This window comes from Bacillus sp. GbtcB14, from assembly GCF_019091205.1.
Taxonomy (GTDB): domain Bacteria; phylum Bacillota; class Bacilli; order Bacillales; family Bacillaceae_G; genus Bacillus_A; species Bacillus_A cereus_AG.
The window spans coordinates 57672-115342 of record NZ_JAGXJT010000008.1 but is presented as its reverse complement, the minus strand read 5'-3'; the positions used below and the strand labels follow the sequence as shown (position 1 = coordinate 115342).

Here is a 57671-nt window from a genome sequence, read left to right as displayed (position 1 = left end):
ACTGTTACAATATCACTAATTTCTTTTGATCTTGTTTCCAAAGAATAAATAATAGAAGATAAATCTTGTACTGCATTTTGTATGATGTTCATTTGATTAATCGTCTGTTCAATAATACCATTTCCTTTTCCTGAATGGTGCTCTATACCTTCAGACTCTTTCGCCATTTGTTTTGCAGCATTCGTTATCTCTTCCATCCTATCTTCCATTTCATATATAATATCTAAATACTTTGGTACTGCAGTTTCTTGTAATTGAACGCCAGCCCTTAACTCCACTATAGAACTTACGATTCCTTGGACTGCCATGCTATTCTCTTTCGTACTCACTGACAATTCTTGTGAAGATGAGGAAACCTGTTCTGCTGTCTGCTTCACTTTGTCTATAATCCCTTTAAACTTCTCAATAGTATTATTAAAATACGCATTAATAATACCAATATCATCTGGTCTTTCCTCTAATTTAATACTTAAGTCACCTTCACCGACTTTGCGCAATCCTTCACGTAAATCCCGCAATGGAGCAAGTGCGTTACGTACGATTAGGAATTGAATAACCGTTGCAATTAAAACAGAAATACAAATAAACATTAAACCTTGTACAATGAATTTTTCCTTTGTAATAGGAACAATAGAGGCATCTACATCGGCTGCAACAATTGCCACAATATTACCTTCCTCATCTTTAATTGGCTCTAATATCGTTACCCATGATCCCAATGCGTCTTCATATACTACTGTCATGTTTGCTTTTTTTGTGCTCATTACTTTATCATATGTTTCCATCCAAAGATCTGGTTGTTTATAATAGTCTCCCGGTTCTACTTCAACAACATTTGCTAACCCTGTAGCCAAAGCGACAACTTGTAACTCACCTTTTTCATTTTCTTTTGCTCCAACAATATACGTTTGTCCAACACTGTTCAATTCTTCCGTTGATTCATCTAACTTCTCTACTAACTTCTCTCTCTTTTCTCTTTCTGCCGTCGGGTCTTTTGCAACATCTCTCAATATTTTCGCGTCTAATTTATGTAATACCGTATCTCCTGTTTCAAAAGAATGCCTTTCAAATATAGACATCATACTATTTTGAAACATGTTAAAACTTAACGCTCCCATAGTACCAACAAGCGTCAAAATAACTAACACAGTTAACAATACATTTTTTTGAAGAAACGATAGCTTGTGCCAATATTTTTTCATTAACATCACCTTTCTTAATTTACTTACTATAAAGTAAAGCTATTAAAATATAAACCTTATTAATAATCGATAACGATTCTCATTTGTTTGCAAATAAAAAAAAGACCAATGAAAAGAGCATTGGTCAAGACCAACCCTATCCGTCCGGTAACTGGCTAGCATAGCCTTGCGGCCTTAGCTCCTGTAGTTTTGCGTCCTAATGTTTCCATCAGTTTGCCTTTCTCGCTGAACGAGTTGAACGATATGGGAGTTCTATGAGAATTAAGTTATTCTCTATCAAAGATTACAACATAAAAATTAAAATGTCTACCTATTTAGAGATGCAAATGTAAAGTTTCAATGTATTATTTTTTCGAAATAATTTAACAAAGTTCGTGAATGTTACATTTCTTGTGTTATATAATAAAAAATGTATATAACACAAGGATTATTTTGAGTATTTATTTTAATTTTCATTCAAATTAAATTATTCGAATATACCTTAACTAATGAATTTCGGAGGTAGTTTATCATGTTTTGGCTACAATTTCTTACGTTACTACTCTGCATTTTTATTGGCGCACGCCTAGGCGGAGTTGGTCTAGGAGTAATGGGTGGCGTTGGTATGGCAATACTTGTTTTCGTCTTCCACTTACAACCTACAGCTCCTCCTATTGATGTAATGCTTATGATTTTAGCAGTAATTACAGCTGCTGGTGCACTGCAAGCCGCTGGAGGAATGGACTATCTTGTTCATCTTGCTGAGAAAGCATTACGAAAAAATCCAAAGCGCATTACATTCTTTGCTCCAATTGTTACTTATTTATTTACACTGTGCGCAGGAACTGGTCACGTTGCTTATTCTGTACTTCCTGTTATCGCAGAAGTCTCTCGCGAATCTGGGATTAGACCAGAACGACCAATGTCAATTGCCGTAATCGCTTCCCAACAAGCAATTACAGCTAGCCCTATATCAGCTGCAACAGTTGCCCTTTTAGCAATGTTAGCTGACTATAAAATCACTTTATTAGATATTTTAAAAGTAAGTATCCCTTCTACCTTCATCGCTTGTATGGTAGCTGCATTTGTTGCTAGCAAAATGGGGAAAGAATTAAATGAAGACCCTGAATACTTGAAACGTTTAAAAGAAGGAATGATTCCTAAAATTGAAGAGAAGAAAGAATTTGTTGGTTTAAAAGGCGCTAAACTATCCGTTATCCTTTTCTTAGTAGGAACTTTCCTTGTCGTACTTCTCGGTTCATTTGAAGCACTTCGTCCAGGATGGATGGTCGACGGGAAGTTAGTTCGTCTTTCCATGCCGAACACAATTGAAATGGTTATGTTAACTATCGCAGCTCTTATTATTATTTTCTGCAAACCAAATGTAGAAAGCATCGTGTCTGGTAACGTCTTTAAAGCGGGGGCAACAGCAGTTGTTGCTATTTTCGGTATCGCTTGGATGGGAGATACTTTCTTTAATGGAAACTTAAATATGATTCAAGGATCAATTCAGCACCTAGTAACAAGTGCACCATGGCTATTTGCCATCGCATTATTCATTCTATCTATTTTACTATATAGCCAAGCCGCAACAGTACGTGCTTTAATGCCTCTTGGATTATCACTCGGTATTCCACCGGCACTACTAATCGCGATGTTCCCTGCAGTAAATGGATATTTCTTCATTCCAAACTATGGAACAATCGTTGCTGCCATTAACTTTGATCGCACTGGTACAACTGGCATTGGTAAATATGTTTTAAATCATAGCTTTATGATTCCAGGCCTAATCGCAACATTCACTTCTATCGGAATTGGAATGCTCTTAATTTCAATTATGTTTTAAAGAAAAAGCACAAACCTACATGGATCAAGGGTTTGTGCTTTTTTAATCAAACGTTTGTTTAAATAAACGAAACAACTCATTTTGCAACGCTACAAACCTATTCCGTTTCAAATAATCCCCCCTATTTCTAATTATTAATACAAAAAAAGCTATGTAGCATTTTAATACTACATAGCTTTTTTCTACAAACTCTTACTGACTTCCTCTACTAACTTCTTCGTACTTTCGCACACAGATTCCGCTAAACTAATCGCAGAAATAACTGAAACACCGTCCGCACCTGCTTCTATAACTGAAGCGGTATTTTCAATTGTAATGCCACCAATCCCAACGATTGGTATTGTAATTCCTTGTTCTCTAAAATGAGCTAAACCTTTCGTTCCTTGAACTGCTTTCGTATCTTTTTTCGTACTCGTTGGAAAAACAGGGCCAACACCTAAATAATCAGCTCCGTTTTCAATTGCCCAGCGTGCTTCTTCAATTGTATGTGTAGATACACCAACAATTTTATCTCCCATTTTTTCACGAACAGAAGTAATTCCTTCATCATCTTGTCCAACATGCACGCCATCTGCATCTAACTCGATAGCTAGTTCCACATCATCATTTACAATGAATGGGACACCGTACTCCTTACAAATTGCTTGTAGTTCTTTTGCGAAACAAATACGTTTCTCTCCCGTTAAAGCCCCTTCCCCCTTTTCACGGAATTGAAAAATTGTTATACCGCCTACAAGTGCATCTCTCAACACTTGTAGTGGTTCCTTCGTACAATTGTTACTTCCCATAATAAAGTATACTGATAACAATCTAGACATTTCAGCCTTTGTAATACGCGACATCTAATTCCCCTCCTTACTATATAAGCTCAATCTTCCCATACTTCTCAATATCATCTGAAGTTGTATTCGCTAACTGATTTAAAAATTCAATTTGGAAACTACCAGGTCCCTGCTCCACTGTCTTAGCAGCTGCCAGTTCCGCAGCTACACCATAAAACGTTAATGCAGCTACTGCTGCCTTTACATAATCTTTTTCTACTGCTACAAATGCTCCTATTACAGAAGTTAGTAAACAACCAGTTCCCGTAACTTTCGTTAAAATAGAGTGACCATTTCGAATAAGAATCGTTCGCTCTCCATCTGTAACAACATCTTCTTTTCCAGTAATCACCGCAACTGTATTTAATTCAGCAGCTGCCTGCCTTGCAATGCTTACGACATTTCCATTTCCAGTACCGGCGTCTACCCCTTTAATTTCCCATCTCTCATTAATAACGTTCGCTATTTCAGCCGCATTTCCACGGATAATCGCTAAATCAATTTCAGCCGGAATATGTCTCGCAACTTCTGTTCGATACGATGTTGCTCCTGCACCAACTGGATCAAACAATACTGGTACATTATTCACATTTGCCGATTTACCCGCAAGTAACATCGCTTCTACTTCTTCAGGACGAAGTGTCCCCATATTTAATACTAGCGCTCCAGCAATGCTAGCCATTTCTGCTACTTCTTCTTTTGCATACGCCATTACAGGCGATGCTCCTAACGCTAACAAGCCGTTAGCTGTAAAATTTGTGACAACAACATTTGTAATATTATGAACGAGCGGATTAGATTCTCTCACCAAATCCACTACTTTACTAATTTCTTTCATATTCATCCTTCTCATCCCCTAACTATAGTGATGGGAGATACACAAAAAGACACTTTGCGCGTACGCAAAGTGTCTGAACATGTGCTTTTACACTCTCCCTACGCTGGCATTATCCAACAGGTTCAAATGGTCAATGACGGATTAGTCATACTCTCAGTTTGCATCCACAAACTCCCATGTGTTTAGTATTCATCTACTTCAAAGTCTACTCTTATTCTACTAAAATAACAAGTTCTTTACTTTTCTATTTCATATAGAAGCAATAATAAAACAACACGCATAATAAATATCTATTTCTCATAGTCTCATCATGGTGCATATTATGTTTTATCGCCATCATTCACCTTCAAACGGATGTTATCCCACTAAAAAACGTTCAAATCTGGAGCGAAACTGAATCTCAAGAAGATGTATGCTATAGTTAACGTATGGAAATTTGAAAGGATGTTTTAAATATGTCAAAAAGCGTTATAATCGCTGAAAAGCCTTCCGTTGCACGTGATATTGCGCGTGTACTTAAGTGTGATAAAAAAGGAAATGGCTACCTTGAAGGTAGTAAATATATTGTAACTTGGGCTTTAGGTCATCTTGTTACATTAGCAGATCCAGAAAGCTACGATGTGAAATATAAAAAGTGGAATTTAGAAGATTTACCGATGCTACCTGAGCGTTTGAAATTAACGGTTATTAAACAAACAGGGAAGCAATTTAATGCTGTGAAGAGTCAACTTCTTAGAAAAGATGTAAATGACATTATTGTAGCGACAGATGCTGGACGTGAGGGAGAATTAGTCGCTCGTTGGATTATTGATAAGGTTCGAGTTAACAAACCAATCAAACGTCTATGGATTTCATCTGTTACTGATAAAGCGATTAAAGATGGATTCGCTAATTTAAAACCAGGTAAAGCATATGACAATTTATACGCTTCAGCAGTTGCACGTTCAGAAGCTGACTGGTATATCGGTCTTAACGCGACTCGCGCTTTAACGACTCGCTTTAATGCCCAGCTGAATTGCGGCCGTGTGCAAACACCTACTGTCGCTATGATCGCTAATCGTGAAGATGAAATAAAGAACTTCAAAGCTCAAACTTACTACGGCATCGAAGCACAAACGGCGAATCAGCTAAAGCTAACTTGGCAAGATGCTAACGGTAATAGCCGCAGTTTTAATAAAGAAAAAATTGATGGCTTTGTAAAAGGTTTAGATAAGCATAATGCTACTGTTGTGGAAATTGATAAAAAACAGAAGAAGTCATTCTCTCCTGGTCTTTACGATTTAACTGAATTACAACGTGATGCAAATAAAAAGTTCGGTTACTCTGCAAAAGAAACATTAAACATTATGCAGAAGTTGTATGAGCAACATAAAGTGCTAACGTATCCTCGTACAGATTCACGCTATATTTCATCTGATATCGTTGGAACACTTCCAGAACGTCTAAAGGCTTGCGGAGTTGGAGAATACCGTCCTTTAGCACATAAAGTATTACAAAAACCTATCAAATCTAATAAGTCATTTGTTGACGATAGTAAAGTAAGTGATCATCACGCAATTATTCCGACAGAAGGATACGTTAACTTCTCGGCCTTCACAGATAAAGAACGTAAAATTTATGATTTAGTTGTAAAACGTTTCTTAGCTGTTTTATTCCCAGCATTCGAATACGAGCAACTAACGTTACGCACAAAAATTGGTAATGAAACGTTCATTGCACGCGGAAAAACTATTCTGCATGCGGGTTGGAAAGAAGTATATGAAAATCGCTTTGAAGATGATGATGTAACGGATGATGTAAAAGAACAGCTTCTACCTCACATTGAAAAAGGCGATACATTAACTGTAAAGTTAATTATGCAAACATCAGGTCAAACAAAAGCACCTGCACGATTTAACGAAGCAACTTTACTTTCAGCAATGGAAAATCCTACAAAATATATGGATACGCAAAATAAACAACTTGCTGATACACTAAAATCAACTGGTGGATTAGGTACTGTAGCAACGCGTGCTGATATTATCGACAAGCTATTCAATTCATTCTTAATTGAAAAACGTGGTAAAGATATTCACATTACTTCAAAAGGCCGTCAGTTACTCGATTTAGTGCCAGAAGAGTTAAAATCACCTACACTAACTGGTGAGTGGGAACAAAAGCTAGAGGCAATTGCAAAGGGTAAACTGAAAAAAGAAGTATTCATTTCAGAAATGAAGAACTATACGAAAGAAATTGTTTCTGAAATTAAATCGAGTGATAAAAAATATAAACATGACAACATTTCAACGAAGTCTTGTCCAGACTGCGGTAAACCAATGTTAGAGGTAAACGGCAAAAAAGGAAAGATGCTCGTTTGCCAAGACCGTGAATGTGGTCATCGTAAAAATGTATCTCGTACAACAAACGCTCGTTGTCCGCAATGTAAGAAGAAGTTAGAATTACGTGGTGAAGGTGCAGGACAAATCTTTGCATGTAAATGTGGCTATCGCGAGAAATTATCCACATTCCAAGAAAGACGTAAAAAAGAATCTGGAAGCAAGGCTGATAAGCGCGATGTTCAAAAATATATGAAACAACAGAACAAAGAAGAAGAACCATTAAATAATCCGTTCGCAGAAGCTTTAAAGAAATTAAAATTCGATTAAATAAAAAGGTTCCTACCACTCTCGGTAGGAACCTTTTATTATTAATGAATAATTTTACTTCCTTTTGCGTTCTCAACAAACTTTTCACTCGATTTATTAATTGGTGTTTTCAATAATAACGCAGCAATAACGATGACTACTACGAAAACACTTAGTACAAGTAAATCTCTAATAACTATATCCCAAAGCATTCCACCTACCGTTTCACGAATTGCACTAATTGCATATGTGAATGGTAAGAACGGATAAATCGCTTGGAAGAATGGTGGTGTCATTTGAATTGGGAATGTTCCGCCCGATCCTGCTACTTGAAGAACAAGTAAAATAATTGCCATCGATTTCCCAACGTTTCCGAAAATAGAAACAAGTGAGTAAACGATACAAACAAATACTCCACCAATAAATAAACTAAATAACACAAACCAGAATTTATCGACTACATACGTACCGAGTAAGAATATATCCCCCATTGATACGATAAACGCCTGTGAAAGACCTATCGTTAAGAATGTTAATAAACGTCCAAAGTATATTTCATGGCTCTTATAATTCGCGCCCTCTTCATGTACTTCTACCGTTAATAATGAAACCATTAATAATGCGCCTACCCATAATGCAAGCACTGTGTAGAATGGTGACATTGCTGAACCGTAGTTCGGCATTGCAAATAATTTATTCTCTTTTAAATTTACTGGATTCGCAAAGTAATCACTTTGCTTTTCAACATCATTTTTCAATAAGCGTATGATGTCTTTTATATCCTCTTCTGATTCAAAATCACGAATTTTATTTGCTAAGTCTTTAATCTTTTTCTCAGTCTCCGGCATGTCAGCCTTAATGTCTGCTAATTTCTTTCTACCGTCTACTAAGCCTTTTGATGAATCTTCTAGTAACTTTTTAACATCCGGAAGCTTTTTGTCTGCTTCTTTTAAAATTTTAGATGTGTTTTTAGACATCTCTTTTGTACGAGCAATAGCTGCATTGAAATTTGGAGTGATTTCAGAATCATATTTAGCCAAAATATCACCTAATTGAGCTGAAACACTTTTAGACACTTCATTAATACTCTCAATAACATCTGCTGCTGGTTTTTGACCTTTATTAATAGCGTCAATTCCTTTATCAGTTAAATCCATTCCTTTTTGCAAACCATCTTTTGCTTTATTTAACTTAGCAATTGTACCATTAAGGTTTTTATCACTATTCACATCAGCTAAAACTTTATTTGTACTTTCCAGAACTGGAATCATATCATTAACTAAATTCCATCCTGCTTGGAACTGTCCATTTAATTCATTTAAGGCTACTTTTGTAGAGTCTAAACCGTTAACACCTTTATTGCTTAAATCTGCTCTCGCTGTTTCAAGACTAGTTTTTAGTTTTGCGTAATCCGCTACAGCCTGATCATAGTTCTCTCTACCATTGTTTAATATCTCATTAGCTTTGTTGATATCTTGATTTAAATTTCCTCTGAGCTGCTGAGCATCTTCTTTTACATTGTCAGCCTTATTTTTCAATTGTTCAGCTGTGCTTACTGCTTTTTCAAAATCCGCTACAAACGTCGCATTATAATCTGCTTCCGCTTGATTTACTAAGTTATTTATTGCCTCTAACTTCTTATTAGCAGCATCTCTTGCGTCTTGTTTCACTTCTTGCCCTGTACCAATAATATTAGCGATATCTTTAACACCGCCATTTGCATTTTCTATAGCTGATTTAAGATTCGTTAATTTATCTATTCGTTTTTGGAAGAAGTCTTTTCCAGAATCAGTTGGTGCAAATTCCTTAAATTTAGTAAAGACATCAATTAAATATGAAACACTATCTGCACGACCTTTAAGATTTTCAGAAACCTTATTAAGGTCTTGTTTTGCTTTTTCTGGATCGAAATTACCATTTCCCAATCCGTTTATAACGCCTTGTGCATAAGTTGTTCCAACACGTATTGAACTAAAAACATTATTTACAGTTTGATCAATATTTTTAGCAATATTTTTATATCCCTCACCATTCACTTGCGGTAACTCTGGAAGCGTTGGTATTTGAGGAATAGTTACATTCGGTAATTCCGGGAACTTGGATGGATCTGGAAGTGTCAGATTGAAATCCAATGATGGATTCTTTAAGAAATCCGTAATTGCTGCCGCACCATCTAACCCTTTTTGCATTACAATTAAATTATTCTTAATAGTTCCTGGAGCACGTTGCAATGTTTCATCATTTCTCGCAAAGAACTTATCTAAGTTCCCTAACGCTTCTTGCCCGTCATTAATTACACTTTCTACAACTGGCAACTCTTTTTGTGCTACTTTCACAATATCCTCTGCTCGAGTCGCATCATCTAACGCCTTATCCATCAATGTATTCATTTCTGGGAACTGCGCTTCTAACTTAAATACAAGGTCTTTTACTTTCTCGATACTCGGCAAGTTCGTTTCTAAATCGATTCCAAGATCGTTGAAGATTTCAAAAATCTCGCCGTTTGCCGTTTTAACAAAGTTTTTACTAATCTCTTCTGTAAGACCCGATGCACCTTTAGCTGTAATCTTCGGCGCAATGGCATTTACCTTTTCATTTACGTAATACTCAATTTCTGGTTTCTGTGGATTTTCATCCAAGACTGTTGCAATCTTTTCAGAGAAATCTTTTGGAATAGTAATACTTGCAGAATAATCTCCACGTTCTACCCCATAAATCGCTTGCTTTTCATCAACAAACTTCCACCCAAAATTTTTGTCCTTCTTAAGTGAATCTACAATTTCTTTCCCGATGTTAATATCTTTCCCTCTTAAATTTGATCCAGCATCTTGGTTAGAAACTGCAATCTGGATTCCTTTCGTATTTCCATAAGGATCCCAGGAAGCTTTAATGTTAAACCATGCATATAACGATGGTAAAATCATTAATCCTAAAACAATAACAATCGCAGCCCAATGTTTAGCTACATTCCGTAAATCTGTCTTATAAATACGCCAAATTTGTTTCATAGAAGTTATCACCTAATTATATATTTTTCCTTCTTTAGAAAATGATACATACATTTTGCAATTATATCACTTTCTACATCGTGGATTAAACGAAAACACACTATTTTTCCCATTAAATATTTCACTTACTTCATTATATAACGAAGTAAAAAAAGTATGCATACAAAATGACCAAATTAGTTTTACATTCAATAATAACAAATATATAGGAAATGTCATAAAAAATACAAGTATTTTCTCTTGGAAATACTTGTATTCCTCAAAAAAATCCTCACAGCTTTTCATCATCTGTGAGGATTTCTTCTATTATATACCTACTTGTACTTCTACACCGAAATGATCTGAAATTACATTTCGGTTCGTACCATTAAAAATGACTTTTGAAGAACGAATTTTTTCACTTTGGTTACACAATATTAAATCGATTCGTAAATTATATTTATTTTCATCCCAACCAGCAATCTCACCTTGGACAGTTGTTCCTTCATCCTTCTCTATTGCTAGTTCATATGTGTCATACAAACCTTTTTGTATCATATATTCATAACCTTCGCCTTCCAAACGAGCATTGTTATTAAAATCACCCATTAAGAAGGAAAATTCATTGCGATTTACATGCTCCATTAAACGATCAACTTGACCTTTGAATGACTCTTCTTCATCATTCCACCAACCGAGGTGACAAGAGTAAAACGTGATGTTCTTACCATTATAAGCAATTGTTGCACTTACAATTTTGCGTGTTTTCCAATACGTTGTATCCTTATTTTCTGATACAAAAAACGTATCTTCATTTATAACATTATGTTTCGTTAGAATCGCTAATCCTTCTTCATACACATCATAACCAATATGAGAGAAATCCCAAGTAATATTGTAATCTTTTACATGTAAAGCTTTTAACTCTTCTAATAGTAAAAGTCCAAAATTATCTTCTTTCTTGTTACCGCATACATTTTTAGCCCCTATCGACTGACTTACTTCTTGCAATGCGATGACATCGTACTCTTCTTCTTGAATGACTTTAGCAAGATATTTTATCTTTTCCATTTGATTCTCTTCTTGCCAAGAGTGACAGTTTAAAGTTAGCAATTTCATATTATTACGCACCTAACATATCTTGAATGTCTGACTTTAATACGTCAGCTTTCGGACCATATACTGCTTGTACACCTTTATCTTTTACGATAAGTCCTAAAGCACCATTTTGTTTCCACTGTGCTTCTGGTGCAACAACATCTAAATCTTTTACTGTTACACGTAAACGCGTCATACAAGCATCTACGTCAGCAATGTTTTCTTTACCACCTAATAAATCAATAACTTTTGTTGCTAATGAACCCTCTTGTACATTTCCTGTTCCTTCTGATGACTCATCTTCATTATCAATATAGTTACCTGCACGTCCTGGTGTTGGTAAATTGAATTTTTTAATTAAGAAATTGAATAATGTAAAGTTCAGACCGAAGAATACTAATGAAACGATAACGAAATTGATTAAATCTCTAGTTAATCCTGCATTAACCATCATCGGTGTACGAGTAATTAACTCAATAAATCCAAATGCGTGAACACGTAAGTTGATTAAATCTGCTAATGCGAATGCAAGTCCTGTTGTAATTGCATATACAACATATAATACTGGAGCAATAAACATGAACATGAATTCAATTGGTTCTGTTACACCTGTTAAGAATACTGCTAATGCTGCTGATAAGAACATTGGTTTATATTTTGCACGTTTTTCTTTATCAACATTACGGAACATCGCGAAAGCAATACCCATTAACGCTGCTGTTGAACCGATTACTTGTCCAGCTTTGAAACGAGCTGGTACAACATTATTTAATAGATCGTTATATGCTTTCGTATCTCCACTTGCTAATAAGTTATTTAAATCTGTAATCCATGCAAGCCATAATGGATCTTGTCCTGCTACAATTTGTCCCACTTTTGAGCCAGTTAACATTGTATATGTTCCGCCTAGCTCTGTGTAGTTCATCGGAATCGTTAACATATGGTGTAAACCGAATGGTAATAGTAAACGCTCTAACGTTCCATATACAAACGGTGCAACAACCGGTGCACTATCCTTTGAAGCTGCAATCCAGCGACCAAATTCATTTAATCCACTTTGGATGAATGGCCATAAAAGTGATAATACAATTGCAGTGACTGTAGACCAAACAATTACAACAAATGGTACGAATCGTTTTCCGTTAAAGAATGCTAATGCCTGTGGCAGTTTGTTATAGTTATAATATTTGTTATATAGAGTAGCTCCTAAGAAACCTGTGATAATCCCTACGAAAACTCCCATGTTTAATGCTGGTGCACCAAGTACAGAAGTAAAGTAATCTTTTACAACTAAATCTCCTGCTAATACTGAAGAAACTGTCGCTTTTGAATCCGCTAACATTTCAGCGTTTACTCCAAATATTGCTCCTGTAATTCTATTCGTTAAGACGAATGCTAATAGTGCTGCAAATGCACCACCTGCGCGATCTTTCGCCCAAGATCCCCCAATTGCTACTGCGAATAAGATGTGCAGATTTGTAATAATTGCCCAACCGATATCTTCCATTACGCGAGCGATTGTATGAACTGCATTAATATCCCCAGCAGACATCCCAATTAACTTACCAATAGAAATCATTAAACCAGCTGCTGGCATTACAGCTACAACAACTAATAATGCTTTCCCGAACTTTTGCCAAAAATCAAAAGACGTAATTTTCATCTGTTCTTCCTCCCCTTTATTTATAACAACATAATGATTTAAATTATAATTTCTGTTTCTCTCATGAAAACGATTCCTTATGTAACTTTATTTTTATCTTTACGCAACCGTTTTCATAAATCTATTTTAATAAAAGCGTTTTCACTTTGCAATAGAAATTTATTTTTTTTCATAAAAAAAGATGCTCTAAGAGCATCCTTTTTTATTATGAAATGCGATAAACCCTTGTTTCATAAGGTTTTAACGTAATTGTAGTCACTTGTTCATGTTCCGCAACTTCATAGTTATTTAAAAGCAAACGTTTGCGTTCTAGTGCAAATGAACCCTCATTATATACCGCTTCCTCTTTTGTGATATTACTAATTACAACGATTTTTTCATCGTTTAATGTACGAGTATATGCATAAATTTGCGGATCGTCTTCTAAAAGTAAATCGTACGTACCGTAATTCAGTACATCATGCTCTTTTTTCAGGGCAATCATTTTCTTATAGAAGCTGAAAATAGAGTTCTCTTCATTCTTTTGCTTTTCAACATTAATTTCTTTGTAGTTTGGATTCATACCAAACCAAGGTGTACTTGTTGTAAAGCCAGCATTCATCTCATCGTTCCACTGCATAGGTGTACGTGAATTATCGCGGCAAGAAGCCCATATAATCTCCATCATATCTTGATGTGATACACCCTCTGCAATCTTCTCGCGATATAAATTTTTAATTGCTACATCGTCGTAATCTTCAATATTTGGGAATTGAACATTTGTCATCCCAATTTCTTGTCCTTGATAAATAAACGGTGTACCGTGCATAAAGAAATACATTGCTCCAAGAGCCGTTGCACTTTCACGCCAATATTGTTTATCATCTCCCCAAGTTGAAACGATACGTGGCTTATCGTGATTCTCAATATATAAAGCATTCCATCCTTTATTTTCTAACCCTTTTTGCCATTTCGTTAACACCTTTTTCAACCCTACAACATCAAGATCTTTCTTCTTCTCTGCATCCCATAGGCTTAAATGCTCGAATTGGAATACCATATTGAACTTGCCTTGCTCTTCTCCAACCCAAAGCTCAGCATCTTCAATCTTAACGCCATTCGCTTCACCAACAGTCATAATATCGTACTTAGAAAACGTATTTTCTTTTAACTCTTCTAATAAAGGTTGAATACCATCCACATTCATATGTTTATCAAAAGATGGTACATACTTTAGTTCTTTTGGATTCGGCATATCTTTGAAGCCATCTTCTTTTTTAATATGGCTAATTGCATCCACTCGGAAACCATCAATTCCTTTATCAAGCCACCAATTAACTGTATCGTATAGCACTTCGCGAACTTCTTTATTCTCCCAGTTTAAATCTGGTTGTTTACGCGAGAATAAATGTAAATAATATTGCTCTGTTTCTTCATCATATTCCCATGCCGAACCATTAAAAATACTTTCCCAGTTGTTTGGTTCCGCACCATCTTTACCATCGTGCCAAATATACCAATCACGCTTCGGATTGTCTTTAGATGAACGAGACTCAATAAACCATGGATGTTCATCACTTGTATGATTAATAACCAAATCAATAATAAGCTTCATATCACGCTTATGAACTTCATCTAGTAAAGCATCAAAGTCTTCCATCGTACCAAACTCATCCATGATATCTTGATAATCACTAATGTCATAACCATTATCATCATTAGGTGACTTATACATTGGACAAATCCAAATTACATCTATACCTAAATCTTTTAAATAATCCAATTTCGCAATAATACCTTGTAAATCTCCAATACCATCACCATTTGAATCCATAAAGCTACGTGGGTAAATTTGATAAGCAACCGCTTCTTTCCACCATGTCTTATTCATAGTCATTCTCTCCTTTTGCATCCCATCGGAAAATTTATGCAAACGTTTTCGTAACACTATCATAACAAAATATGAATAGTTTGCAACTGTTTTCATTGAACTCTATGTAGATTCCTTATTCTTATGCTTTATTTATTTCTCACAAAAGCAAATCTCATTCCTCACCTGCTCTTGTCCACACACGTTACATGCGCTTTTCATATATTAATAAAAAGCACTGTTTATTTTTAGAAAGGAGTGATAAATTGAAACAAACAAAATTAACAGGTCGTATTGTTGTTCCCTCAGATCCTGACTATGACGTAGCCCGAATGAATTTAAATTTAAGTATTCCAAAACTCCCTTGTATTATTGTTTTTTGTCAAAATAAAAATGATGTGTGTAACGCCTTAAAATGGGCACGCGAACGTCATGTACCATTTCGCTTAAGAAGCGGCCGTCATAGCTATGAAAATTTCTCTCTTTTAAATCGTGGGCTTATTATTGACGTGAGTGAAATGCATCGCATTACTGTTAATTCAGATACATTAACAGCAACAATTGAAGCTGGTGCAAATCTTGGCACTGTCTATAAAGAGCTTTGGAATTATGGTGTGACAATACCGGCTGGTACAAGCGCAAGCGTTGGAATTGTTGGATTAGCACTTGGCGGTGGCATCGGTATGCTTTCACGCTTATTTGGATTAACATGTGATCAATTAGTAGAAATTGAAATGGTACAAGCGTGCGGTAAATTTGGAGCAAAAATCATTCGTGCAAACGAACATGAAAACCATAACTTATTTTGGGCATGCCGCGGTGGTGGTGGTGGAAACTTCGGAATTGTTACTTCTTTAACTTTTCGAGTGCATCCTATAAAGAATGTATCAATCTTCTCAATTACATGGGAATGGGAAGATTTTATCGCTGCATTTCAAGCGTGGCAAAACTGGGCGCCTTATATAGACGAACGTCTCACTTCATCAATTGAATTATTCGCAAAGCAACGAAATAAAATTGAAGTAAAAGGTGAATTTGTTGGCCCTCCCTCTGAACTCCATTCTTTATTATCTCCTCTTCTTGAAACTGGTACCCCTTCACTTTTTATAGATGAAGTTCCGTATATAAAAGCTGTTCAATTCTTTAATAGTGGTAATATTCCTGAAAACTTTAAGCGTTCTGGTTCCTACGTGTATAAACCTATCCCTCTTAAAGGAATTCAAATTATGCAACATTTTCTTTCTCATGCTCCTAATAAAGATGCGAGTATTTGGCACCAATCGCTCATAGGTGCTGTCGAAAATATTTCACCTACTGAAACAGCTTATTTTCATCGTAAGGCAATTATTGCGCAAGAGTACATTACCGCTTGGAAATGCGATGCTGAAGAAAATCGTAACATACGCTGGGTTAAAGATTTACGAGAAAGCTTAGATCCATATACACTAGGTGACTATGTCAATTGGCCCGATATCGACATTAAAAATTGGCAAACGAGTTATTATGGTTCTAACTTTCATAGACTACGTAAGGTGAAAACAGCTTATGACCCATGCAATGTTTTTCGTTTTCAACAAAGTATTCCACCATTTCATACGTAAAAAGGAAGAACAGCATGCTGTTCTTCCTTTTTACATTGAAAATCGTTCAATTGTTTGTTTCAAGTCCGCTGCTTGCTTCTCTAAATCCTTTAACAATTGATCGATTACTACCATATTTTTAGATTGTTGCAACGTCACACGTGCCACTTCTTGTGAACCAGCTGATGTTTCCTCAGCAATTGCTGCTACAGCCTTCGTCTGTGCCCCTGTTTGATGAATGTGACTCACTTGTTCGTTCATATAGCTACTAATTTGCTTCGTTGCATCGGCTACTTCCATAACACTTGATGACATTTCTTTTAAAATTAATTCCGTAGCTGCCCCACGTTCTGCCTCTTCTTTAGCTATTTTCACTTGCTCTGTCATTTTCAATGCGACTTGTTGCACTTCATCTTGCATATTTCGTAATAACTGCGATATGTTTCTTGCAGAATGATCACTTTCATCGGCAAGTTTCCGTACTTCTTCCGCAACAACCGCAAAGCCCCTTCCATGCTCTCCAGCACGAGCTGCCTCAATAGAAGCATTCAGTGCTAATAAATTCGTTTGACTAGCAATCTCACTCACAACAGAAACAATATGTTCTACTTGTTTCATTCGTTCTTCTAACTTCTGTACATTTTGCATCGAATCTTCATTTTCTTTTGCCAATGTTTGAATACCTTGAATTAAAGAAGTAAAGACACGTGTACTTTGCCCTAAAGCTTGAACCATTTCTAAAGACAACTCGTCAGACTGCTTTGCTTTTTCTTCTACTTCACTCGCAATAGAAGTTGTTGTATCAACGGTAGAAACAATTGCCTGAATGGAAGCAGCTGATTGCTCAGCGCCAGAAGAAATCTCTGCAAGAGTTTCAGAAACACCTCGCGCTTGTTTTGTCGCTTCCCCTGTTTGCTTTCTAATTTGCTGAACTTGATTATTTGTATACGAAAATGTAGTATCAATATTTTTTACCATACCTCTTAAGTTCCCTAGCATCATATTAAATGCAACACTTAAAGATTTAATCTCATCATCTGTTTTTGGTAATGGGACATCTTCACGAATATCACCATCGGCAGCCTTCCTTGCAGCCTCCTCCAATTTCCGAAGTGGTTTAATTAAAAAGTTTGCTGCTCCATATGCTAAAATCCCAGACCATACTACACCTAATAACATAACGATAATATTATAGACAGTTTGACTTACATAACTTTGAAAATAATCGTATATCACGTAAATAAAAAATATGCTTGTTGAATATGTAATAAAAGCTAAAACTGTAGTAAATAGCATAAGTTGTGTACGTAAACCAAAGGAAAAAGTTTTCTTCTCCTTTTCCATTTCTCATTCCTCCTCATAAGTAATATACATACTATCTATATATTATTATCCATATTTTCCTTATAGAAAGATATATCGATTTTTATTTTTTTATTTACATATTCATTACATTACTTTTTCAGTATATAAATGAAAATAATGTATACTTTTATTTGGATGCCAATTATATATTCAACTAAATAATTTAAGGTTAGGTGATTCTATGTTAAAAATTTTAAATCGTTTAAACGTTATAAACAGATTGATATTATTAGTGGCAGTACCGATTCTTTCCATATTAGTTATTAGTGTTGTAAATTATATAAATTTACAACACATGCACAAACAAATTCAAACAGTATATGTGGATCGTCTACTACCCATTAAATGGCTAGGCTCTATTGAGAGCAGCATGTACCAAGAGTTTAGTTATGTAAAGGAACTCATTATTACTGAAGATGAAAATCGACGCACTACAATTTTAAATAAATTAAATGATACAAATAAAGAAACCGAAAAATTACAAGCCCAATACGAAAATACATACATAACAGGCAAAGAAAAAAAGCTCTTCAGCCAATTTAAAGAAAAACTAGAAAACTATAAAAAGCATCGGGTTCAAATGCTTGATCTCATTAAAGAGAATAAATTTAATCAAGCATATTCATTTTACCTAACTACAGTTGAACCTAATTTATCGGCTACAGTAGGTGCTTTAAAAAATCTTAGTGATTATAACGAAAAGTTAGCTGAAAGTGTGTACAACGACAGCGAGCACTCTTATAAAAAAGTGATCAGCGTAACAATTATTTTATTCATTGCATGTTTAGTTCTTTGCATTCTTATCTCCTTATTTACTGCTAAATCTATTATTAATCCAATCAATTCATTACGGAGCATAATGAATACAGCTGGAAAAGGAGATTTAACCGTTGCTGTACCAAAACAATATCATCATGAATTTGGTCATATGTTTAATAGTTTTGATCAAATGATATTAAATTTACAGCAAATTATTAATAATGTGATTCAAACAAGTGCAAAAGTAAAAGGCTCTACAAATCACATTGTTGAAACAGCAACTGTCTCCTCTTCTACTATGGATAACATTGCAAATACAATGAAACAGTTGTCTCACCATATTAATGATCAATCTGCAAATATTAAAGATAGTTCTACAGCAATGGATGAAATAGCAAATGGCGTGCAAAGCATAGCTGAATCTTCTACAACGATCTCAAACTTAGCTATCTCTACTTCTGATAAGGCGAATGTAGGAAGCGAAATCATTGAGAAATCTATTTCTCAAATGACAACTATCCATACTGTCATGGATGAAATATATAAAGTGGTAGATCAATTAGTTGTTCGTACACAAGATATCGATAAAGCATTACAAACTATTACTTACATTTCTGAACAAACAAATCTATTATCTTTAAACGCTGCAATTGAATCTGCTCGCGCCGGTGAACACGGGAAAGGATTTGCAGTCGTGTCCGAAGAGGTTCGTAAGCTTGCTGAACAATCCAAACAAGCCGCTACAGATATAACAAAACTAAACTTACTCGTACAAGATGATACAAAAGATGTAGTCAACGTTATGGGGAAAGGCCAACAAGAAATTCAAGAAGGCATTCATGCCGTTCAAAATGCAAAATTAGCATTCCATAATATTGTGAATCATATTAATGAAGTTACAGATCAAATACAAGATATTACAGCAAGTGCAGAAGAAATGTCAGCAAGCTCAGAAGAGATAAATAGCGCACTTATTAATATCTCTTCAATTTCACAAAATATAGTTTCTGAGACTAATTATACTTCCCAATCTTCACAAGCCCAATCGGTATCAGTACAGGATATTACAAATATGTCTCTTCAAATGCAAAAATTTGTTGAAGAATTAGAAGCGTTCGCAACTCAATTTAAAATTAAAAACTTGTAAGTATATAAAAAAATCACCTAATTTAGGTGGTTTTTCTATTTGAATTATACATTCAGATTTACTTATATATGAACTGTCCTTCGAAAAAAATAAAGGATTCTGACAATTTATGACTAATAACAGAAATAAGGGGCAACATTTGTAAAATATATTTTTGACTGGGGGTTTTGTATGATTCAGGTTCGAAATCTAGTAAAATCATTCGGCTCACTTGATGTTTTAAAAGGAATTGATTTAGAAGTAAAAGAAAAAGAAGTTGTTGTTTTAATTGGTGCCAGTGGTTCCGGTAAAAGTACATTACTTCGCTGTCTTAACTTTTTAGAAATGTACGATGAAGGTGAAATTCACTTACAAGGTGAACGAATTGATCCAAAGCATTCAAATTTAAACAAAGTCCGTGAAAATGTCGGTATGGTTTTTCAGCACTTTAACCTCTTTCCCCATATGACCTCACTAGAAAACATCATAGAAGCACCTATTCATGTAAAAAAATTAGAAACGGCAAATGCAAAGGAGATTGGAAATCAGCTTTTGCAAAAAGTCGGCCTACAAGATAAAGCAGATGTAACTCCACACCTCCTTTCAGGTGGTCAAAAACAGCGCATTGCCATAGCAAGAGCTCTTGCTATGAATCCTAAAATTATGCTATTTGATGAACCTACCTCAGCCTTAGACCCTGAACTTGTTGGAGAAGTATTGCAAGTTATGAAAGAACTTGCTGAAGATGGAATGACCATGGTTATTGTTACTCATGAAATGAATTTCGCGAGAGATGTAGCTGATCGCGTCATTTTTATGGATGATGGAAAGATTGTAGAGGACGCTCCGCCAGCGCAATTCTTTTCAGCCCCATCACATGAACGAGCAAAACAATTTTTACGCAACGTTTTATAAATGTAACTTCTGTTTCAAACGAAAAGAAATACATTCATACGGTGCACAACTAATCATCTAAATAAAATATCTCAATAACATACTTAAAACCATCCGTATGATCAATATATAGGAGGGGTTTTATGAAAAGAAAATTATTAACCATTGTTGCTAGTATTACATTATGTACATCCTTCATACTAGGAGCCTGTAGCAAGGAAAGTGCTACTACTTCTTCTAATGGTGAAAAAGAATTTCGTTATGCAATGAGTGGCTTATATAAACCTTTTAACTACAAAGAAAATGACGGAAAGCTTGCCGGTTTTGATGTAGAAATAGGTGAGGCACTTGCGAAAAAAATGAATATGAAACCCACTCCTATTACAAATCCGTGGGAAACGCTAATCCAAGGTCTCAAAGCGAAAAAATATGATGCAATATTGGGTAGTATGGCAATTACAGAAGAACGCTTAAAAGCTGTTAATTTCTCAAATCCTTATTACCGTTCTGGTGCCCAAATTTTTGTGGCTAAAAAGAATACATCAATCTCTTCTCCAGAAGATTTGAAAGGTAAGAAAATTGGTGTTGTAAAAGCTAGTACTTTTAAAGACCTTGTTGCAAAACACACAGATCAAATTACAGAATACGATAGCGATATTACTGCCCTTATGGACTTAGAGCCTGGACGTATTGACGCAGTAATCACAGATCAAATGGTTGGGTTACGCATGATCAAAGAAGGTAAATCGAATATAAAAGAAGCTGGAAAACCATTAAACCTTGATGAAATGGGAATTGCTATTCGTAAAGATGATAAGGAAATGGTTGAGAAAGTAAATAAAGCTTTAGATGAAATCATTAAAGATGGTACGTATGAAAAGATCAGTAAAAAATGGTTTGGGCGTAATATTCTTGGTGAAGAAGAAAAAACGAAGTAAATTAGCTAGTCAAATGTTTCATGAATTATGCCCCACTTTTTATCCCGCTATTTATGGGCAGTAAAACTCCCAATTAGTGTGGGTTAATAATTAGTGGGGTATTTCATTCCCTACCAAAATCCATACAATATGAGGTGACACATATGTTTGAAATTTTTATGTCTACTTATCCCACACTCTTAAAGGCTACTATTATAACATTACAATTAACACTAACATCCCTATTACTCGGTTCACTAATTGGATTACTATTCGCTTTTTTTCGAATCTCTAACAATAAAATTCTAAATAGTATTGCTCATGTATACATCGCTATTATTCGTGGTACACCTTTAATTGTTCAAATCGCCATTCTTTATTTCGGTATTACATCTATTATTGTTTTCACTCCTTTTTGGGCAGGAGCAATTGCTTTAGCAATCCATAACGGTGCATATATTACTGAAATTTTCCGTGGATCCATCCAATCTGTCGACCGTGGACAATTGGAAGCTGCTCGCTCTCTAGGTATGCCGTATCCTTTAGCGATGCGCCGTATCGTATTACCGCAAGCATTTCGTCAATCTCTTCCTCCTTTAGGAAATCAGTTTATTATTGGATTAAAGGACTCCTCCCTCGTTGCATATGTAGGATTGTCCGAATTATGGGGATCAGGTTTATCAATTGCTGCAAGTAACTTCCAACAATTAGAAACATACATAATCGTTGGTCTATATTACCTCGTACTTGTTCTTCTATTTACTTATTTTGTTAATCTTTTAGAGAAACGATTACAAAGAAAAGAAACAAATTCAGTTCAAGTTAGGGCAAAGAATAAAAAAGAAGTCTCTTTATAAGAAAAAGCAAGCCTAAGATGGCTTGCTTTTTTACTGCAACATATATCTATGTTTACTGATTTATTTTTTTAATACTCTCTTCTTCCTCTATATGATCCTCACGATATGAAATATTATGAGGATCTAGTCCATTCCCTAAAGATCCATAGAAATGCTCTCTATGCGGATCTACTAATTCACTTCCTTGATAATACACACGTGGTGTATTCCATAGCGCTGCCAAAGCTTTTGTCATTGGCATCTCATGATAGCGTTCCGGCCACATTTCTTTAATTTTCTCTTTTACTAACGGATAGTATTTAGAGCTCATAGCAGGGAACAAATGGTGTTCTGTATGATATGAGAAATTGAAATGTAAAACGTCTACCCAGCGCGGCACTGTTACTGATAAACAGTTTGCTAACGGATCATTTACTGGAACAATTGGATTTAAGCGGTGATTTGTTGCGATATATGCCATTACAATAAAGTTAGCAATTAACAACGGAATTACATATGCAAATAACCATTTTCCAGGTCCCATAATAAACAATAGACTAATCCAAACAGTCCAAGGCAAAAGAAGTTGAAGCCATACAGATTTTTGATTGGATGACTTAAATTCCTTTATAAAATGAAAGAACATTCGAGTCGAATGTAACGTAAATTGAATGGTTAGTGACAGAAAACTAAAGAATGAACGAACATGAAGAGGCATGCGATATACCCAGCTTAAAAACTTACTCTTTTTCAGTTTCTCAAGTGTCGGCCATGCATCTGGATCATTCTCTTCATGTTGTGTATGAACATGATGCGTTGCATTATGCCACTTTCTCCAAAGTTTAGGGCCTGTTGATAATGGCATAAATGCAATCGCGCCTAAAAAATCACGTAGCCATGCCTTTCTTACAACAGTTCCATGTAAAATTTCATGTCCTAAAAACCCAAGTGAAGCAAAACATAATCCAAGAACAATCGCAATTCCTAGATTCGCCCACACATTCAATTCAAATACACCAATCGATATTAACCCCGCCAATGCCACAAGCAAATAAGCCAGTCCACCAAATAAACGAGTAGGAACTGGTTTAAACGCTTTTTTCGGCAAATGTGGTGATACACGTGCTGCATACCACCCAAACGTATGAAGCTCCTTCATCCTTTTGCCCCTTTCTTATGCCGCGCCTTGCGCAACTTACATATATCAATTCTTGCTTCCAGATTGATTTTACTAGGTGATTCAAAAAGCATCTATTATAAGGAAAATATACTCACTCTATCGTCACTTATTTTTTCGCTTTTATTATCAATGAAAAACATTTCTCTTTTTACTCTCTATCAACCTTTCCACATGATGAATCATATCAATAGAATTTCTATATTGTCAACAACTTTTATGACCTAGTAATAAAAGTTGGTTATACTTTTATAATCATACTCTATTTCACTAAAGAAAAAACATAGATTTTATAAGGTTTCACCCATTATGCATATACGTACCTTGACATGCTATAGACTCTATCTTATTCAAGAATTCTCGGTGTAAATGACAAATACACTCACCTAAATCTAGCTTTACACAATCTCTACCTCTTCATACCGACAATATTTAATAATTATATTAAAATAACTTTATCTTTCTTTTAACAAAATAGACTCCTTCTAAAAAAGCACACATGAATTTCATATAATATGGAAATATTAAAAGGAAAATTGTTCTAAAATCAGGAGGTTTCCACAATGACAAGTGATACATTTCCACAACTACCACTATCTTATTGGATTGAATCTACTCAGTTTCCTACTTTCCCTCGTTTATCCGAAAATATAAAGACCAAAGTTGCTGTTATCGGTGCTGGTATTACAGGTATTACTACTGCCTATTTACTTGCAAAAGAAGGCATCGATGTTGTGTTAATTGATTCTGGTCTTATTTTAAATGGAACGACTGGGCATACAACAGCAAAGGTAACAGCGCAACATGATCTTATTTATGACGAATTAATAAATCATTTCGGTGTGGAAAAGGCCGGGCTTTACTATGAATCAAATAATCATGCTCTAAAATTTATTAATGAAACTGTGCAAACATATAAAATCGACTGTAATTTCTCAAATGAAGATTCATATTTATATACAACTACTGATAATGGATTAAGAAATTTATCGAAAGAATATGAAGCCTATCAAAAATTAAATATACCTTGTGACTATGTTCACTCTCTATCGATTCCGATTCCAGTGCAATCTGCACTTATCATGAAAAATCAAGCACAATTCCATCCCATCCTTTATTTGAAAACACTTCTAGAAAAGTTTGTGGAGATGGGCGGAAAAGTTTACGAACAAACAACAGCTATGGATGTGGAAAAAGGGGATTCTCCACAAGTCATTACAAAGGAGGGCCATCGCATCACTTGTAAATATGTTGTCTCTTGCTCGCATTTTCCTTTTTATGATGCAAATAGCTTTTTCTTTACGCGAATGTATGCTGAACGCTCTTATGCTCTTGCAATTAAAGCAAAAACAGATTATCCAGGTGGCATGTATTTAAGTATTGATGACCCAAAACGCTCCTTACGCTATACAACAAACAATGGGGAAAAATTAATTTTAATTGGCGGAGAAAGTCATAAAACAGGACAAGGAATAAATACAATGCTTCATTATGAAGCTCTGTATTCTTTTGCGGAAGCAACATTTGGAATAGATGAAGTTCCCTATAGATGGTCAGCACAAGATTTAATTACGCTAGATAAGCTTCCTTATATTGGACATATTAACGAAAGAAATCCAAATATATTTGTTGCAACTGGATATCGTAAATGGGGAATGACAACTGGAACTGCTGCCGCTCATTTACTGAAGGACTCCATTCTAAAAGTCCACAGTCCATATAAAGAACTGTATGCACCATCACGCTTCCATGCAAATCCAGATATAAAAACGTTCCTCTCTCAGAACATTGATGTTGCGAAACATTTAATTGAAGGAAAGATGGAAACCGCATTACGCCAACCAGAAGACCTCGAAGTTGGTGAAGGATCTGTCGTGCATGTTAACGGGAAACGAGCAGGTGCTTATAAGGACAAAGATGGAAAATTACATATTGTCGATACAACTTGTACACATCTCGGCTGCGAAGTTGAATGGAATAATGGCGATTGTACTTGGGACTGCCCTTGCCACGGTTCCCGCTTTTCAATTGAGGGAGATGTTCTGGAAGGTCCAGCAGATCAACCGTTAAAACGAGTTCATAATGAGTAAACAAATAAAGAAGTTCAACAGGAATCCTGTTGAACTTCTTTATTTGTTATAAAACCTTTTCAGATAAACTTCGACATAAGAAGGGAAATATTAACATCAAATGAAATAATATATTTATCTATAAATAAAAGGAGGGAATACTATGCAACCTTCAGCTCCACCTCATCTAGAATCTACAGAAACTATCTTTTCAAGCTCTATTACAAAACTTGTTGTTTTTATTTGTTGGCTAGCCATTCTAGCTGATGGATATGATTTAGGTATTTACGGTGCCGTTCTGCCAAAGCTCCTAGAAGACAAAAGTTGGGCACTTTCACCAGCACACGCTGGTACAATTGCTAGCTATGCTTTATTCGGGATGTTTATTGGCGCTATTCTAGTTGGAACCATTACAGATCTAATTGGACGAAAATGGACGCTTATATGCTGTTTAGCACTTTTTTCTATCACAATGGGTCTTGCTGCACTTGCTCCTTCCCCTGAATTATTTGGTTTATCTCGATTTATCGGAGGAATCGGATTAGGCGGTGTTATTCCAACAGCTTCAGCACTTACTGTTGAATATTCACCCAAAAAGCGACAATCTTTTATTTATGCTCTTATGTTTACTGGCTATCCTTTAGGTATCGTGTTAGGTGCTATTTTGTCTATGTTTATGTTAGAAGATTTCGGATGGAGAATTATGTTTGGCATCGGAATGGTTCCGCTACTCCTCATTCCTTTCATCATTCGTTATTTACCTGAATCCATTCAATTTTTATTATCACGTAATCGCCAAGACGAAGTGGACCAAATTCTTAATCGTTTTCAAATTGAATTTAATGCAAAAGAGGAAACTCATCAAGCCCCCTCTAATATACGAAAGAAAAATGGGTTTCTTACGTTATTCTCAAAAGAATACATAAAAGCAACACTGCTTTTTTGGATCACTTATATAATGGGAATGTTTTTAATATACGGTTTAAATACTTGGTTACCTCAAATGATGCGCCAAGCAGGATACCCTCTTGGATCTAGTTTATCATTTTTACTTATGCTAAATATTACTGCCGCTGTCGGGGCATTATTTGCTGGAGCAATCGCAGATCGTATAGGAGCTAAAATTGTTATTAGCATCTCCTATCTTATGGCAGCTATATGTATTGGACTATTAACAATTAAACCATCTGTTACAATCATTTATCTTTTAATCGGTCTTGCTGGAATTGGATCTGTCGGTATTACTCAAATATTAAATGCATATGTAACACAATATTTCCCATCCCATATCCGAGCTACTTCCTTAGGCTGGGGACTTGGACTCGGCCGAGTTGGTGCAATTGCTGGCCCTATTCTTGTCGGTATCATTATGACAATGCAATATGACTTAGCATGGAATTTTTACTTATTCTCATTCGCAGGTCTTCTCGCAGCTATATCTGTTTTCTTTATTCCTACAAAATGAAAAAGAGCACAAACTCACTTGTGCTCTTTTTCATTTACTGCAAACAACATATCTCGAAACAATGTATTTAAACTCTCAATATCGATTCCTGATCCCTTTTCAATTCCTTTTACATATTGCTGATAGTAATGAATTTGATCTTCTAAAAATTGATTCAACACCTCAATTTTCAATCCAATATCTAATTCAGTACCTGCCTTTTTCTTTATTAACAACTGTTCAATTTCAGCTAATACACTACGTTCTAATGATAATTCTGTAATCAATCGATCGAATTCTACAGGAGGCAGAGTTGTTTTCTCCTCTAACCACTTACAAGCTAAAATAGGACGTAATACATAAAAGTACTTTTTCAATTTTACATTCTCACCTTGCAAAAATTCACGATAATTTTTTGAAGCCATATGTAAGTAATGATATATCGTTGCTTTTGGATCAAAATGCTTTTCACTCATTTGCTGAAGCTGTTCTGGAAAATTAGAGTTTTTCGAATAAAAAATCGGTGATCGAATCCATTCAAGTAAAGCTGGGTTTGACTTTGCGAATAGTTGTAACGCTTTTTTAATATCCCAGCCGCTTATATCTAAATCATCACTAATCGGATACTCAATTACATCTCGTTTATCATGAATTGATAAATACCATTCTACCGGATGCATATAAACGAATCTAACATCATAATCACTATCTTTCGATGGAAAGCCCCAAGCACGACTCCCTGATTCCACTGCAAATAAAATTTTCACTTCATTCTCTTTTTCAATTCTTTCTAACTCCAACCTAATTTTCTCTCTCATTTCATACCCTCTCCATCTTTTGATTATTTCCTTGGAAATTCGACAAATATACCACTAAGTTTACTACATACTAAAATAGCTGTCAGAAAACTCCCGACAGCCTACCAAAAAAACTTATTTTTTACTTGTTCTTTTCTGTTACACTAACCGCAATTCGTTCAAACTCTTTTTGAATCTCCTCTTTATATGCGTCTACTCTTGAAAAATCCATAGCAGCAATATAAATTCGTTCTAATTTATCACGAACTGATTTCGCTTTCGCTAAGAAAGACATCGCCTCATTCATTTTTGCTTTATATTGAACCGACACGTCGCGAATTTCTGTCGCATACTTCTCATCTGTCCCTGGTGTCACGATAAGGGCATACATATCTATAATCTCATCACCTTCGCGGCTCGGAAAATATTCATGTGGTGCGGTGCTATCAAAAATTGCAAAACCTAATTCTCTTACAATCACCATATCAAGACTATTCGGATCAAATCCACAATGATATACTTCAACTTCGAATCCTTTTTCTTCTGCTGCCTTAGCTAATTTTTTGAGCATTGTTGATTTCCCAGAGCCTGGGCGTCCTTTTATAAAATAACGATGTGGTAATCCTTCTGTTAAATTAGGAACAAAATCAACTGCTCCTTTCGGTGTAGCTGCTCCTAAAAAACGATGTTTCACAAGCGATTGTTTCCCGCCTTTATCTGTAAATAACTTCTGAATCAACTGATCGGTTAGTTCATTTGCTTTATTAAAATCAATATTATTAATATATATTTTCTCCCACTCATCATGTATAATTAGCGCCTCGTTAAAACAAGCGTAAGCAGTTTGAAAAGCTTTACTTGCTTCTGAAACAAATCGTTCAATTTCCACCTTCTGCTTTCTTAATTTATCTGAGTCCCAAGCAACCCCTAAATTAATATACTCCTCGACAACTCCTGGCATTTTCGGTTCAATAACATGCGGAGATGTTCCATCAACAATTCCTACTTTTAACTTCGGAATAATTACACCATCAACCGATTTATTATCGGAAGAACAATGTAAAAATTCAATATCATATCCTTTTTCAACCCATTCACGACCTATTGCCTTAATTAAAGAAGATTTCCCCGTTCCAGGGCCACCCTTTAAAATAAATAATCTGTCTAACCCTTTTAAATTCTCATCGTATAAATTATGAAATCCTCTAGCTGTATTTCCACCAGCATAATAATTCAATACAGTCCCTGTCACTGCACTCACTCCTTCGCAGCATTCTATTTACATAAGCTACAATATGCGAGCAACTTTATTTGGGTGAATACCTATTTTGTATTGCACGAAAAAAGGAAATGAATTACAATTTAAATACAACGAATATTCAGAATCAAAAAACTTAATATGTCTTTATCAAGAGAGGCAGAGGGACCGGCCCTTTGACGCCCAGCAACCTCAGTTTATACAAACTGAATAGGTGCTAATTCCTGCAAAATGCATTGCATTTTGAAAGATAAAACGTAACTATTGTGTGCAAAACTCATCTTTCTTGATTATGAAAGGTGAGTTTTTTTATTTCAAAACATATATTGGAGGTATTTAAAGTGAAAGTAATTGACCTATCACAAACATTTGAAAACAACATGTCCCAATTCCCTGGAACACCAAAAATCAATTTAGGAGCCATTACAAGCGTTGAAGAGGCAGGCTATCAAGTTACAGATTTTCATTCTGTTGTTCATGTTGGCACACATTGTGATGCTCCTGCTCATTTCATTTCAGGTGCAACGACTATTGATCAATTACCCCTAAATCAATTTGTAGGCGACGCTGTTCTTATTGATGTAACTCATGTAAAAGAACGAAAACTACCTAAAGAAGTATTACACAACGCTGACATAAAAGAAGGCGATATTGTCATTTTCCATTCCAATCTATCTACTAAATGGAATACAGAAGCATATGAGAAAGAAGCTTTTTATCTTTCTGAAGAATTAGCTGAAGAACTAGTTCAATTAAAAGTAAAATCTGTCGGTTTAGATTTCATCTCTCCTGATGAGGTAACAACAGAAACATCACCGATTCATCACATACTACTTGGGAATAATATTTATTTAATCGAAAACTTAACAAACTTAGATGCCATTAATACGAAACGTTTCTTTTTCTCAGCGGCACCTTTAAAAATTAAAGATAGCGACGGTGCTTTTGCAAGGGCATTCGCTGTAATTTTTTAAACAAACTATACAAAAAAGCAAAGATCATTATTGACCTTTGCTTCTATTTTTTCTATTTAAACTAAGAAAGAATTGCTCAACACGAGGACGTAACCAAGCTAAATAATCTTTCTCTTTCTTCTTTGTACATGCTATTTCTTCCCCATCTACCATTTCGACAAGCTCTAGCTCTAACAATTGCCTCGTAAATGCTAACATATTTATTTCTTCGGCCGGATACTCTTCTTTTAATTTCTCCTCAATTTCCCCCAATGAAAAACCGTCACGCATCATTGCCAATGCATCAATCCAAAGTGGCGGCATTTCATATTTTTCTCCTGTAATTGTATCTTTTACAATATAATTATTTTGCTCTTTTCGAAATTGAATCGTGTGTAAACGTACAGTCGAATTTAATGTTAATTCCATCATACCACCTCTTTCATCATATCTGCATAGAAAAAAGGATGCGTGTGCACCCCTACTACCGAACCGTAACATGAATAATAAATCTCATGTCGATATTTTCCTCCATTATAAACGAAGTGTTTTATAAAAAAAACCCTTCTTGAAACATTTTATAAAATGTTTATATTTACGCAACAAGAACACTTTTCTGAAAAATATTTTCTCTAGCACATGATACTGTTGGTAAAAAAATCTCCACTTTCGTTCCTATTCCCATATTACTTTGAATTGCGATACTTCCTTGATGTTCCTTAATAATTTTATATGTAATCATTAATCCAAGTCCCGTACCATTCTCCTTTGTTGTGTAAAAAACCTTTCCAATCTTCTCTAACTTCTCCTTCTCTATACCAAAGCCTTGGTCTTCAACAGAAATACATAAATGCCCTTCAGTTTTTTGATATGTACGGATATGAATATCTCCACCTTCTGGCATTGATTCTATTCCGTTTTTAATAATATTTAATAACACTTGTTTTAATTGTTTATCATCACTATTTATAACCGGTAGATTCCCATCTACTTGCAAATGAAATCTCACTCTATATTGCGCTGCATAACTTTCCATTAGCTGTACAACATATAAAAGGATTTCCTGTATATTACACCATTCATAATTCGTTGGTTTCGGTTTTCCTAACAAATCCGTTAATTTTTTTAAATACTTTTAAAGCTTCTCTTTTCTTATAAATTAAGTTTTTAAATTTGTTCATATAAATGCTCCTCATGATCCATACAAAAACTCTACATATTATCTCATTAAATTATAAGTATGAAATTACTTTCAGAACAATATGTAACCTTATAACGCGAAAAGGAAGGAAATTTCCCCCTCCCTTTTCGTCACAACTTATATCCATCTTACCCGATCATGTAGCAATCCATCCGTAAAATCATTTTCCCCCACTACAAAATCCTTCATATATAAATTTAAATATTCTCCGTACTTACTTTCTGTATTTAATAATAATTCCTCTACATAATAGGCACCTTGTTTAAAGTTATCGAACAGTAAACTACACAAGCCAGCATAAATTCCACATCCTACTTGGAAGTAAGTCGCATTCGTTTTATATTTATGAAAAACTTGGCTACTATTCATCACATTATACATATATGTCTCGCTATTTTCATAAACGAGTAATACACCGACTAGATCCTCGCCCACAATCTCTTCTTCGGCTGGATTAAATACTTTACGATTCCAGTTCCATAGTTCTTCTACCTTATCTAAATTCTGTCTAATTATATTTGTTGTATACTCGTTAATTCGGTAAAGAAACCCAACTTCCATATTAAAGTTTTTCCCTAAAATTAAAACTTCCTCATGTGGCATTAAACAACCATAAAACTCTTTCTCTCCCAACTTTACTTTATACTCTGAAGCATATACATCTTCATAAAAGTAAAGAGGACGATGATGACTCATATACATCGGATAACTCCATATCGCTTCATCTAGAAATCGCTCTACTGCCCATGAAGCATAAAGTGTATCAGGCTTTATAAGTGCTGTATCATTCAAAAATGACGTATCATGTTCTACTATATAGCATGCTCTTGGCTTTTCATTCGGGCGTTCCTTCATAAGTTCAACAACCATCCATTGAACAACACCTGGATTCATACCTGAGCCTATAATTGCTTTTGTATTTGTAAATTTCTCTTTTTCCTTCTCAAATCTCGTATATCTTTCCGTAAGCTGAAAACCGATTAAACTATCGTCCTGATCTACTGCCTCATTTTCCAAAGCTGAATTAATATAACAAATTCCAAGTTCATTACAACAGCTTAATACTCTGATCGTATCTGCCCCCGAAACATCAATAACAACACTCGTGCTTTTTTCTTTCAAATGTTGTTTGAATTTCACTACATCTTGAAGATCAATTTCATATAAAAACAATTGATCTTTCAAATTTGGAAACAACTCATCGTAATAAGTCCTATCTTTTTGTTTTATATCAACCAAATGAAATTGAACATTCTTTATCGTTTCATAAATCAGGTCTTTTTCATTTACTATCGCTTGATTTAAAATTGCTAAAACTGCTTTTGCTGCTCCACCAGCACTACCAAGTAATGTAATCGATAACGAATTTGAAAACTGTTCCACCAACAAAACCCCTTTAATATAGTAGTTGAACAGTTCTCCCTCCAAAAAATAAATTGAATATATCAAAAGATAGCTCGTACATATTTTTTATCCCGCTATTTGCTGGGCAGTAAGACCCAAAACTCAAAATCCAGCGAAAGCAAAAAAGTTAGGCAAAGGATCAACTGCCCGTAAAAACCCTATCGGTGAGAGATGCCCCCCACTGATTAAAGTTTCATTTTATAATTTTGCACAAGATTAGCTCTTCATAGATACAACTAACACAATTATATTCAATTCATTTTTCCCCTCACATCCAAATCAAACTAAATAAATAGGCTCGACCTTTTCTTTTGCATATATAAAAGAAAAAGCCAGCCTTTCAACTAGTCTACTCTACGGACAATGGACAGATTTTACATGTTGAATATTTACATACATTTTTGCATCACGTGCTTTTAATATTTCAATATGCCCCTCATCAATCTTCGCCATCTTTCCGATTTTATTAGATTCCTCACCTAAATCGAACACCATAATTTTGCCAGCCATTTTAATAAGCTGTTCTTCAAACGTTCTAGCTAACGTAATATTTAGCGGATTCACGGGGAGTTCATTTTTATTGAGGGCATAAGGAACTTGATTTTCTTTATACGGAATTAACCATTTTAAATGTTTTAAAGATATATATACTGTTTTATAAACTGGACTATAAAAAACAATATAATCGTTCATTACACTTGTAACATAACCATGTATTGGAGCATTTCCTGCTACATAAACTTCTGTAAAAATTCCTTTAGAAGTACTTAATACTTTTCTCAAAGAAATGGAAGGTGATTCTCTCTTAATTACAGAATCAACATCTGGTTTTGATATTTCTTCATCATATGGTCTTAAAAATTTATAATATTGTACATGGTATAAAGATATATATACGTAGTCTTGTCCATTGTAAAGAACAACAATATCATTCCCTACGTCTATTAATACACCTTTAAACCTTTTTTCACCGATTAATTTAATATATATATTTTCTCCAATACTTTTGTTTAACTCATTCATCTATATCCTCCTTCCTATGAATTTCAACTTTACTCTCTTCCATTTTAAAAAAATAATCAGGGCAATGTTCTGTCTTAATAGTAAGTAATTCCTTTTCATACTATCGAAATAAGAAATTGTTCTTCTCTTTCCCTCATAATGCCCCTCTTATTTATTAAACATTATTCATCTTCATTCTTTTTACATTTCACTACTTGACTCACACTCTTAATATGATAATTAATGATATAAATGACTTCATCACCGTTTACTAGCGTAATACATTCTTCATGCACTTCACTTAATAAACCTTCCACACACTCTGGGCCGCCACGATTAATCTTTACCCACTTATACTTCAAGTCACGTAATACATCGACAAAAGTATCATCATCAGAGCAGAAACATGAAACATAGCAATCGCCACATTTACTTTCTTTCACTTTCTTAACTAGACTCTTCACGTGCTTCAATTGGTAATATACTAATTCACCAAGAGGAAGTTGTAATGTGAGGTAATCTCTTCCTAACGATACAAGTACCCCCACTCGACTCTCTGGTCCACGCAGATTTACTTTCACAGTCTCACCGACTAAGCACTTAATTTGCTCACAACATAATACACTCTCCAAATTTATATCCTCCTTTCTTATTATCTTCCTCTACTTGATTGTCTTTGTGCGCGATCTCGACCTGAACAAGTGCTTTCACTATTACTTTCTTCGCTCTCTCCGCACTCTACTGTGACACTCTTAATATGGGATACTGCAACTAATATAACTTCTTCTTTTACAATTAATGTCACGAATTCACAAGAAACATCTTGTAAAATACCTTCAACTTTCTCTGGACCACCACGATTAATTTTCACCCAGCGATATTTGAAGCTTTGAAGTAGCTTTTCAAAGTCATCTTCACATTCACATTCAAACCATCCGCAATCATCTGCTTTACAATCTTTCGCATTTTTTGTAACACTTTTCAGATGACGAATCTGATAGTAATAGAGCTCTCCTTTTTCATTCTTCAATACAAAGTAATCTGAACATACTGCGACTATTGTCCCTTTTTGAGATTCTGGACCACCCCTGTTTACTCTTACAAAAGATCCAATTAAATCTTTCAGAAAATCACAATGAAATAAACTCACGAGAAAACCCCTTCCATTAATTTATAAGCTTTTGCACTGATAGTATATGTATCTGTACAGGTTACGTTCTCTATGTTTGTCCTAGCTAGAAAAAAATATGCTTTTAACATGGTAGACTATTACCTATCAAACTCCCGAAAAACCCTAAATTCCCCTTAAAGTTTTGATATTTTGAGACAAAAAAATCCCGTATGAAGATACATTTCTGCATATCTTCATACGGGATTTCCTATAGTTTAATCTTCGTCTTTAACATCCATATCTTCTGGAATTGGTTCGTTCAATATTTCTTCCACTAATTGCTTATATTTCTCCATTTGTTCTAAATGTGTATTGAATTGTTCTTTATTTAATAAATATTGCTCTCCATCGAATAGAGCACGAATTTTCTTTTTCTGAATTAGCTCTTCGATATACGACTTTGGTAAATTCAAATACTCCGCAGCTTCTTCTACTGTTATATACAACGCGTTCATTCCTTTATTGTTTTTTCCTATATACTGTATCTTACTTTATTTTTGTAAACAAATAAAAAAGATTTTGTAAATGCAATTTAAAAAGAAGGTGGATGCATTCCATATATTGTATAATAATATAGTAAGGATTTTTTAAATATAGAATGGTATTACCCATTTACACAAAGGAGAGTTAACATATGGCTACTCGTCACATCATTACAATGTTAGAAAAAACATTACAGGTTGAAACAGAAAACACAATTTCTCATTTAACTACATCTTTATCTGATCGTATTCTTTCTCAAAGCTCAGTAATACATGAAAACAATTGTTACCATACAATTGGGGAATGGTACAAAAATCATTTTTTATTCCAACAAGATGATTTCCTTTGGGCTAAATACGCTTTCTATGATGCATATTGTGAAGCTATAAAGGGACAAGGACATCTTACAAAACGCGTCCGTCAAATATTAGAATCATTAGCTCGAATGCATGGAAAACAGTACATTGCGTCTATATTAAATATGCCATTTCCTAACGAACAAGCTAAAGGGACAGCATAATGTAATACTGTTCTACGTCAGCAAAACATAGATTCATTGTTTTCTAGGAAGATTTACAAATAAAACGTTCATATTACATGAACTGATGAAACCGGTGTCATTATAATGATTGAAAATATAGTAAACAGGAAAACCCCCATTTGCCTCTCTTATCACTCGAATAGAGAAGTAAATGGGGGTATACTTGTTTTTTTATTATTTCATCATCTGCTTGATCAATTCACGATTTCTCTTCTTAAATACTTCATTATGCGACGAAACCATTCCATACTCACTTGCATCTGGTTGAATAAATTGTTTCGCTTTATTTACAGCATTTCCAGCATCTTGGAACGCTCCTGCAATTAAATGTAATTTCCCTTCATGCTTTAAAATATCTCCCGCAGCATATAATCCATCTACAGAGGACTCACTATTCGCATTCCCTGCAATAAAGTAATTATCTACAATTGCGACATCTAGCTCACTATTTTCCAATAATGTAATGTCACGTTCATATCCATGATTAATAATAACTTCTTCGATAGATAACTGAGAAATCTCTCCCGTTTCATGGTTTGTTAATTCTACATATTCAATCGCTTCATGGTTATCACCAGCAATTAATTTTGTAATCGATGTATTAAAGAAACATTTTGCTGAACTATTCATAAGTTGTTTTACTTGTGCTTCGTGACCAGATAATTCTTCTTTTCTATATGTTAAGTACACTTTTTTCGCGATTGGTTCTAATTCATTTGCCCAATCAATTGCAGAGTTCCCTCCACCTGAAATAATTACCGTTTTATCTTTGAAACGTTTTAACGATTTAACTGTATAATTTAAATTCGAGACTTCAAATCTCTCCGCACCTTCAATCGACAACTTTTGTGGATTCAATATACCACTCCCAGTTGCGACGATCACTGTTTTTGAAAAATGTTCTTCCCCAGAGCTTGTTTTTAATGTGAAAATCCCATCTTGATTACGAATAATTGATTCTATTTTTGTATTCAATACAACTTCTGGCTGGAATGTTAATCCTTGTTGCACAAGTTGCTCAATTAATTTCTCACCAGTAACTGGTAACAATCCGCCAATATCCCAAATCATTTTTTCTGGATAAACATGTATTTTACCACCTAACTGTGGTTGAAATTCTATTATTTTCGTTTTCATCTCTCTTAGTCCACTATAAAAAGCTGAATAAAGCCCTGCAGGTCCTCCGCCTATCACAGTTACATCAAACAATTCTTCTTGATTCATTCGTGTCACTCCTCAGCTACTAATAATTGATTATCATTCTCAATAAAATATAACTTGTTTTTATAAATTTTACAATCAAAATCACTATTGACAATACACCTATATAAAATTATAGTATTTAAAGAATCAATAGTGATAATCATTATCATTTTGTTAATAATTAGCAAATTTGAGATTACATCTTCTTTCACTAATATGGTTAATACTATATTGTAAAATCTCATATTCAAGATTTTTAATACGCATTTTGCATTACCACTACTCTTTCAAACAGATTGCAGTTAAACAAATTATTGTATACACATATCATCTATGTTAAAGGAGAAAGACGATGAAAAAGTTATTTATTTCACTAACAGTTCTTTTCGTTCTTGTTATGAGTGCTTGTAGCAATGGCTCTACAGACAAAAAGAACGATGCAAAAGGTAGTAAATCAGAAACAATTACATACCAATCTGAAAATGGTAAAGTAGAAGTTCCTGCAAATCCAAAACGCGTTGTTGTCTTATCATCATTCGCTGGTAATGTAATGTCATTAGATGTAAATCTTGTTGGGGTAGATTCATGGTCTAAGCAAAACCCACGTTTTGATAGCAAACTGAAAGATGTTGCTGAAGTATCAGATGAAAACGTTGAAAAAATCGCTGAACTAAATCCAGATTTAATCATTGGTTTATCAAATATTAAAAATGTCGATAAGTTAAAGAAAATCGCTCCTACTGTAACATACACTTACGGAAAGGTTGATTACTTAACACAGCATTTAGAAATCGGTAAGTTATTAAACAAAGAAAAAGAAGCAAAAACTTGGGTTGATGACTTCAAGAAACGTGCACAAGACGCTGGTAAAGAAATTAAAGCAAAAATCGGTGAAGATGCAACAGTTTCTGTTGTAGAAAACTTCAACAAACAGCTTTATGTATACGGCGAAAACTGGGGCCGTGGAACAGAAATTCTATACCAAGAAATGAAATTAAAAATGCCTGAAAAAGTAAAAGAAAAAGCATTAAAAGAAGGTTACTACGCATTATCTACTGAGGTATTACCTGAGTTTGCTGGTGATTACTTAATCGTAAGTAAAAACAAAGATACTGATAACTCATTCCAAGAGACAGAATCATATAAAAACATCCCAGCAGTAAAAAATAATCGCGTATACGAAGCAAACATGATGGAATTCTATTTCAACGATCCACTTACATTAGATTTCCAACTAGACTTCTTCAAGAAGAGCTTTCTTGGTAAATAATACAAACATGAGGAATTCTTAAATTAAGAATTCCTCTTCCTTTATTCTATGAACAGAAAAGATGTGAAACGAATGACAAAAGATCACGACAATCCACGTTCTATAGCTTTTACATACAAACTCATTTTGAGCATAATTGCATTCTTTCTTATTTTTATGGTGGCAATGGTGGTAGGGGCTGCGGATACTTCAATCAAAGATGTATGGTTGGCACTCACTTCTTCTGCTAAAGGGGACAAAATATCTATTATTCGAGAAATTCGTTTACCACGTGAAGTAGCTGCTATTTTTGTAGGAGCTGGACTAGCCGTTTCTGGAGCCATTATGCAAGGTTTAACACGAAATCCACTTGCTGATCCTGGATTACTGGGGCTAACTGGTGGCGCAAATGCTGCGCTCGCGTTAACGCTGGCTTTCAATCCTTCCATCAGCTATCTTTACTTAACATTTGCTTGCTTTATCGGTGCTGCAATTGGCGCAATTATGGTATTTGGCATTGGCATGGTGAAAAAAGGCGGACTTTCTCCCCTTCGAATTGTATTAGCTGGTGCTGCCGTTTCAGCATTTCTACTTGCAATTTCAGAAGGCGTCGGCATTTACTTTAAAATTTCACAAGATGTATCACTTTGGACTGCTGGAGGCGTAATTGGAACGACTTGGAGCCAATTGAAAATTATTATTCCAGTCATTTCAGTAAGTATATTTATCGCTATCTTATTTGCAAGAAAATTGACAGTCCTTAGTTTCAGTGAAGAAGTTGCTGTTGGACTTGGTCAAAAAATTATTGTCATTAAAACCATTTTATTTATCATTATCATCTTACTTGCTGGTGCTTCTGTAGCGCTTGTTGGGAACATGGCATTTATCGGATTAATGATCCCTCACATGGTACGTCCAATTGTTGGGCCGGACTACCGTTTTGTCATACCGATGTCAGCAATTGCTGGTGCATCCTTTATGCTACTTGCAGATACAATTGGACGTACAATTAATGCTCCGTACGAAACACCAGTTGCTGCTATTGTCGCAATTGTAGGATTACCATTCTTCCTATTCATTGTACGTAAAGGAGGAAAAACATTCTCATGATGCCATCTATTTTAAGAAAACAACGTCTTATTATACTCGCTTTACTTATACTAACCATCACAACCATTGTAGTTGGAATGGGACTCGGTTCAGCATCTTTATCTTATGATCGACTACTCCCAACATTAATGGGACAAGGGACTTTTAAAGAGGAGTTTGTTTTATACTCTTTACGACTACCTAGAATTGTTATTACATTATTAGCTGGTATGGCTCTCGCTTTATCAGGTGCTATCCTACAAGGAATTACCCGAAATGATTTAGCGGAACCTGGTATTCTCGGAATCAACTCTGGGGCTGGTGTTGCTGTTGCTATTTTCTTTTTATACTTTCCAATAGATGTAGGTTCATTTCTTTACTTACTACCTGTCGTTGGATTTATCGGTGCTTTTCTTACAGCTGTTCTAATTTACGTATTTTCATATAGTAAATCAACAGGACTTCAGCCAATACGACTAACATTAACTGGTATCGGTTTTTCATTTGCACTATCTGGAATGATGATTGTCCTTATTTCATCCGCTGATCGTATGAAAGTGGACTTTATCGCTAAGTGGATCGCCGGAAACATTTGGGGCGATGACTGGGTCTTCATTTTCGCAATGCTACCATGGTTAATCGTATTAATTCCGTTCGTTTTCTATAAAGCAAATCGATTAAACATTCTAGCATTAAACGAGCCAGTCGCAATCGGTATTGGAATTGAAATTGAAAAAGAACGCAGATACTTATTAGTTGCAGCCGTTGCACTTGCTGCTGCAGCTGTTTCCGTAACAGGAGGAATTAGCTTTATCGGGCTGATGGCTCCTCATATCGCAAAATCTTTAGTAGGTCCAAGGCATCAAATCTTCATGCCTATCGCCGTTTTAATCGGTGGATGGCTATTACTATTAGCAGACACAATCGGACGAAATATCGTTGATCCTAATGGCATCCCAGCAGGTATTGTCGTTGCTTTAATTGGTGCCCCTTACTTTATGTATTTGTTACTTAAGAAGGCATAAGAAAAACCCTCAAGATTTTTTCTTGAGGGTTTTTTTATTTCATTCTACTGCTGCCCATACCCTTCAAACTTCTTCGCCAAATTCTCCATCTCATCTTCTGGCAATAGCTTCGGCTCTCCGACGCTTTTCGTTTGATAATAAATTTGCGCACAAAACTCGATTTCTTCTGCAATAGTAAATGCCATTTTTATATTATTCGCTCCAGCCATTAAACCATGGTTCGCAAGTAACACTGCACGACGATCAATCATCCCTTCAAAAGCAGCATCTGCTAATTGTTTCGTACCAAATGTTTCATACGGTGCACAGCGGACATTCGGGCCTGCGAAAGCAATTAAATACGATACTGCTGGAAGTTCCCATCCTAATGATGCAATCGTCTTCGCGTAAGGAGAATGTGTATGTACAAGCGCATTTATGTCTTCACGATTTCTATAATAAATAAGGTGCATATCGAGCTCACTTGATGGTTTTCGCTCTCCCTCTATCACTTCACCATCTAAATTCAATATAACTACATCTTCAGGCTTTGTTTCATAATAATCTAAACCACTTGGGCTAATTGCAACAAGACCTTGCTCGCGATTGAAAATACTAATATTTCCGCCCGTCCCCTTTGTTAAACCGCTAGAGATCATTTTCTTTCCATACGCTACAATTTCTTCTCTTTCTTTTTGTAATAACATATACATCCCCCTAAGTATGAAGCTTGTGATGACTGACTTTAGATTTATCTACTTATTGAAATAGCTTTTTTAAATTCTCCGTAAACGGTGCTTTTACAATCCCTTTTTCCGTAATAATCGCTGTTACATTTTCATGTGGCGTAACATCAAATGCTGGATTATATACTTTGCTTTCTTTCGGAGCAGAATATTGTCCGAAGCGATTAATTACTTCAGAGGCATCTCTTTCTTCGATTGGAATTTCTTTTCCTGTCTGTGTTTTTAAATCAATTGTTGGTGTTGGGGCTGCTACATAAAATGGAATGTTGTAGTATTTAGCTAAAATAGATACACCTAATGTTCCAATTTTATTTGCTACATCACCGTTTGCTGCTACACGGTCACATCCAACGATTACAGCATCAATCTTCCCTTGTGACATGACCATAGCTGCCATATTATCCGTAATGACAGTAACATCGATTCCCGCTCGCTGTAGTTCTAATGCTGTTAACGTTGAACCTTGCAACCTAGGGCGTGTTTCATCTGAGTAGATTTTTAAGTCCCATCCTTTTTCTTTCGCCAAGTACATCGGAGCTGTCGCAGTACCATACTTAGTCGTCGCTAACGCACCAGCATTACAGTGTGTTAATACTCCCATTCCATCATGGAATAATGTTAATGCATGTTCTCCAATTTGACGGTTAATTTCTTCATCTTCTCTATGAATCTCTTTTGCCTCTTCTAGTAATCTATCTTTCAACTGGGCTATTGATAAGTGTGCATTCTCTGTCGCGACTGCCTCCATTCTTTCAAGTGCCCAAAATAAGTTTACTGCTGTCGGTCTTGATGTTGCCAAATATGCACATACCTTTTTGACTTCCTCTATAAATTCTTCCACCGAGCTTTGAGTCACTTCCTTGACGCCTAAATACACACCATAAGCTGCTGAAACACCAATCGCTGGCGCTCCTCGTACTTTCATTACTTGAATGGCATCCCACACACTTTCGGCTGTTTTAAAAGATTCATAGACAACTTCATTCGGTAATAATGTTTGATCTAATAAAACTAAAGCATCTTCTTTCCACTGAATTGGTATTAATTGCTCTTCCATCATCTTCTCCCCTTACTTCACGTAGTGCATTGACTGTTCTTTTAACGTTTCTACAAAGCTTGTGCCTGTTTTATATTGACTCGCCTGTAAAATAAATTTCTTCGCTACTTGAAGACAAATGCGTTCTGCTCTAGCACGTGCTTCCTCATTCTCAATACAAGTAATATCTTTTACTTTCGCTAGTCCAACAATACGACGAATTAACTCAAGTCCCGTCACTGCAGCCGTATCCTCTAATACAGATTGTAAATATACTTCGCTAAAACCTTCTTCCTTCGCCATAATCTCGGTCACATGAATATTCCAAGCGTCTAAAAACTTCTTCTTAAATAAATCAATTACCTCTACCATTGCCGATTGTAGCCAACCCATATACGTATCTTTTTCAGCTCCAGACGGCATGATCGCATCTGCATTCACCCAAGCAAACATTAAATTCGCCATTACATTCCCAACGTCATATCCCATCGGTCCATAAAAGGCAAACTCAGGATCAATAACCTTTGTAGAATCATTTTTCACAAAGACAGAACCAGTATGTAAATCACCGTGAATAAGCGCCTGTGCATTCGTCATAAAAGAAATTTTCAGCTTTGCTACTTCCATACGAAGCTCTTTATCACTATAAATATGCTCTCTAACCCATCCCTCATTTAACGAAAATAGCTCATTACGCTTATTATGATTTGTAAATGGTTCTGAATATACGAGGTCCTCTGTAATCTCACATAATTCAGGATTTATATAATTCTTTACAAGTTCCTTCTTCTCTTTATGATTCATTACAACATCTGATGTTAATAGAAGTGTATTTACCATAAAAGTAGTTAAATCGTCAGCAAGCCTCGGAAATATTTGATGATTTATAAGTGCTGTACGTAATATGGTGTGATCCGATAAATCTTCCATGACGCAACAATTCATCAAACTATCAAACAAATATACGTCTGGCACCAGTCCAGGTGCTAACTCACCCTCTAATCGTAAAACATCCGATTCTATACGTATTCGATTCGTCGACAACTTAAACTCATCTGAAATACGAGCTGTATCCCCAGCCTGCTTTACAATGATGGAAATGTTCTCCTTTTCATCCCAAACGCGGAACACATAATTTAAATTGCCATCACCTATTTCTTTACACTGTAACCCCTTTGCCTGCTCAAACTTAGGCACTTTCTCTTTCACATATGCAATCACATCGTTAGCTTCCATTAAAAAATACTTCGTGAACTTAGACATGGTTTCCCCTCCACACTAATTGTAAGCGTTTTCTAAAAGCTATAAAAAATAATAGGTTAAATTTTTTTCATCCTATATTATATCTTCTTCTTTTTGAAAGATATATCTAGGTTTTATTATATCTTGTTAAAAATGGGAGTCAATGCTTCTATTTTCTTAGTTTATCCTCTCTAAATAAAGGAAAATTTCAGTCCTACTGATAATTCATTTACATCACTTCAATATTTACAATGGCTGTATTCAGCTAACGCCTTTCTTTACTTTTGAACCTTCATCCGGAACATTTTCCCCTATACATTACAGGCGAATTGGTTAAAAAACTATGGATTTCATAACATGCCAATACATTAAATCCTTATATTTGATATATACAATTTAATTATTAGAAATTTTATTATATATTATTGAAGAAGAGGTGATTACTCCATGTGGAAACAAGCCATTGGTTGGTTTCTCATCACTATGATGATATTTTTAATGATACATATTAACTTTCGAGATAGTGATACAAATCTCATTCAAACACGTGCACAAAATGGGACAATTAACTTAGGTGATCTTCCTTCAAATGCGAAAATATTATCTTTAGCAGGCGAATGGAAATTCACCCCAAATGAATTTGTAGATGTGAACCAATTTCAAGAAAAAGCTCTAAATCAAATTGTGCCAGGACAGTGGGAATCCAAAACACAATATGGTTCTTATCAATTAAAAATCGAGCTACCTAAGCATTTTTCTGAAGTTGGCTTTCGCATTCGAAACATTTGGTCCGCCCATACCATTTATGTAAACGGCGAAAAAGTTTCTGCAATAGGTCAAATTGGAAAATCAAAAGAAGCTACAAAACCTGAAAATCCATCATATGAAATTTATTTAAAGCCAAAAGCAAAAGAATTGCTCCTAACAATTCACGTTTCAAATTTCTACAATGTACGCGGAGGTATTATTTTTCCAATCGATTTCGGTGATGCTAAAGCAATGCAAGAAGACGTAGCTGAAGATACAAATATCGAATGGACAGCCGTTTCCATCTTATTAGTTTTTAGTATTTTTCATCTCACTATCTTTTTGTTACGTAAAAAAGATGATGGCTTTTTTTATAGCGGTTGTTATTTCCTAAGCCTAGCACTAATTGTTATGACACGAGGAGAACGTATATTACTTCGTGCCGTTCCTAATATCCCTTTTGAATTTTATTTTCGCTTACAGGACTCTATTACATTTTTTAGTGCTATTTTATTACCACTATTTATTTCAAAAACTATGCCGACTATTATAAATAAAAAACAACTGTTTTTATTATTTTCACCTTTCTTTATTTATAGCGTAGGAATAATCTTATTTCCAGCTCGGTCGCTATCAAATCTACAAACACCATACTTTTTTTATATGAATATCATGTTGTTGTGGATTATCCTGAGAATGACTCAGCTCATCATACAAAAAAAGTGGATTATTAGTAAAAACGAAATTTTAATTTTCACCCTTATGTTACTTACTCTATTTATGTTTCTCTTTAGCGGTACACTCGAACAACTTTTTGCATCAGGTCGTAATATATTTAACCGCTTTGGGCTACTAGGGTTCATTATTATGATGAATGTCTTTTTAGGCACACGTTTTATTAATCGTACCGAAGAGGCCGAGCACTTATCAAAAAAATTAGAAGCTATTCATTTAACGAAAGATTCTTTTCTAAAAGTAACAACACAAGAATTAAAAGATCCGTTATACCATGCAATTAATTTAATTAAATCCGTAAAAGCTAATGATAAAAAAGAGAAGCATTCAAATGAGCTACACTTATTAGAACAACTTACAGAACGTTTACTATACCTTACTAATGATCTACAAGATTTCACAAGAATTAAATTTCATGATTATTCTTTTACAGCAAGATCAACAAATATAAAAATGGTTGTGAATCATGTTTATAAATTAATGGAACTACCTCTCTCAAGAAAACATATTACATATCAAGAGTATGTACCAAATAATTTACACGGACTAGTAGATGAAGACCGGTTAACACAAGTTCTTTACCGTATTTTAGAAGAATGTTGTTACTATGCAGTAGATGGGAAAATTGTTATTGATGCTCAGCATATAGGAGAAAATATTCATTTAACCTTTAAAGCGACTAGCAACTCTACTGTTACTTATGAAGATACTCGCACTGAAATCGGTTTATTAATAAGTAAAGAACTGCTAGAACGTATGGATGGACATTTGCAGGTAGATTACTATAAAGCTTCTATCTTATTTAAAATCCAAGTTCCTTTTTATGAATATAAAGAAATACATACTATTTTACAGGAACAACATAATTTTAAAGAAGTTTCCCAAGCAAACACTAGTCAGCAGCCAACAATTTTAATTGTAGATGATGATGTCATACATACAGAGGTGCTAAAATCTTTACTAGCAGAAACATACAATATTACCATTGTGCATTCGGCTCAAGATGCTATTTTCTTATTAGAGAGCATGAAAGATTTCGCGCTTCTTATCATAGATGAAACTCTTCCTGAGATTGGAGGAGTCGAACTTGCTAAACATATACGCAAAAAAACATCAGTACTAGAATTACCTATTCTAATGTTAAGTTCAAAAGATTATCCAACGCATGTAGATCATTTATTTGCAAGTGGAATAAATGATTACTTAGTCAAACCTTATACAAAGCAAGTACTATTAGCTAGATTACATACTATTTTCCAAACAAAAGAAGCGATACTGCAAGCATTTGAAAATGAAATGGCCTTTCTACAGGCACAAATTAAACCGCACTTCTTATATAATGCAATGAGTAATATTATTTCATTTTGTTATACAGATAGCGAACATGCTGCACATCTCCTAACGATGCTAAGCTCCTACTTACGCTATATATTTGAATCCGGAAACGAAACAAATTACTCTACATTACAAAAAGAAATTTCCATCATTCGAGCATATGTAGAAATAGAAAAGGCACGATTTGGCGAACGTCTTTCTTTTTCATATGAAGTTGACACTATTGAATCTTTAGATGAAATATATATACCTAATTTACTCGTACAACCACTTGTGGAAAATGCAATACGCCACGGTCTATTTGAGAAAGAAGAAAACGGTCATGTACAAATTAATATAAAACAAATAAAAGAGATTTTATTTATACAAGTAATAGATAACGGTATTGGGATGTCAGAAACAACCATACACAATTTGTTAAACGGAACTCTTCAGAACCAAGGAATTGGATTTTCTAATGTTTTACGTCGTGTTCGAAAGTTTTCTAATGGAACTGTAGAAATTTATTCTATTGAAAGTAAAGGAACAACTATTAATGTAACGATTCCATTAAAGGAGAGAATGTAGTGTGGCGAATAGTAATAATAGAAGATGAAAAGCCTATTTTAGATTTACATAATCATTTATTAACAAAACATGGCGGATTTCAAATTGTTGATACTTTCCAGTCACCATTAGAGGCAATTAACATGCTTCCTCATTACACATTAGACGCTATTTTACTAGATATTGAAATGCCTAAAATGACAGGAATTGAACTCGCTAAGAAATTAGTAGATGACGGTATCGATGTTCCGATTATCTTTTCTACTGCCTACCCCACTTATGCTTTAGAAGCGTTTCGGGTACAAGCTCTCGATTATATATTAAAACCATTAACACCTAGCGCTGTACAGGATGTAGATTACCGCCTAAAAAAATATTACGGTGTTACGAATCAACAAAGAAGTTCAAATACTCTTCAAGTACAACTGTACGGTAATACATTTATAAAAAAAGACCATCAATCACTAAAGTGGCCTACCCGTGTTACCGAAGAGCTTTTTTATTACTTCCTTCTCCATAAAGAAAAAGCTGTTTCAAAGTGGAAAATTCTTGATGATATTTGGCCTAACACAGATGAAAAACGTGCATTAGCAAATTTGTATAATACTATTTACCGAATACGCCAACTATTTAGTGAGCTAAATGTCCCTCTCAAAATCGAGCGTACAACTGATGGTTATGAAATGCAGATTAACCAAACAGTTCAATTTATCGAAACACACAATACCGACGACCTATTATTAGAGTCCAAAGGATATTTATGGGCTTACAAACTTCAAAATATACAACTTTAAGAAACCTATTTCTAAGCTGAAACAGGTTTCTTATTTTATAAAAAATACCTTGAGAGATTTTTGAGAGAAACGTTTGATACATTAATGAATAGAAATAAATCCTATTTAAAGTATTATCCCATTTCACAAAACTATTTTCTTACTATCTATATTAAGGAGAACAAAATGAGCACTCACACTAATCAAGACATTACGCTTACAAACATTGAATCCATTTCCGACAGAACCAATTTTAATTTATATTTACAAGAATCCAATGCTTTCAATCCTAACCTTATAAAATGCACCATGTTAGAATTTATCGTCACAAAAGACAGTGTAAAGATTTACATAAAGCATACGCCAAATTGCGATTCTGACACTTATACGATCAAAGAGTACATGATTCCAAGCTCAGCATTCCATTACGTTTTCCCAACCATTCATGAAAATAACGAAGAAATTTCCGTACACATGCAATGTTTTGGTATACATGGTGAACTACTCGTTGCTGAAAAACTATTTATCCATCAAAACAATCATTTAAGTTCTAAATTACGTACATTTTTCGAAACACTGAACAGCAATATACATAACGCCCTACACCCATTAAAAAAATCCCCTATCAAGTAATCTTACGCTGGATAGGGGATTTTTTAATACTTTAATTTTACGAAAGAAGCTGAGTTATTTCTTTTTCCCTAACTCCTCGCGAAACAGTTTACGCTTCAATATATGTCCAATAAATGAACAATTAAAATAAGAAGAATTTTTCAAAAAGATTCCGATTCATTTTGTTTTATTTATCTCATCATTCTTTGTACAATAAAGTAAGAAGTTACTTTTCAACCACATAACCTACTAAAAACATCTTTCCTCAAAACATTTAATTATCATCTACATGTTTCAAGCTTAAATGTAAACAACCTTCCACCTATGACTATACTGACTCATTTACAACTAAATTTTCTACTCTATCATTGCCAAACTGCTTCATCATCTCAATTGAGAATAAATATTAATTAAATTGATATAAAGTTGGTTTATTCACTTGACAAAATAACCACTTCTATATGATAATTAATATCGAATTAGAATTATTATAGTTAATTAAAAAATATATTTTATGAGCACACTATTTTTTGATGCTCACAACCAACATTTAGGAGGAATTTTAATATGTTATTAATCGGCACAGAAGTAAAACCGTTTAAAGCTAATGCTTACCATAATGGAGAATTTATCCAAGTTACTGACGAAAGTTTAAAAGGAAAATGGAGTGTAGTTTGTTTCTACCCAGCTGACTTCACATTCGTTTGTCCAACTGAACTTGAAGACTTACAAAACCAATACGCAGCTCTTAAAGACTTAGGCGTTGAAGTATACTCTGTATCTACAGACACTCACTTCACTCACAAAGCATGGCATGATAGCTCAGAAACTATCGGCAAAATCGAGTACATCATGATTGGTGACCCAACTCGCACAATCACTACAAACTTCAACGTTTTAATGGAAGAAGAAGGTCTTGCTGCTCGTGGTACATTCATCATCGATCCAGACGGCGTTATCCAATCTATGGAAATCAATGCTGACGGTATCGGCCGTGACGCAAGCATTCTTGTTAACAAAATTAAAGCAGCTCAATACGTACGTAACAACCCAGGTGAAGTTTGCCCAGCTAAATGGCAAGAGGGTTCTGCAACACTTAAACCAAGCCTTGACCTTGTAGGCAAAATCTAAGGAGTTCGATCAAAATGATACTAGATGCAGATATAAAAACACAACTATCCCAATACCTTCAGTTAATGGAGAACGATATTTTACTTAAAGTAAGCGCTGGAGACGACGACGTATCTAAAGATATGTTAGCTCTAGTAGACGAATTAGCTACTATGTCATCTAAGATTACAGTAGAAAAAGTTGAATTAGAGAGAACACCAAGCTTTAGCGTAAATCGCCCTGGTGAAGACACTGGTGTCGTATTCGCTGGTATTCCATTAGGACACGAATTTACTTCATTAGTGTTAGCTTTACTACAAGTAAGTGGACGCGCTCCAAAAGTTGAACAAAAACTAATCGATCAAATTAAAAACATTCAAGGCGAATATCATTTTGAATCTTATATCAGCCTAAGTTGTCATAACTGTCCTGATGTTGTACAAGCTCTTAACGTAATGAGCGTTCTAAACTCTGGTATTACACATACTATGATTGATGGCGCTGCATTCAAAGAGGAAGTAGAAAGCAAAGACATCATGGCAGTACCAACAGTTTTCCTAAACGGCGAATCTTTCGGAAGCGGTCGTATGACACTTGAAGAAATTTTAGCTAAAATGGGTAACGGTCCAGATGCATCAGAGCTTTCTGATAAAGATCCATACGATGTTCTTGTTGTTGGTGGCGGCCCTGCTGGTGCAAGTGCAGCAATTTATGCAGCACGTAAAGGCATCCGTACTGGTATCGTTGCTGAGCGCTTCGGTGGTCAAGTAATGGATACTATGGGTATTGAGAACTTCATCAGCGTAAAACGCACTGAAGGTCCTAAGCTAGTAGCAAGTCTTGAAGAGCACGTAAAAGAATACGACATCGATGTAATGAATCTACAACGTGCGAAACGTTTAGAGAAAAAAGAACTTATTGAAGTGGAACTTGAAAACGGCGCTATTCTGAAAAGTAAGAGCGTAATCGTTTCTACAGGTGCTCGCTGGCGTAACGTTGGCGTACCAGGTGAAGCTGAGTTCAAAAATAAAGGTGTAGCATACTGCCCACACTGTGACGGTCCATTATTCATCGGAAAAGACGTAGCGGTTATCGGCGGCGGTAACTCTGGTATTGAAGCAGCTATCGACTTAGCAGGTATTGTTAAGCACGTAACTGTTCTTGAATTCATGCCAGAATTAAAAGCTGATGCTGTATTACAAGAGCGTCTTAACAGCTTACCAAACGTAACTGTTCTGAAAAACGTTCAAACGAAAGAAATCACTGGTACTGATAAAGTAAACGGTATTTCTTACATCGATCGTGAAACTGAAGAAGTTCATCACGTTGAATTACAAGGTGTATTCGTACAAATCGGTCTTGTGCCAAACACAGACTGGTTAGGCGAAACAGTTGAACGCGCTCGCGGTGAAATCGTAACAGACAAGCACGGTGCTACAAACGTACCAGGAGTGTTTGCTGCAGGTGACTGTACAAATAATCCGTACAAACAAATCATCATCTCTATGGGTTCAGGTGCAAACGCAGCTTTAGGTGCATTTGATTACTTAATCCGTAACTAATTAGTAACTAATTATATAGACGTGAGTAAAGAAAAGCAGGTGCCAAGGCACCTGCTTTTTTATAATCTTAATGTATACACTAAAAACCTCTCATTCGCATTCTTCTCATAAGCCCCAGGCAACCTTACTTCCCTCTTCAGCTCAAACGCAGTCTGATTCTCCAAGAAGAAAATATAATCTTCAGAAGGATAGTATAAAATAATATCTACTTCTCTCTCCGCCTCTTCTACCGAAAGTAAAATATTATTTACTACGTTCATAAATACTTGTACAGAAAATGGATTAAAGAAATAAAACCGGTTATCCCGTGGATCAATCTCATATTCCTGCGCTAAACAACATTCAAACCCAATTTTATCTTTACTGTTTCTTATCTTTCGTGCATAGCGCTCTAAATTATCCATCGCTTCTTTATAAAACTCTTCATTCATTTCAATTCCAACCGCTGAAGCGCCACACTTATGGTGCATGTAAAAGTTTAATCGTCCTTTTCCGCATCCAAAGTCTACAACCCGGTCGCTACTTCTTATTTCATATTGATTTAATAACTCATCTAATCCGCTATATGGCGTCGGTTCATAACGGTGATAGTGCATAGACTTATTAAAGCCCTTTTGCTCACCGACAGTTTTTATATGTAATACAGCATCATAATATTGTTCGTTCATTCGTCTTCTCCTATTAGAAAATGGTACCTATTATTATACACCATGTATTGGAGACTCATTTTTTTATTGGATTAACTGGTACATGAAATTATATTAACGATTTTTTCAATATATCGACTTAACGACAAATTCCTACAAAAAAAAACAGGAGCTCTCTAGCCCCTGTCCTCTAATACTTTCAATACAGTTTGTTTCAATATTTCTACTCCATCCATAATACAACTATGATCAAACTTCATATGCGGATGGTGTAATCCAGGTTGTAAGTTTGCACCTAGTCCAAGCATGACAGCTTTTAAATGTGGTCTCTTCACTGTGTAGTAATGGAAATCATCACTTCCTGTCGTATACAGTGGTCCAGTGCATCCCTCTTCCCCGTATACTTCAAGAATGCCTTTTCGCATAAAGCGCTCAGCTTCTTCTGACACTTCAGCTCCTGGTGCGAGATCGATCCACTCATAAGATACTTTAGATCCCATTGATTCAGCCGACAGAATTACTCGCTCTATTTTTTGCTTCAATTCATTTAGTAATATGTTATTTTCTGCTCTAACATCTAAGCTAAAATGGCCGTTCCCCGGAATAATATTTAAATTATCTCCACCAGCTTGGCACCTTGTCATCTTCACTGAATATGAACTTTGCGGTGGTAGCCATATATTTTTCAAACCGATATTAATCATAGAAATAACATCAATTGCATTTATCCCTTGATGCGGGCGTGCCCCATGTGCATCTTCCCCATGAATCGTACCTTCTAAAAATCCTGCTGCTCCGTGACGAATAGATGGGGCAGCTTGTTTCAAAGGTAGTTCTTCAATCGGGCGCAAATGAACACCGAATAGGAAATCTGCATCATCCACAGCACCCTTATCTACCATCTTTAAAGAACCATTTCCTTTTTCCTCTGCCGGCTGAAAAATAAACCTAACCGTTCCACTGTCCCATCTCTTATTTTTCAATTGTAAAATAAGCCCCATCACAATTGTCATATGAGCATCGTGACCACATGAATGATTCGCTTTAAACTCTCCGTCCACTTCTTGCCAAAGTGCATCCATATCGGCACGAATTGCAATAACTGGATTTCCGCTTCCAATTTCAGCAATCACGCCTGGGCAATCATCAAATATTTTATATGAAATTCCTTCTTCTTTTAAAAAGTTAGTAATATACGCTGTCGTTTCATACTCTTTCCAACTCACTTCAGGATTTTCATGTAAATGCTGAAAAATTTCAGTTAAACGCTCTTGTAATTCTAATGTTTTCAAAGCTACATTCTCCTTCCCAAATTCCAAAACCATTCAGGTTAATTATACTTATGAAAAACAGATGTTTTTATGAACATATTGAATTTTAAGAAAAAAGTCAATTGTTTATTTTTAAATACGATCGACAACTTATTTCCACTCACTTCACAACGATAGAACATTCCTTATTTTCTGTTTTTTATTGACGCTCATATCAATTTTTAGTTATTATAATTTAATAACGTCTATTTTGCGACAATTCTAAAAATACAAACATACATAATGAGGAGGCAGTTTATGAAAAAAGAAATACCTTTTGGCGTAGCAATGATCCCTGTTATCGTTACAGTTGCAGTTATGATGGTTACAATTGTTGTATTAAAACAAAGCCCTCACGTCCCACTTATTATCGGTACTACCGTTGCTTCTATCGTCGCTTGGCGTTACGGTTACAAATGGCACGATATTGAAGAAGCAATGTATAAAGGAATTCGCCTCGCATTACCCGCTATCGTTATCATTATTCTAGTAGGTTTAACGATCGGTGCTTGGATTGGCGGCGGAATCGTCGCAACAATGATTTATTACGGTTTAAATCTTTTAACTCCATCACTATTTTTAGTTTCAATTACAATTATTTGTTCTATTGTTGCATTAGCTATCGGTAGCTCTTGGTCTACAATGGGAACAATTGGTGTTGCAGGAATGGGAATTGGCCTAAGTATGGGAATCCCAGCTCCAATGGTTGCCGGTGCTATCATTTCCGGTTCTTATTTCGGCGATAAAATGTCACCGCTTTCAGACACAACAAACTTAGCCGCAGGATTAACAAATACAGATTTATTCACACATATTCGTCACATGTTATTTACTACAATTCCAGGTTTAATTATTACTCTTATCGTTTATGCATTCTTAGGAAGAAGCTTCGGAGCTAACAATATTGATGCAAAAAGCATCGATCAAACGTTACAAGTATTGCAACAAAACTTTGTTATCTCACCTTTCCTATTAATCATACCTGTAGTCGTTATGGTATTGGTCGCTAAAAAGGTTCCTGCTATACCAGCTATTCTCGTAGGTATTATTTTAGGATTCTTATCACAAGTCTTTATTCAAGGCGGTTCTGTTTCCGCATCTGTCGGTGCACTCCAAAATGGATTTGTCATAGACACTGGCAACAAGCTAGTAGACGAACTCTTTAACCGCGGTGGCTTAGATTCGATGATGAATACAGTTTCTATGACAATTGTCGCTATGACTTTCGGAGGAGTACTAGAACATACTGGTATTCTTCGCTCAATTGTAAATCAAATTTTAAAATTAGCGACATCAGCAAAAGGACTTATCGCTTCTACTATCGCATCTTGCTTTGCAACCAACCTTACTTGCTCTGAACAATATATTTCAATTGTTGTTCCTTCAAGAATGTACGCAAATGCATACACAGAAAAAGGGCTACATTCTAAAAATTTATCCAGAGCATTAGAAGATGGCGGAACATTAACTTCTGTGTTCGTCCCTTGGAATACATGTGGTGTATTTATACTCGCAACACTTGGAGTTGGCGCATTCGAATATGCTCCTTATGCTATATTAAATTTCATCGTACCTATTATTTCAATCCTTTACGGCATAACTGGTCTCACAATTACGAAACTATCAGACATTGAAAAAGCAGAACTACTAAAAAAACAAAAAGCTCAATTAGAAGCTTAAAGATAACGGTAAATTCAGTTCATATATTGCGCGAGGGCGCCCTTGTTGATAGGGCATTTCCTCGCCGCAAATATGAGCATACCCATAATCAACTAGTTTCTTTAATAACCTTTCTGTTGATCGGCGAGTCACTTGTAAGTATTCAGAAAGATCTGCTGCTGTAAACTTCAATGACGGATGTGATTGACTAAATTGAATAATTTTTGATAAATTTGCTGGACTAAGTTTCGTTTCCTTCGCTATTTTCATTAGTTCTGGGTTGTCATTCTTCAAACTTTGTACTCTCTGTTCTTTCGGGAACGGACCAAATAGTTCTTTATCACTTGTTAGTATATAAAAGCAGTGGTCTATTGGATTATTCTTCGCGAAACTTTGAGCGATTTTAGCATTTTGCTCCGCTTCTTTCACAGTTTTTCCGTAACCAAATCCAATAGCTATCGTTCCTTCTATACTCGCAAATAAATTATTTATCATATTTGTTTTTATAATCGATTCAATATCACCACGAGTCGTATACAAAATGAACGTCATTTCATCAACTTTTTTAAATGAACCACGCAGTTCTTTTGAAATGAAATCTAATTGCTCAAGCAAACCTTCTCGTAATTCTAAAGAAGTAATCATGCAAGCACCAACAGTAGCTGAATGGCTTTTTGCTAACTCAGCTTTTATTTTTGCATCTTGTAAACCATGTATAATCGATTGCTTCGGATCTATCATACGCTCTGAAGGAATACCTATTTTTTGAAGTTCATCATAGACAGCATGGATACTAGTTAAAGCTAAATGAGCCTCTCCAGATTGATATTTAGCTATGTGAAAATCCATAACTCTATTTATTTCATCTTTACTCCACAGCATATTTTTATAATCTAACACTTGTGGACTTTCTTTTATACCGATATCATGGAACACATTTGTAATGAATGAGCGGTCTACTAAATCAATTGAAATTTTATGTGGTTGAATACCTTGGTGATACATGACAGAAAGAATGGAAGATGCGACAGTTGTCTCGTCTTGCTGTAAGTACGTACTTGGAATTCGTAATTGTTCTCTTATTTCTTTTGCCATATAATAAGGTAAAGCACCTGAGAAAAAGATGAAATCACAAGGCTTTAAACGCTTTAATAGTTCAGAAGATTCCGCCGGATGAAGGTAAATATATGGATCAATCTCTATTTCTTCTAGTTTATGAGCGACAGGTAAAAGTGTCTCCATAAACTCTTTTGAACCGACAACTGCAATTTTTATCATCATTTCTCTAACTCCTTATCATTAATTAACGACTATTTAACGTCAACTATATCAAATGTACAAAACTATTGTAAACAGGAAGGGGTCTCTACCTAATGAAAATTACAGCTATTCATCTTTACGCAATTCGTTTACCGCTTCGCGATCCGTTTGTTATTAGTTATGGTTCTTATTCTGATATGCCTTCTATTATCGTCAAAATGGAAACAGATGAAGGTATTATCGGTTATGGTGAGGGCGTTGCTGATGATCACGTTACAGGCGAATCATGGGAAAGTACTTTCCATACTTTAAAACATACACTTGCTCCTGCGTTCATCGGGCAAAACCCAATGCATATCGAGAAAATACACGATATGATGGACAATATAATTTACGGTGTGCCTACTGCGAAGGCCGCGATTGATATTGCTTGTTTTGATATAATGGGCAAAAAATTACATCAACCTGTATATCAATTAATTGGCGGGCGCTACCATGAAGAATTTCCTGTCACTCACGTCTTAAGTATTGCTAATCCAGAATACATGGCAGAAGAAGCTGCCTCTATGATTCAGAAAGGTTACCAATCTTTCAAAATGAAAGTCGGTACAAATGTAAAAGAGGATGTAAAACGTATTGAAGCTGTACGTAAACGTGTAGGAAATGATATCGCGATTCGCGTTGATGTAAACCAAGGGTGGAAAAATAGTGCAAACACATTAACAGCACTTCGTTCATTAGGACATTTAAACATCGACTGGATTGAACAGCCTGTTGTCGCAGACGATATTGACGCAATGGCTCATATTCGTTCTAAAACAGATCTTCCACTTATGATTGATGAAGGATTAAAGGGCTCTCGTGAAATGCGTCAAATTATTAAACTAGACGCAGCTGATAAAGTAAATATAAAACTAATGAAATGCGGTGGCATATATCCAGCTGTAAAACTCGCTCATCAAGCTGAAATGGCAGGCATTGAATGCCAAGTTGGATCCATGGTCGAATCATCTGTTGCCTCTTCCGCAGGATTCCATGTCGCTTTCTCAAAAAAAATCATTACTAGCGTCGAGCTAACAGGGCCATTAAAATTCACAAAAGACATCGGAAACCTACATTACGACGTACCATTTATTCGCCTAAACGAAAAACCGGGATTAGGCATTGAAATAAATGAAGATACATTACAAGAACTAACCGTCTTTCAAGACATTGTACGCTAAAGGAGGACTAACGCATGAAAGTTCTATACAAAGGATCATTAAAACAAAATAACGATCCATTTCACGTTACATTACTATCACTAGAGGACATCGAACAAATTTTATCACTACAAAACGTCGTAGTTGAAGCGCTAGAAGATAAAAGTCGCTTACAACCACTCTCGTTAGAAGAATTTCAGTACATTCTAGAAGGAAACGGCATGATGATCGGAGCATTTATCGAAAACGAACTCATCGCATTTCGCGCTCTACTCGTCCCTCCTATCGACGATGAACATTTAGGACTTGATATTGGTTTGCCCGAAAGCGAACTACATCGCGTCATCTATCAAGAAATTTCAAATGTTCATCCGAACAGCCGAGGAAATGGGATGCAAAAAATATTAGCTACAGTTATTATGAACGAATTACAAAAAGAAGATAGCAAATACGATTACGTTTGCTGCACCGTTGCACCTTTTAACATTCCGAGTTTGAAGGATAAGTTCGCGCAAGGGATGAAGATTGCTGCGCTGAAAGAGAAGTATGGTGGTAGTATGCGATATGTGTTTGTGAAGGAATTGCGTGGGGACAAGGTAAGAGATTGGACGGAGATTGAGAACGTTCTGATGAGCGATGCTGGTGGACAGCAGGCGTTACTTTCGGAAGGGTATCGTGGGTATGAGATGGAGAAAATAGACGGAGATTTTGTTGTGAAAT

The 57671-nt window shown here is 35.3% G+C and carries 46 protein-coding genes, 2 pseudogenes and 3 riboswitches (2 of these 51 cut by a window edge); of the genes and pseudogenes, 22 read left to right on the top strand and 26 right to left on the bottom strand.

From position 1 onward, the window contains the following. A protein-coding gene (locus KVT31_RS21955; protein ID WP_088094986.1) for a methyl-accepting chemotaxis protein crosses the window boundary here: on the bottom strand, positions 1 to 1202 show its 5' portion. 538 nt of this gene lie to the left of the window's left edge; 1202 of the gene's 1740 nt are visible here — the first part of the coding sequence; its start codon is at positions 1200 to 1202; its stop codon lies off the left edge, out of view. A 143-nt stretch (positions 1203 to 1345) separates the two neighbouring features. Beyond that, positions 1346 to 1430, bottom strand: a riboswitch (cyclic di-GMP riboswitch). Positions 1431 to 1713: 283 nt separating this feature from the next. Here KVT31_RS21955 and KVT31_RS21950 point away from each other — a divergent pair. Beyond that, positions 1714 to 3027 (top strand): anaerobic C4-dicarboxylate transporter family protein, encoded by a 1314-nt coding sequence (locus KVT31_RS21950; RefSeq protein WP_000498713.1) that lies wholly within the window; start codon positions 1714 to 1716, stop codon positions 3025 to 3027. A gap of 182 nt (positions 3028 to 3209) precedes the next feature. Here the strand turns inward: KVT31_RS21950 and thiE are convergent, their stop codons facing one another. Together thiE and thiM are read right to left on the bottom strand one after the other, a co-directional pair. After that, entirely contained in the window at positions 3210 to 3869 is a 660-nt protein-coding gene (thiE, locus tag KVT31_RS21945) for a thiamine phosphate synthase (protein ID WP_088094985.1), read from the bottom strand. A 16-nt stretch (positions 3870 to 3885) separates the two neighbouring features. Next, positions 3886 to 4701, bottom strand: a complete 816-nt coding sequence (thiM, locus tag KVT31_RS21940; RefSeq protein WP_098341917.1) for a hydroxyethylthiazole kinase — start codon at positions 4699 to 4701, stop codon at positions 3886 to 3888. A 63-nt stretch (positions 4702 to 4764) separates the two neighbouring features. After that, positions 4765 to 4874, bottom strand: a riboswitch (TPP riboswitch). 267 nt (positions 4875 to 5141) lie between these two features. Between thiM and topB the strand changes: the two genes are divergently transcribed. After that, the gene (topB, locus tag KVT31_RS21935; RefSeq protein WP_088094983.1) at positions 5142 to 7331 is read left to right on the top strand and encodes a DNA topoisomerase III; all 2190 of its coding nucleotides are present in this window, start codon (positions 5142 to 5144) and stop codon (positions 7329 to 7331) included. A gap of 41 nt (positions 7332 to 7372) precedes the next feature. Here topB and KVT31_RS21930 read toward each other — a convergent pair whose 3' ends face one another. From KVT31_RS21930 to KVT31_RS21915, 4 genes are all read right to left on the bottom strand, one after another. Beyond that, positions 7373 to 10318, bottom strand: a complete 2946-nt coding sequence (locus tag KVT31_RS21930) for a YhgE/Pip domain-containing protein (protein WP_088094982.1) — start codon at positions 10316 to 10318, stop codon at positions 7373 to 7375. Positions 10319 to 10624: 306 nt separating this feature from the next. Beyond that, positions 10625 to 11416 carry an endonuclease/exonuclease/phosphatase family protein gene (locus KVT31_RS21925; RefSeq protein WP_088094981.1) on the bottom strand — a complete coding sequence of 264 codons (792 nt, stop codon included), beginning with the start codon at positions 11414 to 11416 and terminating at the stop codon, positions 10625 to 10627. Positions 11417 to 11420: 4 nt separating this feature from the next. Further along, on the bottom strand, positions 11421 to 13058 hold the full coding sequence (locus tag KVT31_RS21920; RefSeq protein ID WP_088094980.1) for a PTS transporter subunit IIBC: 1638 nt from the start codon (positions 13056 to 13058) through the stop codon (positions 11421 to 11423). A gap of 205 nt (positions 13059 to 13263) precedes the next feature. Continuing rightward, positions 13264 to 14928: a glycoside hydrolase family 13 protein gene (locus tag KVT31_RS21915; protein WP_088094979.1), complete on the bottom strand. Its 1665-nt coding sequence runs from the start codon at positions 14926 to 14928 to the stop codon at positions 13264 to 13266. A gap of 245 nt (positions 14929 to 15173) precedes the next feature. Between KVT31_RS21915 and KVT31_RS21910 the strand changes: the two genes are divergently transcribed. Beyond that, complete coding sequence (locus tag KVT31_RS21910; protein ID WP_088094978.1) at positions 15174 to 16508, top strand: FAD-binding oxidoreductase; 1335 nt, start codon at positions 15174 to 15176, stop codon at positions 16506 to 16508. Between the two features lie 30 nt (positions 16509 to 16538). On the opposite strand, the gene KVT31_RS21905 is transcribed toward KVT31_RS21910, so the two are convergent. Beyond that, on the bottom strand, positions 16539 to 17465 hold the full coding sequence (locus KVT31_RS21905) for a methyl-accepting chemotaxis protein (protein WP_423779779.1): 927 nt from the start codon (positions 17463 to 17465) through the stop codon (positions 16539 to 16541). Between the two features lie 15 nt (positions 17466 to 17480). Next, positions 17481 to 17666: pseudogene (locus KVT31_RS31020) on the bottom strand (HAMP domain-containing protein); the annotation flags it as partial. A 367-nt stretch (positions 17667 to 18033) separates the two neighbouring features. Between KVT31_RS31020 and KVT31_RS21900 the strand changes: the two are divergent. From KVT31_RS21900 to KVT31_RS21885, 4 genes are all read left to right on the top strand, one after another. After that, positions 18034 to 19758, top strand: a complete 1725-nt coding sequence (locus tag KVT31_RS21900) for a methyl-accepting chemotaxis protein (protein ID WP_088094976.1) — start codon at positions 18034 to 18036, stop codon at positions 19756 to 19758. 171 nt (positions 19759 to 19929) lie between these two features. Further along, complete coding sequence (locus KVT31_RS21895; protein WP_088094975.1) at positions 19930 to 20652, top strand: amino acid ABC transporter ATP-binding protein; 723 nt, start codon at positions 19930 to 19932, stop codon at positions 20650 to 20652. 122 nt (positions 20653 to 20774) lie between these two features. Then, entirely contained in the window at positions 20775 to 21569 is a 795-nt protein-coding gene (locus KVT31_RS21890; RefSeq protein WP_088094974.1) for an ABC transporter substrate-binding protein, read from the top strand. 143 nt (positions 21570 to 21712) lie between these two features. After that, the gene (locus KVT31_RS21885) at positions 21713 to 22405 is read left to right on the top strand and encodes an amino acid ABC transporter permease (protein ID WP_088094973.1); all 693 of its coding nucleotides are present in this window, start codon (positions 21713 to 21715) and stop codon (positions 22403 to 22405) included. A gap of 52 nt (positions 22406 to 22457) precedes the next feature. On the opposite strand, the gene desB is transcribed toward KVT31_RS21885, so the two are convergent. Beyond that, positions 22458 to 23543 carry a Delta(10) desaturase DesB gene (gene desB, locus KVT31_RS21880; protein WP_000661222.1) on the bottom strand — a complete coding sequence of 362 codons (1086 nt, stop codon included), beginning with the start codon at positions 23541 to 23543 and terminating at the stop codon, positions 22458 to 22460. 581 nt (positions 23544 to 24124) lie between these two features. Here desB and KVT31_RS21875 point away from each other — a divergent pair. Together KVT31_RS21875 and KVT31_RS21870 are read left to right on the top strand one after the other, a co-directional pair. Further along, positions 24125 to 25651: an FAD-dependent oxidoreductase gene (locus KVT31_RS21875; RefSeq protein WP_088094972.1), complete on the top strand. Its 1527-nt coding sequence runs from the start codon at positions 24125 to 24127 to the stop codon at positions 25649 to 25651. A 142-nt stretch (positions 25652 to 25793) separates the two neighbouring features. Continuing rightward, positions 25794 to 27095, top strand: a complete 1302-nt coding sequence (locus KVT31_RS21870; RefSeq protein WP_088094971.1) for an MFS transporter — start codon at positions 25794 to 25796, stop codon at positions 27093 to 27095. A gap of 14 nt (positions 27096 to 27109) precedes the next feature. Here the strand turns inward: KVT31_RS21870 and KVT31_RS21865 are convergent, their stop codons facing one another. Both KVT31_RS21865 and KVT31_RS21860 read right to left on the bottom strand, forming a co-directional pair. After that, positions 27110 to 27892: a nucleotidyltransferase domain-containing protein gene (locus KVT31_RS21865; protein ID WP_088094970.1), complete on the bottom strand. Its 783-nt coding sequence runs from the start codon at positions 27890 to 27892 to the stop codon at positions 27110 to 27112. 121 nt (positions 27893 to 28013) lie between these two features. Beyond that, entirely contained in the window at positions 28014 to 29123 is a 1110-nt protein-coding gene (locus KVT31_RS21860; RefSeq protein ID WP_088094969.1) for a PRK06851 family protein, read from the bottom strand. A gap of 150 nt (positions 29124 to 29273) precedes the next feature. After that, positions 29274 to 29386, top strand: a riboswitch (SAM riboswitch). 84 nt (positions 29387 to 29470) lie between these two features. On the opposite strand from KVT31_RS21860, the gene KVT31_RS21855 reads away from it, so the two are divergent. Continuing rightward, the gene (locus KVT31_RS21855; protein ID WP_088094968.1) at positions 29471 to 30103 is read left to right on the top strand and encodes a cyclase family protein; all 633 of its coding nucleotides are present in this window, start codon (positions 29471 to 29473) and stop codon (positions 30101 to 30103) included. A gap of 27 nt (positions 30104 to 30130) precedes the next feature. Here KVT31_RS21855 and KVT31_RS21850 read toward each other — a convergent pair whose 3' ends face one another. From KVT31_RS21850 to KVT31_RS21820, 7 genes and pseudogenes are all read right to left on the bottom strand, one after another. Beyond that, positions 30131 to 30511, bottom strand: a complete 381-nt coding sequence (locus KVT31_RS21850; protein ID WP_088094967.1) for a hypothetical protein — start codon at positions 30509 to 30511, stop codon at positions 30131 to 30133. Between the two features lie 166 nt (positions 30512 to 30677). Then, positions 30678 to 31193 (bottom strand): annotated as a pseudogene (locus tag KVT31_RS21845) (ATP-binding protein); the annotation flags it as partial. A gap of 207 nt (positions 31194 to 31400) precedes the next feature. Continuing rightward, on the bottom strand, positions 31401 to 32666 hold the full coding sequence (locus tag KVT31_RS21840) for an S-adenosylmethionine decarboxylase related protein (RefSeq protein WP_088094966.1): 1266 nt from the start codon (positions 32664 to 32666) through the stop codon (positions 31401 to 31403). A gap of 375 nt (positions 32667 to 33041) precedes the next feature. Then, on the bottom strand, positions 33042 to 33710 hold the full coding sequence (locus tag KVT31_RS21835; protein ID WP_088094965.1) for an LSm family protein: 669 nt from the start codon (positions 33708 to 33710) through the stop codon (positions 33042 to 33044). A 161-nt stretch (positions 33711 to 33871) separates the two neighbouring features. Beyond that, positions 33872 to 34321: a spore coat protein gene (locus KVT31_RS21830; RefSeq protein WP_088094964.1), complete on the bottom strand. Its 450-nt coding sequence runs from the start codon at positions 34319 to 34321 to the stop codon at positions 33872 to 33874. A 20-nt stretch (positions 34322 to 34341) separates the two neighbouring features. Next, positions 34342 to 34839, bottom strand: a complete 498-nt coding sequence (locus tag KVT31_RS21825; RefSeq protein ID WP_088094963.1) for a spore coat protein — start codon at positions 34837 to 34839, stop codon at positions 34342 to 34344. A 236-nt stretch (positions 34840 to 35075) separates the two neighbouring features. Beyond that, positions 35076 to 35315 (bottom strand): helix-turn-helix domain-containing protein, encoded by a 240-nt coding sequence (locus tag KVT31_RS21820; RefSeq protein ID WP_088094962.1) that lies wholly within the window; start codon positions 35313 to 35315, stop codon positions 35076 to 35078. Positions 35316 to 35494: 179 nt separating this feature from the next. Here KVT31_RS21820 and KVT31_RS21815 point away from each other — a divergent pair, with 179 nt between their 5' ends. Beyond that, on the top strand, positions 35495 to 35863 hold the full coding sequence (locus KVT31_RS21815; RefSeq protein ID WP_088094961.1) for a hypothetical protein: 369 nt from the start codon (positions 35495 to 35497) through the stop codon (positions 35861 to 35863). 195 nt (positions 35864 to 36058) lie between these two features. Here KVT31_RS21815 and KVT31_RS21810 read toward each other — a convergent pair whose 3' ends face one another. Next, complete coding sequence (locus tag KVT31_RS21810; protein WP_088094960.1) at positions 36059 to 37108, bottom strand: NAD(P)/FAD-dependent oxidoreductase; 1050 nt, start codon at positions 37106 to 37108, stop codon at positions 36059 to 36061. 331 nt (positions 37109 to 37439) lie between these two features. Here KVT31_RS21810 and KVT31_RS21805 point away from each other — a divergent pair, with 331 nt between their 5' ends. Genes KVT31_RS21805 through KVT31_RS21795 form a run of 3 tightly spaced genes read left to right on the top strand, consistent with a single transcriptional unit; the run spans position 37440 to position 40450 of the window. After that, positions 37440 to 38357 carry an iron-hydroxamate ABC transporter substrate-binding protein gene (locus KVT31_RS21805; protein ID WP_000732569.1) on the top strand — a complete coding sequence of 306 codons (918 nt, stop codon included), beginning with the start codon at positions 37440 to 37442 and terminating at the stop codon, positions 38355 to 38357. 48 nt (positions 38358 to 38405) lie between these two features. Beyond that, positions 38406 to 39446, top strand: coding sequence for a FecCD family ABC transporter permease (locus KVT31_RS21800; RefSeq protein WP_140392323.1), 1041 nt, complete (start codon positions 38406 to 38408; stop codon positions 39444 to 39446). Continuing rightward, the gene (locus tag KVT31_RS21795; protein ID WP_088094958.1) at positions 39443 to 40450 is read left to right on the top strand and encodes a FecCD family ABC transporter permease; all 1008 of its coding nucleotides are present in this window, start codon (positions 39443 to 39445) and stop codon (positions 40448 to 40450) included. Before KVT31_RS21800 ends, KVT31_RS21795 begins: the two co-directional genes overlap by 4 nt. Before the next feature lie 44 nt (positions 40451 to 40494). Here KVT31_RS21795 and KVT31_RS21790 read toward each other — a convergent pair whose 3' ends face one another. The 3 genes from KVT31_RS21790 to mtnK are packed head-to-tail and all read right to left on the bottom strand — an operon-like array spanning position 40495 to position 43474. After that, complete coding sequence (locus KVT31_RS21790) at positions 40495 to 41136, bottom strand: L-fuculose-phosphate aldolase (protein ID WP_088094957.1); 642 nt, start codon at positions 41134 to 41136, stop codon at positions 40495 to 40497. Positions 41137 to 41188: 52 nt separating this feature from the next. Then, positions 41189 to 42232: an S-methyl-5-thioribose-1-phosphate isomerase gene (gene mtnA, locus KVT31_RS21785; RefSeq protein WP_140392322.1), complete on the bottom strand. Its 1044-nt coding sequence runs from the start codon at positions 42230 to 42232 to the stop codon at positions 41189 to 41191. A gap of 12 nt (positions 42233 to 42244) precedes the next feature. Continuing rightward, positions 42245 to 43474: an S-methyl-5-thioribose kinase gene (gene mtnK / locus KVT31_RS21780; RefSeq protein WP_088094955.1), complete on the bottom strand. Its 1230-nt coding sequence runs from the start codon at positions 43472 to 43474 to the stop codon at positions 42245 to 42247. Between the two features lie 426 nt (positions 43475 to 43900). On the opposite strand from mtnK, the gene KVT31_RS21775 reads away from it, so the two are divergent. From KVT31_RS21775 to ahpF, 5 genes are all read left to right on the top strand, one after another. Beyond that, complete coding sequence (locus KVT31_RS21775) at positions 43901 to 46837, top strand: histidine kinase (protein WP_088094954.1); 2937 nt, start codon at positions 43901 to 43903, stop codon at positions 46835 to 46837. After that, on the top strand, positions 46837 to 47610 hold the full coding sequence (locus KVT31_RS21770; protein ID WP_098341930.1) for a response regulator: 774 nt from the start codon (positions 46837 to 46839) through the stop codon (positions 47608 to 47610). Before KVT31_RS21775 ends, KVT31_RS21770 begins: the two co-directional genes overlap by 1 nt. Positions 47611 to 47775: 165 nt before the next feature. Then, a complete protein-coding gene (locus KVT31_RS21765) occupies positions 47776 to 48222 on the top strand; it encodes a DUF3978 family protein (protein WP_088094952.1) in 447 nt (148 codons plus the stop codon). A 546-nt stretch (positions 48223 to 48768) separates the two neighbouring features. Next, positions 48769 to 49332, top strand: coding sequence for an alkyl hydroperoxide reductase subunit C (gene ahpC / locus KVT31_RS21760; RefSeq protein ID WP_000924417.1), 564 nt, complete (start codon positions 48769 to 48771; stop codon positions 49330 to 49332). Positions 49333 to 49346: 14 nt separating this feature from the next. Continuing rightward, positions 49347 to 50873, top strand: coding sequence for an alkyl hydroperoxide reductase subunit F (ahpF, locus tag KVT31_RS21755; RefSeq protein ID WP_000599491.1), 1527 nt, complete (start codon positions 49347 to 49349; stop codon positions 50871 to 50873). 59 nt (positions 50874 to 50932) lie between these two features. On the opposite strand, the gene KVT31_RS21750 is transcribed toward ahpF, so the two are convergent. Beyond that, positions 50933 to 51541: an SAM-dependent methyltransferase gene (locus tag KVT31_RS21750; RefSeq protein ID WP_088094951.1), complete on the bottom strand. Its 609-nt coding sequence runs from the start codon at positions 51539 to 51541 to the stop codon at positions 50933 to 50935. Between the two features lie 155 nt (positions 51542 to 51696). Continuing rightward, positions 51697 to 52812, bottom strand: a complete 1116-nt coding sequence (locus tag KVT31_RS21745) for a M20 peptidase aminoacylase family protein (RefSeq protein WP_088094950.1) — start codon at positions 52810 to 52812, stop codon at positions 51697 to 51699. Positions 52813 to 53088: 276 nt separating this feature from the next. Between KVT31_RS21745 and nhaC the strand changes: the two genes are divergently transcribed. After that, positions 53089 to 54510: a Na+/H+ antiporter NhaC gene (gene nhaC, locus KVT31_RS21740; protein ID WP_088094949.1), complete on the top strand. Its 1422-nt coding sequence runs from the start codon at positions 53089 to 53091 to the stop codon at positions 54508 to 54510. Here the strand turns inward: nhaC and KVT31_RS21735 are convergent. Continuing rightward, on the bottom strand, positions 54499 to 55770 hold the full coding sequence (locus KVT31_RS21735) for a transcriptional regulator (protein WP_088094948.1): 1272 nt from the start codon (positions 55768 to 55770) through the stop codon (positions 54499 to 54501). The genes nhaC and KVT31_RS21735 overlap by 12 nt on opposite strands. 92 nt (positions 55771 to 55862) lie before the next feature. Between KVT31_RS21735 and KVT31_RS21730 the strand changes: the two genes are divergently transcribed. Together KVT31_RS21730 and KVT31_RS21725 are read left to right on the top strand one after the other, a co-directional pair. Continuing rightward, a complete protein-coding gene (locus tag KVT31_RS21730; protein ID WP_088094947.1) occupies positions 55863 to 56972 on the top strand; it encodes a mandelate racemase/muconate lactonizing enzyme family protein in 1110 nt (369 codons plus the stop codon). Positions 56973 to 56986: 14 nt separating this feature from the next. Next, positions 56987 to 57671 carry the 5' portion of an N-acetyltransferase gene (locus KVT31_RS21725; RefSeq protein ID WP_088094946.1) on the top strand. The gene runs 11 nt beyond the window's last position, so only the first 685 of its 696 coding nucleotides appear in the window; its start codon is at positions 56987 to 56989; its stop codon lies beyond the right edge, outside the window.

Bases quoted from the DNA above. Each gene is read 5' to 3' on its own strand.
- KVT31_RS21950 (WP_000498713.1), top strand. From the start codon at position 1,714: ATGTTTTGGCTACAATTTCTTACGTTACTACTCTGCATTTTTATTGGC.
- thiE (WP_088094985.1), bottom strand. From the start codon at position 3,869: ATGTCGCGTATTACAAAGGCTGAAATGTCTAGATTGTTATCAGTATAC.
- thiM (WP_098341917.1), bottom strand. From the start codon at position 4,701: ATGAGAAGGATGAATATGAAAGAAATTAGTAAAGTAGTGGATTTGGTG.
- topB (WP_088094983.1), top strand. From the start codon at position 5,142: ATGTCAAAAAGCGTTATAATCGCTGAAAAGCCTTCCGTTGCACGTGAT.
- KVT31_RS21930 (WP_088094982.1), bottom strand. From the start codon at position 10,318: ATGAAACAAATTTGGCGTATTTATAAGACAGATTTACGGAATGTAGCT.
- KVT31_RS21925 (WP_088094981.1), bottom strand. From the start codon at position 11,416: ATGAAATTGCTAACTTTAAACTGTCACTCTTGGCAAGAAGAGAATCAA.
- KVT31_RS21920 (WP_088094980.1), bottom strand. From the start codon at position 13,058: ATGAAAATTACGTCTTTTGATTTTTGGCAAAAGTTCGGGAAAGCATTA.
- KVT31_RS21915 (WP_088094979.1), bottom strand. From the start codon at position 14,928: ATGAATAAGACATGGTGGAAAGAAGCGGTTGCTTATCAAATTTACCCA.
- KVT31_RS21905 (WP_423779779.1), bottom strand. From the start codon at position 17,465: ATGGTAAAAAATATTGATACTACATTTTCGTATACAAATAATCAAGTT.
- KVT31_RS21900 (WP_088094976.1), top strand. From the start codon at position 18,034: ATGTTAAAAATTTTAAATCGTTTAAACGTTATAAACAGATTGATATTA.
- KVT31_RS21895 (WP_088094975.1), top strand. From the start codon at position 19,930: ATGATTCAGGTTCGAAATCTAGTAAAATCATTCGGCTCACTTGATGTT.
- KVT31_RS21890 (WP_088094974.1), top strand. From the start codon at position 20,775: ATGAAAAGAAAATTATTAACCATTGTTGCTAGTATTACATTATGTACA.
- KVT31_RS21885 (WP_088094973.1), top strand. From the start codon at position 21,713: ATGTTTGAAATTTTTATGTCTACTTATCCCACACTCTTAAAGGCTACT.
- desB (WP_000661222.1), bottom strand. From the start codon at position 23,543: ATGAAGGAGCTTCATACGTTTGGGTGGTATGCAGCACGTGTATCACCA.
- KVT31_RS21875 (WP_088094972.1), top strand. From the start codon at position 24,125: ATGACAAGTGATACATTTCCACAACTACCACTATCTTATTGGATTGAA.
- KVT31_RS21870 (WP_088094971.1), top strand. From the start codon at position 25,794: ATGCAACCTTCAGCTCCACCTCATCTAGAATCTACAGAAACTATCTTT.
- KVT31_RS21865 (WP_088094970.1), bottom strand. From the start codon at position 27,892: ATGAGAGAGAAAATTAGGTTGGAGTTAGAAAGAATTGAAAAAGAGAAT.
- KVT31_RS21850 (WP_088094967.1), bottom strand. From the start codon at position 30,511: ATGGAATTAACATTAAATTCGACTGTACGTTTACACACGATTCAATTT.
- KVT31_RS21835 (WP_088094965.1), bottom strand. From the start codon at position 33,710: ATGAATGAGTTAAACAAAAGTATTGGAGAAAATATATATATTAAATTA.
- KVT31_RS21820 (WP_088094962.1), bottom strand. From the start codon at position 35,315: ATGAACGCGTTGTATATAACAGTAGAAGAAGCTGCGGAGTATTTGAAT.
- KVT31_RS21815 (WP_088094961.1), top strand. From the start codon at position 35,495: ATGGCTACTCGTCACATCATTACAATGTTAGAAAAAACATTACAGGTT.
- KVT31_RS21810 (WP_088094960.1), bottom strand. From the start codon at position 37,108: ATGAATCAAGAAGAATTGTTTGATGTAACTGTGATAGGCGGAGGACCT.
- KVT31_RS21805 (WP_000732569.1), top strand. From the start codon at position 37,440: ATGAAAAAGTTATTTATTTCACTAACAGTTCTTTTCGTTCTTGTTATG.
- KVT31_RS21800 (WP_140392323.1), top strand. From the start codon at position 38,406: ATGAACAGAAAAGATGTGAAACGAATGACAAAAGATCACGACAATCCA.
- KVT31_RS21795 (WP_088094958.1), top strand. From the start codon at position 39,443: ATGATGCCATCTATTTTAAGAAAACAACGTCTTATTATACTCGCTTTA.
- KVT31_RS21790 (WP_088094957.1), bottom strand. From the start codon at position 41,136: ATGTTATTACAAAAAGAAAGAGAAGAAATTGTAGCGTATGGAAAGAAA.
- mtnA (WP_140392322.1), bottom strand. From the start codon at position 42,232: ATGGAAGAGCAATTAATACCAATTCAGTGGAAAGAAGATGCTTTAGTT.
- mtnK (WP_088094955.1), bottom strand. From the start codon at position 43,474: ATGTCTAAGTTCACGAAGTATTTTTTAATGGAAGCTAACGATGTGATT.
- KVT31_RS21775 (WP_088094954.1), top strand. From the start codon at position 43,901: ATGTGGAAACAAGCCATTGGTTGGTTTCTCATCACTATGATGATATTT.
- KVT31_RS21765 (WP_088094952.1), top strand. From the start codon at position 47,776: ATGAGCACTCACACTAATCAAGACATTACGCTTACAAACATTGAATCC.
- ahpC (WP_000924417.1), top strand. From the start codon at position 48,769: ATGTTATTAATCGGCACAGAAGTAAAACCGTTTAAAGCTAATGCTTAC.
- ahpF (WP_000599491.1), top strand. From the start codon at position 49,347: ATGATACTAGATGCAGATATAAAAACACAACTATCCCAATACCTTCAG.
- KVT31_RS21750 (WP_088094951.1), bottom strand. From the start codon at position 51,541: ATGAACGAACAATATTATGATGCTGTATTACATATAAAAACTGTCGGT.
- nhaC (WP_088094949.1), top strand. From the start codon at position 53,089: ATGAAAAAAGAAATACCTTTTGGCGTAGCAATGATCCCTGTTATCGTT.
- KVT31_RS21735 (WP_088094948.1), bottom strand. From the start codon at position 55,770: ATGATGATAAAAATTGCAGTTGTCGGTTCAAAAGAGTTTATGGAGACA.
- KVT31_RS21730 (WP_088094947.1), top strand. From the start codon at position 55,863: ATGAAAATTACAGCTATTCATCTTTACGCAATTCGTTTACCGCTTCGC.